This window comes from Rathayibacter sp. AY1C7, from assembly GCF_002931865.1.
Classification (GTDB): domain Bacteria; phylum Actinomycetota; class Actinomycetes; order Actinomycetales; family Microbacteriaceae; genus Rathayibacter.
In genome coordinates this window covers 1-46,259 of the sequence record NZ_PSWB01000029.1, presented here as the reverse complement: position 1 = coordinate 46,259, position 46,259 = coordinate 1, and the positions used below count along the sequence as shown (strand labels likewise).

The following is a 46,259-nucleotide window of genomic DNA, read 5'->3' as shown; positions in this document are numbered from 1 at the left end:
TCCTGGCCCGCGAGAAGCGCGGCACGTGGGCGTACTTCTCCCTCGTCCCCGGCGCGCTCGACTCCCTCGCCGGGATGCTCACCCGCGTCTGATCAGGCGCCCGGTGTGGAGTCCTGGACGCGGATCGACCCGCCCTCCTGGGCGATGCGGACCACGAACGGCTCGGCCTCGGGATCGCCGAAGGTCTGCGTCCACAGCTGACGGCCGTCGGCGGTGCGGACCTCGCGGGGCGCGTCGATCGCGCCTCCGTCGGCGTCCAGAACGAGGAGCTCGGTGTCCTCCGTGGTCGCCTCGAGGCGGACCGCCGTTCCCGCCATCGTGGCGACGGACACGTGCCCGTAGCCGATCCAGAGGTCCAGCGGCTCGCCGGAGGTCTCGTAGCCGGGTGCGACCGTGACGCGCAGGTCGCTCGCCGCGAGCGTCGCGTAGCGGCCGGGAGCGGCGCTCGAGAAGCCGTAGGTGCCCAGCACGGGGAGCAGCTCGCGGTCGGTCGGCAGCACGGCGGCGCAGGCGGCCGTGACCAGCGCGACCGTCGCGAGGGCGACCAGCGCGATCGCGCGCCTCCGGAACAGGCCGGCGAGCACGATCACCACGGCGAGCACGAGCGCGGCCGAGGCGGCTCCGACGACGAGGGCCGTCGGCCCGGAGGCGGTGAGCGAGACCAGTGCGCCGGTCAGTGCGGCGGCGCCCAGGGCGAGCAACGTGAGGCTCGCCCGCAGCCGGGGGTTCGCGGCGCGTCGGAGGCGCTGGCGCTCCAGGCGCGCGGCGGTGACGGCGGCGGCGGCGACTCGCGCCTCCTCCGCCCGGGCGCGGGCCGTCTCGCGGGCCGACGCGCTCTGCTGGGCGCGGAACGCCTCCCGCTCGGCCCGCCAGGCCTCCTGGCGCTCGCGCCACTCGGCGACGGCCTCGGGGGACGAGGGGCGCTCGTCCTGCAGGCCGGGGTCGGGTGCGGGGTAGGCCGGAGCGGAGGGCGCGGGGTAGGGGAGCGTCGCGGAGGGGTGTGCGGACGGGGAGCCCTGGGCCGGGTGAGCGGCCGCGTCGTCCGATCGCCGGCTCCGCCGCACGATCCAGACCACGAAGGCCACGATCAGCCCGAGCACCACGAGCGACCACAGCGTCCGCCCGGTCGCGGGCGCCCAGGGCATCGCCCCGGTGTACGCGCCGCCGAGCGACCAGAAGCCCTGCGCCACCGGCAGCATCGAGGCGAGCACGAGGACGCCGATCCCGGCGTGCACCCGGTCGAGCGAGCCGCGGAGCAGCCGCTCCACCGGCAGGGCGCCGTCCTGGTCGGGCAGCAGCAGCCAGGCCGCGGCGTAGAGGAGGAGCGCGGGCCCGCCCAGCACCGCGACGACGAGCACGATCCCGCGCACGATCAGCGGGTCGATGCCGAGCCGGTCGGCGATCCCCGCGCAGACGCCGCCGATCCAGCCGGGACGGCGGGGCAGGTCGAGGCCGCGCAGCCAGAGCACGAAGCGGTTCTCGGGCGCGGGGGGCGGATCGGCGGGGCCGGGGGCTCCCGGGCCGGGGCTCTCGGGGCCGGTGCTGTCCGGGCCGGCGCTGTCGGGTCCGGCCGCTCCGGGATCCGTCCCGATGGGCGTCGTCGCTGTGCTCGCCGCCTCCGTGCCGTCCGGCTCCGAGCAGCCCGGCGGGGTCGTGCTCTGTCCTGTCATGCTGCGAGTCTCCCGTGCGCTCCGCGGCCCGGACCATCGGGGGAACCCCTGATCCGACCCCGAGAGCACCCCCGATCGTGCGGCCGACCTGTTTGGATGCAGGGGTGAGCACAGTCCCCGGCACCGCCGTCCGCCCCCCGCTGCAGCGGCCGCGGACGATGCTGCTCGGCGGAGTGTGCACCGCGGTCGCCGACCACCTCGGCTGGAGCGTGCGGAGGACCCGCCTCCTGGCCGCCCTCACGACCGCGCTCGGCGGGGGCGGCGCGCTCCTCTACCTCTGGCTCTGGGCCCTGGTGCCCCTCGCGCCGCTCGACTCGCGCGACGCGGATCCGGCCGTCCGCCGCTCCGCTCCCGTGGCCGGCCTGCTGACCCTCGCCGCCGCCGTCGCGGCGCTCGCCGTGCTGATCACCGTCGACAGCGGCGACGACGCCGACATCACGCGCGCGCTCGTCGCCGTCGGCCTGCTCGCGGGAGGAGCCGTCGGCTGGAGCCTCGGGCTCGACCGCGGCGACGCCGTCCGCCCCGCCCGGTACGGCTCCGCGGTGCGCCTCGCCTCCTGCGCGCTGCTGGTGCTCGCCGGAGCGGCCGTGCTCACCGGCCGCCCGAGCGCCCTCAACGCGGTGCTCGCCGTGGGCGTGCTGCTGATCGCCGCCGGCGTGCTGGCCGCGCCCCGGGTGGTGACCCTCTGGTCCGAGCTGATGGGCGAGCGGGCCGCCCGCGTGCGCGAGGAGCAGCGGGCAGAGATCGCCGCGCACCTGCACGACTCCGTGCTGCAGACCCTCGCGCTCATCCAGAACCGCGCCGGAGCCTCGAGCGAGGTCGCCCGCATCGCCCGCGCCCAGGAGCGGGAGCTGCGCGACTGGCTGTTCGAGCGCGACGTCCCGGTCGCCAACGACCTGGCCGCCGAGGTCCGGGCGATCGCCGCCGCCGTCGAGCTCGACTACCCCGTGCACCTCGAGGTGGTGGCCGTCGGAGCGTCCGTCCCCGGCGCCGCCGCGCTCCTCGCCGCGACCCGCGAGGCCGTGCTCAACGCGGCCCGGCACGCGGGCGGCGACGTCTCGGTGTACCTCGAGTCCTCCGTGCAGGGCGTCGACGTGTTCGTGCGCGACCGCGGCCCCGGCGTCGTCCTCGACGAGGTGCCCGGCGACCGCCTCGGCATCCGCGAGTCGATCATCGGCCGGATGGCGCGCGCGGGCGGCAGCGCGACCGTGCGTCCCGGGGTCGGCGGCACCGGCACCGAGGTGCATCTGCGGCTCCCCGCGGAGGTCGAGCGGTGACCCGCGTGCTGCTGGTCGACGACCACTCCATCTTCCGTTCCGGCCTGCGGGCCGACCTCGCCCCCGAGCTCGAGGTCGTCGGGGAGGCGGCCGACGTCGACTCCGCCGTCGGCCTGGTCGCCTCGCTCGCGCCCGAGGTGGTGCTGCTCGACGTGCACCTGCCGGGCGGTGCGGGCGGAGGCGGGGCCGAGGTGCTGCGGCGCAGCGCCGGGTCGTCGTCGCGCTTCCTGGCGCTGAGCGTCTCGGACGCCGCGGAGGACGTGGTCGGCGTGATCCGCGCCGGCGCCCGCGGCTACATCACCAAGGCCAGCTCCGGAGCCGAGGTGAGCCGGGCCGTGCTCGCGGTGGCGGGCGGGGACGCCGTGTTCTCGCCGCGCCTGGCCGGCTTCGTGCTCGACGCCTTCGGGGCGCTGGCGGGCGAGCAGGCGGAGTCGGGGGACGAGCTCGACCGGCTCTCGGCGCGCGAGCGCGAGGTGATGCGCCTGATCGCCCGCGGCTACGCCTACAAGGAGGCGGCCGCCGAGCTCTTCATCTCGGTCAAGACGGTCGAGTCCCACGTCTCCGCCGTCCTCCGCAAGCTGCAGCTCTCCTCCCGCTACGAGCTCACCGCCTGGGCCTCCGCCCGCCGCCTGCTCTGAGGCGCGCGCGAGCAGTCAACCCCGTCCCTCCTCCCGCTCCTGCCGTCCGACACTGTCGGGACACGACAGGAAAGGACGACCCGATGGTGACCACCACCCCCGCTCTCCCGACCCTGGCCGAGCTCCTCCGCGACTCCCGGCCCGTGTCGCAGCTCTACGTCGACCTCGCGATCGACTCCGGGGATCCGCCGGACATCTCGCTCGAGCGCGCCACGTCCCTCGGAGACGAGCTCGCCCGCCAGGGTGCGCCCCAGGCCGACATCCGGGCCCTCGCCGCTCTGCTCGAGGGGGCCGGGCGCCCCCAGGGCGCCTGCTGCCTCTTCGCGGTCGCCGTGGACGGGAGGGTCGTGCTGAACGAAGTGCTGCCGGGTCGGCCGGTCGCGCCCGAGGGCGTCTCCTACAGCCCGCTCCCCGACATCGTGCCGCTGCTGCAGCACCGGCCCGACCTGCGCGTCCTCGTCGTCGAGACCTCGCGGGACGGCGGCGAGATCCGCCTGCACCGCCTGGGCGCGCAGCGACCCGAGGCCGAGCAGGCCGTGCAGGGCCGCACCGACACCCTCCACAAGGCGCAGGCCGGCGGCTGGCGGCACGACCGGTTCCACCACCACGCGGAGGAGATATGGCGGCGCACGCAGGCCGAGCTCGCCGCCGCGGTGGACGAGCTCGTGCGCGTGCACCGGCCGCGCCTGCTGGTCGTCGCGGGGGACATCCACGCCCGGCAGCTGCTCGCGCAGCAGCTCTCGCCGAGCAGCGCCGCGATCCTGGCCGTCGAGCCCGTGAACACGCGAGCCGCCGGCAGCGAGGAGGGGGCGCTGGAGCGGTTCGTCGACGAGCAGCTCGACCGCATCCTGCTGCGCGAGAAGGAGGACGTGCTCGACGCCCTGCGCACAGGGGAGCCGCGCCGCACCGTCGAGTACTCGCTCGGCGCGATCGTCACGGCGCTGGCCTCGGCGCAGGTCGAGACGCTGGTGCTCGACCCCGGCCGGCTGCGCGAGCGCGCTCTGCTGGCGCTCGCCGCGGAGCCGTGGGTCGCGTCGGCCCCGGAGGAGGCGCTGGGCGCCGAGGTGATCGACTCCGTCGACGCCGCCCTCGCGCTGGCCCGCGCCGCCGTGCTCACGGACGCGCGCGTGCTCGTCACCGACTCCCGCACCGCTCCGGAAGGGGCCGACGTGGTGACGCTGCCGCACGACGCCGACGCCGCGGCGATCCTCCGCTGGCGCACCGGCCCGCCGGTCCCGGGGGCCTGAGCGGCGGGTCCCCGAGCGTGACAGGGCCCGGGCCCCGATCCTGTAATCGGTCCCGGGCCCTGTCCGGCCTCACGCCTGCGGGTCGTCCTCGCCCTCGGCGGCCGCGCGGCGGCGCGCTCCGAGGCCGAGCGCGGTGGCGCCAGCGGCCAGGAGCGCGGTGGCGCCCGCGATCAGGCCGACGCTCTCGACTCCGGTCGAGGCCAGCCCGCCGCCCGAGCCGCCGACGGGCAGCGGGGTGGGAGTGCCGGTCGGCGCGGTCGTGGGCACCGGGGACGGAGCAACGGTGGGCGCCGCAGTCGGCCCGGCGGTCGGTGCCGTGGTGGGAGTCGCCGTGGGCGCGGTGGTCGGCGGGGTCGTCGGTGCCGTGGTCGGCCTGGCGGTCGGCGTCGGAGTCGGCGCCACCACCTGCGACGCCGGCAGGATCTGCACGATGGTCGGACGCGGTGCCGCCACCGCTCCCGCCGCCGTCGATCCGTAGTCCGGGAAGAACGAGGTCGGCGCCTCGAAGGTGCCCTCCTCGCCCGGGTGCTGCACCGCCACGAACACGTGCTGGTCGAGGTCGTGGACGATCGGTCCGCAGGTCTCGGCGTCGCGGGGCACCGAGAGGAACTGCTCCACCCTGCCGCGCGTCGCGCCCTCGAGCGCGACCTTGAAGAGCCCGTCGTTGTAGCCGATGCCGCTCGGGGCGCCATCGGTCGAGATCCAGAGGTTCCCGACCGAGTCGAAGGCCAGGTTGTCCGGGCACGAGATCGGCGAGACCTGGTCCGCCGGGAAGCCGGAGAAGTAGACGACGTCGCCCTGCGCCTGGTCGCCGCAGAGCATCAGCAGGTTCCAGGTGAAGGTGCGGCCGGTCTGGTCGCCGCCGTCCTCGATGATCTCGACGATGTGGCCGTCGCGGTTCTCGGTGCGCGGGTTGACCTCGGTCGCACCCTCCTTGGCGCCCTCGGTGCCGCGGGCGGAGTTGTTGGTGCAGGCCACGTAGATCCGGCCGCTGACCAGGCTGGGCTGCACGTCCTCGCAGCGGTCCATCTTGGTCGCGCCCGCGGCGTCCGCCGCCTGGCGCGTGTGCACGAGGACCTCGGCGACGCTCATCCCGGCGATCGTCGAGGCGCCGTTCAGCACCAGGGGCAGCCACTCGCCGATGCCGTCGAAGCCGCCGTCCGAGGGGATCGCCCCGGTGCCGGTGATCTCGGCCACGGGGGAGTCGCCGGTGAAGCGGGCGACGTAGAGGTCGCCCTCCTCCAGCAGGGTCTTGTTGTGGGCGCGGTCGCCCTCGATGTAGCGCTTCGTCGAGACGAACTTGTAGAGGTAGTCGAAGCGCTCGTCGTCCCCCTGGTACGCGACCACGCGGCCGTCCGGGGCGATGATGACGTTCGCGCCCTCGTGCTTGAGCCGGCCGAGCGCCGTGTGCTTCTTCGGCGTGGAGTCGGGGTCGAAGGGGTCGAACTCCACGATCCAGCCGAAGCGGTTCGGCTCGTTCTCGTAGCCCGGGGTGCGGGCGTCGAAGCGGGGGTCGTCGAGCTCCCAGAGGCGCGAGGTCTCGGAGTCGGCGAGGCCGTAGCGCTTCTCGGCGTCGCTCGTGCCGACGGCGCGGAAGTAGCCGTTGAAGTTCTCCTCGCCCGAGAGGATCGTGCCCCACGGCGTCGTGCCCCCGGAGCAGTTGCCGAGCGTGCCGAGCACGGTGCGGCCCTCGGGGTCGGCGACCGTCTTCAGCAGGTCGGTGCCGGCGGCGGCGCCGGTCACCTCGTAGGGGGTGTCGATCAGGTAGCGGCGGTTGCGCTCGCCCCCGCGGACGTAGGCCCACGGGCGGTCGACCGCGGTGCGGACCAGCTCGACGACGCTGAGGCCGTGGGCGGCGCGGCCGACGGCGCGCACGCGCTCCGGCTCCGCCTCGAGCTGCGCGGCCGGGAACATGATGCTCTCGTTCGTGTACTCGTGGTTCACGACGAGCAGGGCGCGGAGGCGCTTCGAGCCCGGGATCTCGACGATGTCGGTGTAGTCGTTGTTGTAGCCGAACTGCGCGGCCTGGGCGGCCTCCGTCTGGTCGGCGATGTCGAAGGCGGGGCTGTCGGCGAAGAGCGGGTCGCCCCAGCGGATGATCGGCTGCCAGGCGAAGCCCTCGGGGACGGTGAACCGGTCGACCGTGTACGGCACCGGAGCGATGGGAGTGAAGGCGAGCGGCGAGCCGTCGGCCGCGGTCGCCACGGCCGCCTCGGCGGTGGGCGCTCCTCCGGCGGAGGCGACGGCGACGGTGACCGCGCCGGCCAGGCCGAGGCCGAGGGCGCTGCGGCGGGAGAGCTGCGACGAGACGATGTCGCGGAAGTAGCTGTTGTGCGACGTGTTGCAGGTCGCGGTGGAGCAGGCGTTGGCGCACTTCAGCGCGCAGGTGACGGGGCTGCGCTTGCCGCGCACGTGGCCGGCCATCGGGAGGAGGAGCGGGCGGCGGGCGGTGTCTGACATGGAGGTCCTTCGATCACGAGCAGGAGACGCGATCGAGGCAAGCAGGGGGAGGGGGCGCCGATGCCGCCGGGTGGAGGCTCCTCCCTGAACGGGACGTGAACGTTCTCACAAGAAGGTGAGGCTCACCTTCCCTCCCTGCGGCCCTCCGAGCGCGCCTCCAGGACCGCCCCGACGTTCCCCGCGATCCACTCGACGACCGGCAGCAGCCGATCCGCCAGCTCCGCTCCCAGCGGCGTCAGCCGGTACTCGACGTGCGGCGGGACGACCGGCCGCGCCTCGCGGTGCACGAAGCCGTCCTCCTCCAGGATCCGCAACGTCTGAGCGAGCATCTTCTCGCTGATCCCGCCGATCCGGCGCCGCAGAGCGCCCCAGCGCAGCGTGCCCGGAGCGAGCGCCGCGAGCACCAGGACGCCCCACTTGCTTGTGACGTGGCCGAAGACCTCGCGGCTCGGGCAGTCGGCGGAGTAGACGTCCCCGGCGAGCAGGGGGGAGTCGGCGATCGTCATGGGTGCTCCTCGGGACAGGGGTGATGACAGTACTAACGAAATAGTGGGTACTGCATTCCGGGAAGCAGGAGGAGGATGCGCCGGTTGCACCCTCCTGGCGGCGGACCCCGCCCGCCCCACCCGTCAGGAAGGACCCCTCATGACCCTCGTCGTCACCGGAGCCACCGGCCACCTCGGCCGTCTCGCCGTCGAGCACCTGCTCGCCCGCGGCACCGCCGCCTCCGACATCGTCGCCACCGGCCGCGACGCCGCGAAGCTCGAGGCGCTCGCCGCCGACCTCGGCGTCCGCACCGCCGTCGCGGACTTCGACGACCCCGCCTCGCTCGACGCCGCCTTCTCCGGCGCCGAGGCCGTCCTCCTCGTCTCGGGCTCCGAGGTCGGCAGGCGCGTCGCACAGCACACCGCCGCGATCGACGCCGCCGTCCGCGCCGGCGCGCGCCTGGTCTACACGAGCGCCCCGAAGGCGACCACGAGCGCGCTCATCCTCGCCCCCGAGCACAAGGCCACGGAGGAGGCGATCGCCGCCAGCGGCGTCCCCGCTGTCATCCTCCGCAACGGCTGGTACAACGAGAACTACGAGCAGACCGTCGCCGAGCTCGCCTCCACCGGCAGCACCCTCTCGAGCGCCGGCGAGGGCCGCGTCGCCAGCGCCGCGCGCACCGACTACGCCGAGGCCGCAGCGGTCGCCCTGACCGACCCGTCCCTGGTCGGCACCGTGCACGAGCTCTCCGGCGACACCGCCTGGAGCTTCGACGAGCTGGCCGCGATCGTCGCCGAGGTCGCCGGACGCGACGCCGCGATCAGTCACGTCTCCTCCGACGAGCACGCCCGCGTCCTCACCGGCGCCGGCGTCCCCGAGGGCGGAGTCGGCTTCGTCGTCGGCCTCGACGCGAACATCGCCGACGGCCTCCTCGGCGGGACCGACGGCTCGCTCGCCCGCCTGATCGGGCGGCCGACCACGCCGATCCGCGCGTACGTCGAGGAGCAGCTCGGGCGCTGACGCTCCGGCGTCCCCGTCGGCCACCGTCCGGCTCGCAGGAGCAGTCCGCCCCCGCGAGCCGGACGGTGGCGCGCCCGGCCCTCCCGCGGCTCCGCGCCCGCCCTCCGCGGCTCCGCGCTCGACCCGCCGCACCTCGCGCCACCGTGTCGGCGCCCCGACGTAGGCTGTCCGCCATGACCTCGACGACGCCTCGCTCCGGTATCGACCGCTCCGAACTCGACCCCGCGACGCGCCCGCAGGACGACCTCTACCGGCACGTCAACGGGCTCTGGATCGACCGCACCGAGATCCCCGCCGACAAGGCGCGCTACGGCTCCTTCCACGTCCTCCAGGAGGAGGCGGAGAAGGCCGTGCGCGACATCATCGTCGAGGCGCAGACCGCGCAGCACGGCACCGAGGAGCGCCTGTTCGGCGACCTCTACGCCTCCTTCATGGACGAGGAGCGGGCCGAGGAGCTCGGCGCCGCCCCGATCGCCGACGACCTCGCCGCCGTGCAGCGGGTCGACTCGATCCCCGGCCTGCTCCGCGCGGTCGGCGCCTTCGAGCGCACCGGCGTCCCCGGGCTCTTCGGCCTCTTCGTCGACAACGACCCGGGCAGCCCCGAGCGCTACCTCGTCTTCGTCAACCAGGGCGGCCTCGGCCTGCCGGACGAGAGCTACTACCGCGAGGAGGAGTTCGCCTCCGTCCGCGAGGCCTACACGCCGTTCGTCGCGCGGATGCTGGCGCTGGCCGGCATCGACGCCGCCGAGGCCCGCGCCGAGCGCATCGTCGCCCTCGAGACCGATCTGGCTGCCGCCCACTGGGACAAGGTCCGCAGCCGCGACAGCCAGGCGACCTACAACCTCCGCTCCTGGTCCGAGGTCGAGGAGCTCGCCGCGGGCGTCGACCTCGGCGTGTGGCTCACTGCGATGGGCGCTCCGGAGGGGGCGCTCGCCGAGGTGGTCGTCCGCCAGCCGAGCTTCCTCCAGGGTCTCGCGGGCCTGCTCACCGAGGACCGGCTCCCGGCCTGGCGCGACTGGCTGTCCTGGCAGGTGATCCGCGGAGCCGCGGCCTACCTGTCCAGCGGCTTCGTCGACGCCAACTTCGACTTCTACGGCCGCACCCTCACCGGCACCCCGCAGAAGCGGGAGCGCTGGAAGCGCGCCGTCTCGCTCGTCGAGGGGTCGCTCGGCGAGGCGGTCGGCCGCACCTACGTCGCTCGCCACTTCCCCGAGACGGCGAAGGCCGCGATGGACGTGCTGGTCGCGAACCTCATCGAGGCGTACCGCCGCTCCATCGTCGACCTGGAGTGGATGAGCCCCGCCACCCGCGAGCGCGCGCTCGAGAAGCTCGCGAAGTTCACGCCCAAGATCGGCTACCCGGTGCGCTGGCGCGACTACTCCGCCCTCTCGATCGACCCGGCCGACCTGCTCGGCAACGCCCGCCGCGTGGCCGAGTTCGAGTTCGCCCGCGAGCTCGGCAAGATCGGCCGCCCGCTCGACCGCGACGAGTGGTTCATGACCCCGCAGACGATCAACGCGTACTACAACCCGGGCTTCAACGAGATCGTCTTCCCGGCCGCGATCCTGCAGTTCCCCTTCTTCGACGAGGCCCGCGACCCCGCCGCGAACTACGGAGCGATCGGCGCCGTCATCGGTCACGAGATCGGCCACGGCTTCGACGACCAGGGCTCGCGCTTCGACGGCGACGGCCGCCTCACCGACTGGTGGACCGAGGAGGACCGGGCCGCGTTCGAGGAGCGGACGAAGGCGCTCATCGCGCAGTACGACGCGCTCGCTCCCGCGACCACGCCCGGGCACCACGTGAACGGCGCCCTGACCATCGGCGAGAACATCGGCGACCTCGGCGGACTCGGCATCGCCTGGAAGGCTTACCTGCTCTCGCTGGACGGCGAGGAGCCGCCCGTCGTGGACGGCCTGACCGGCGCCGAGCGCTTCTTCCTCTCCTGGGCGCAGGCCTGGCAGCAGAAGTCGCGCGACGAGGAGACGATCCGCCTCCTCGCCATCGATCCGCACGCTCCGGCCGAGTTCCGCTGCAACCAGATCGTCCGGAACATCGACGAGTTCTACGCTACTTTTGACGTCTCCGAAGGCGACGCCCTCTGGCTCTCCCCGAGCGAGCGCGTCACCATCTGGTAGTCGCCGCCGACCACCTCCGCACCACGGACGAGGAGCCCCGGGCATCGAGAGCCGACCGATGCAGCGGGGTCGTCCGCCGATCGCGCGTCCTGCCGGCGCGTGAGGACCCAGGTCCCCCCTCCGCACGACCGCACTCCCGACCCGTAGAGGGGCCGTACCCGTGGTGATCCCCACCAGCGAGACCCGCCGTGAGAGCCGACGCAACCGCCGGGGGCGCCACAAGGGCGGCGGCGACCGCGAGAACTTCCAGCGCGGCTTCGACGCCCTCGGCCGTCTCGCGATCGACGGGGTCGTCGTCTCGGCGCGCGCCGTCGACCTGGCGACCGGCCGCACCCTGTTCGCGGTCGACGACTCCGTCTCGATGCCCACCGCCTCCCTCGGCACCGTCGTGCTGCTGATCGAGGTCGCCGCCCGGCTGGCGAACGAGCCGCAGGAGAACCTGCGCCTGGTCGACCGGACCGCGGCGGACGCGGTCTCGGGCTCCGGGCTCTGGCAGCACCTCCAGGTGCCGTCGATGCCGATCGCCGACCTCGCCGCCCTCGTCGGGGCCTCGAGCGACAACCTCGCGACCAACGTCCTGCTGCGCCGCGTCGGCCTCGATGCCGTGCGCGAGCGGGCGGAGGCGCTCGGCCTCTCCCGCACCGCCCTGCTCGACGTCGTTCGCGACGAGCGCGGTCCCGACGACGCGCCGCAGCTCTCGATCGGCTCCGCCCGCGAGCTGACCTGGCTGCTCGCCACCCTCGCGAACGGCGAGATCGTCGACGCCGCCGTGAGCTCGCGGGTGATCGGCTGGCTCTCGCTCGGCACCGACCTCTCGATGGTCGCCGCCTCGTTCGGGCTCGACCCGCTCGCGCACCGCCACCCCGACCACGGGGTCCTGCTCGTCAACGCGACCGGCACCGACGTCGGCGTCCGCGCCGAGGCGGGCGTCCTCCGCGGCCCACGTGCCGGAGTCGCCTACGCGGTCGCCACGCAGTTCGACGACACGACCCTGCACTACCGCCTCGCGGTGCTGGAGGGCATGCGCACCCTCGGAGCCGACCTGCTCGAGTACGTGCACTGACGGCCGCCGGGATGGAGGCTCCTCCGGAGCAGGCCGATCCCGCGGGGCCCCTCGGGTGCCCCGTCAAGTCCGTGACCGCCTCCGGGGGCGCGACCTAGGCTGCCCGCAGCGGCGCCGCCTCCCGGGCGCACCGCGGAGAGGGAACCATGAGCAGCTTCGGCTTCGACGCCCCCGAGGACGTCACCGACACCACCCGCCCCGACGGCGACTCCCTGCCGGTCCCGCCGGAGGACCCGGCCGAGATCGACGACCCCGAGTCGATCGACGAGGCGCTCGACCAGGGCGCCGACGCCCGCCTCGGCGACGACCAGGACCCGCCGGAGCACCCCTTCATCCCGTCGCCCAGCTGATCGGCCGGCCGGGCGCCCCAGCGGCGCCCGGCCTCCTCCGACCTGGCTGCTCCTCCGAGCCGGCTACTCCTTCGACCCCGGCTTCAGGCGGTTCGCGAGGCGCTTGATCGGGTGGGCGGGCTCGCGCTCCGCCGGATCCTCGACCTCGAGGCCGTAGAACGTGCCGATGTCGCCGACGAACGCCTTGCGGCGGGCCTTGTCGTAGGCGCGGATCTCGCGGCGGAAGGCGATCACCGTCGCGACGCACATCAGGATCATCACGACGCTGAACGGCAGGGCCGAGAGGATCGCCGCGGTCTGCAGGGCGTCGAGGCCGCCGGCGACCAGGAGCGACAGGGCGAGCAGCGCGGTCGCGACGGCGAAGAACACGCGGATGCGGTTGCGCGGCTCCGGCTCGCCGCCGGTCGCGATCATCGACATCACCAGCGCTCCGGAGTCGGCGGAGGTGACGAAGAAGACGCCGATCAGGAGGATCGCGCCGATCGTCAGCACCGAGCCCGCGGGCAGTCCCTGCAGCATCGAGAAGAGCGCCAGGTTGGTGTCGACCGAGCCGTCGGCGCCGACGAGGCCGCCGTCGCCGTAGAGCTCCCGGTAGATGGCCGTGCCGCCGAGGACGCTGAACCAGAGGAAGGTCATGATCGTCGGCACGAGCAGCACGCCGCCGACGAACTCGCGGACCGTCCGGCCCTTCGAGACGCGGGCGATGAAGATGCCGACGAACGGCGCCCACGACATCCACCAGCCCCAGTAGAACGTGGTCCACGAGGCCTGCCACTGCTCGCCCTCGCGGCCGGCGTAGGCGCTGACCGTGAAGGTCAGGCCGATGAAGTTCTGCAGGTAGTTGCCGAGCGACTGCACGAACTCGCGGAGGAGGAACTGGGTCGGGCCGGCGACGAGCACGAAGACGAGGAGCGCGGCGGCGAGCAGCAGGTTGCCGGTCGAGAGCCACTTCATGCCCTTGCCCACGCCCGAGATCAGCGAGAAGACGGTCAGGCCCGTGACCACGGCGATGACCACGATCTGCACGGTGAGCGACGACTCCACGATGCCGCTCGCCTCCAGGCCCGCCGAGATCTGGGTGACGCCCAGGCCGAGCGAGGTCGCGACTCCGAACATGGTGCCGACCAGGGCGACCACGTCGATCGCGTTGCCCCAGCCGCCGCGGACCCGGCGGCCCAGCAGCGGCTCCAGCGCCCAGCGGATCGACACCGGCCGCTTGCGGCGGTGGATCGCGTACGCGAGGGCGAGGCCGACCACCACGTAGATGGACCAGGCGTGGACGCCCCAGTGCAGGTAGGTCTGCGAGATCGCGCTCTGCGCGAGCTGCGTCTCGGTGCCGGTGACGCCCGGGCGCGGAGTGGCGAAGTGGGTGAGCGGCTCCGCGACGCCGTAGAAGACGAGGCCGATGCCCATGCCGGCGGCGAAGAGGAGCGAGATCCAGGCGAGCATCGAGAACTCGGGCTCGTCGTCGTCGGCGCCGAGCTTGATGTCGCCGAAGCGGCTGACGCCCATCCAGATCGCGAAGGCCACGAAGACCGCGGCGATCAGCACGTAGTACCAGCTGAACGTGTTGACGACCGTGGTCTGCAGTGTCGAGAACACGGAGGTCGCGGCGTCGGGCGCGAGGATCGCGAAGGCCGCGATCGACAGCGTGAGGACGGCGGCGGGCCAGAAGACCCACCGCGCGAGGCGGTGCGGAGGGGCGGTCGTGCCCGCGGTGGCGGGGGCGGTGTCCGGGGAGGACGGGTGCTCGGACATGGGGTCCTCTCGTCGGCGGCAACCGTCCACGGTACACGGGGGCCCGTCGGCGGCCCCGGCCGGGGGAGCCGGGCTGGCATGATCCGGCCCCGGTGCGGGAGGCTGGACCCGTGCAGTTCAGAGTGTTCACCGAACCCCAGCAGGGCGCGAGCTACGAGGACCTCCTCGCCGTCGCGCAGGCCGCCGAGAGCCTCGGCTACGACGGCTTCTTCCGCTCCGACCACTACCTCCGGATGGGGGACGGCGACCCCGGCGTGGGCCCGTCCGACGCGTGGACGACACTCGCCGGCCTCGCCCGCGAGACCGAGCGGATCGCGCTCGGCGCCCTCGTCTCCTCCGTCACCTACCGGCCGCCGGGGATCCTCGCGATCCAGGTCGCCCAGGTCGACGCGATGTCCGGCGGCCGTGCCGAGCTCGGCCTCGGCACCGGCTGGTTCGAGCAGGAGCACGCCGCGTACGGCATCCCCTTCCCTCCGCGCCGCTTCGACCTCCTCGAGGAGCAGCTCGAGATCGTGACCGGCCTGTGGTCGACGCCGGTCGGCGAGCGCTACTCCTTCGCCGGCGAGCACTACACGCTGACCGACTCCCCGGCCCTGCCCAAGCCCGCCCGCCTGCCGCTGCCGGTGATCGTCGGTGGCGGCGGCCCCAAGCGGACCCCGGCGCTCGCGGCGCGGTTCGCGAGCGAGTTCAACCTGCCCTTCCCCGAGTTCGACGCGATCCCGGGGGCCTTCGAGCGCGTCGACGAGGCGTGCCGGGCGATCGGGCGCGAGCCCTCGTCGCTCGTGCACTCGGTCGCGCTGATCGCGGTCGGCGGAGGCGACGAGGCGGAGTTCACGCGCCGTGCCGCGGCGATCGGCCGCGAGCCCGCCGAGCTGCGCGAGCACGGAGTGGCCGGCGGCGTCGACGAGGCGGTCGACCGCCTCGAGTCCCTCCGCGAGGCCGGCTGCGAGCGCGTCTACCTGCAGTTCATGGACCTGCAGGACCTCGACCACCTCGACTTCTTCGCCCGGGAGGTCCTGCCGCGCCTGTCGGCGTAGGGCGGGCGCCGCTGCTGACTCTGCTCCGACCGTCCAGGAGTCGTCGCACTCGCGCTCGACTGCGACGACTCCTGGCTTCTCGCGGTCTCGTCCTCGCGGCTCCGCGCCGAGTGCGACGACTCCTGGTCACTCGCGGGCTGCGGGCAGCACGCTCCGGCCCGCGCGCCCGGGCGTCCGTCCGCGCTGCGGCCTACGCTGGAGGGATGGCGGACACGATCGAGCGCGCGGACGAGCGCCTGGCGACCCGCTCGGCGGCCGAGGTCCCGTGGATCGTGCTGGTCTGGGACGATCCGGTCAACCTGATGTCGTACGTCTCGTACGTCTTCCGCAGCTACTTCGGCTTCGGCCGGGCCGAGGCGGAGCGGCTGATGCTGCAGGTGCACACCGAGGGGCGCGCGGTCGTCGCGACCGGCAACCGCGAGGAGATGGAGCGGCACGTGGAGGCGATGCACGGCTACGGCCTGTGGGCGACGCTGCAGAAGGCCGACGCGTGAGCGCCCCGCTGCGCCCCGCGGCCGCGGAGACCGGAGAGCACCCCGCTCGCGGCATCCGAGGACTCGGCTGATGCGCGCGTTCCGCCGCGACTCCTCCGGAGCGGCCGTCGCCCGCTTCGACCGCGAGGAGGCCGGGATCCTCCGCCACCTGGCCGGCGAGATGCTCGAGCTGCTCGATCGCGGGGCGTCCTCGGAGGAGGCCCGCTCCGATCCGGCGCTCGCGCGCCTCCTGCCCGACGCCTACCGCGACGACGCCGAGGCGGCCGACGAGTTCCGCCGCTTCACCGCTCCGGACCTCGCCGCCCGCAAGATGGACGACGCCCGCGCCGTCACGGCGGCCCTCGACGCCGGCGACGGCACGAGTCACGGCCGGATCTTCGAGGGGCTGGGCGAGGTCGCGGTCCGTCTCGAGGAGCCGCAGGCGATCGCCTGGCTCCGCGCACTGACCGACATGCGGCTCGCTCTGGCCGTGCGGCTGGGTATCGACGACACCGACGACGTCGTCCCGGAGGAGGGGAGCGCGGCCGCGATCCGCAGCGTCTATGACTGGCTGGGAGGCGTGCAGGACGGACTCGTCCGCGCCGTGGACGTGTGATCCACTCGTCCCTCCAGCGATTCCACAGCTGTGGACAACCCTGTGGAAAGGTGTGGAGAACCGGCTCCGGGAGCACCTCCGAACGGCGGAGCGCCGGGCGCGGGGGTGTGGAAACGCGTAGCGTCCACCCTGTGAACACTCCGAGCACCGCCGACGCCCAGCGCACCGCCGACGACATCCAGGACTCCCGGGCGGTGCGGACCCTCGCCCGCGGCGGCTTCGCGGCGAACGGCCTCGTCCACCTCCTGATCGGAGTGATCGCGCTCGGCGTGGCCCGCGGCGGCGGAGGCGAGGCCGACCAGAGCGGTGCTCTCGGCGCCCTTGCGGCGCAGCCCGGCGGTCTGGTGATCCTCTGGATCTGCACGGTCGGCCTCTTCGGCCTGGCGCTGTGGGGGCTGCTCGAGGCGTTCCTCGTCCGCCCGCGCGAGAGCGCCCTGAAGACCTGGGGCAGCCGGCTCAAGGAGGCGGGCAAGGCCGTCGTCTACGGCGCCCTCGGCGTGACGGCGCTGAAGTTCGCGACGGGCGGCGGGTCGAGCTCGTCCGAGTCGTCCGAGAGCGCGAGCGCGCAGGTGCTCTCGGCGCCGGGCGGAGTCGTGCTGCTCGTGATCGCGGGACTGGCCGTCCTCGCGGTCGGCGGCGTCTTCGTGTACCGCGGAGCGAGCAGGAAGTTCCTCGAGAACGTCGCGGAGCCGGGCGGCACGGCGGGCACCGTCGTCACCGTGCTCGGCGTCGCCGGCTACGTCGCCAAGGGCGTGGTCCTCGGCGCTCTCGGCGTGCTGCTGATCGTCGCCGCCATCACCCACGATCCGGAGCAGGCGGGCGGGCTCGACGAGGCGCTGAAGTCGCTCGTGGAGCTGCCGGCGGGCGTGTTCCTCCTCGGCTTCGTCGCGGTCGGGCTCATCGCCTACGGGCTCTTCTGCTTCGCCCGCGCGCGCTGGCCGCGCCTCTGATGTCGGACAGCGGATCCGCTCCATACCTGTCACCCCCCTTCCGCGCAACCGGTCCCGCCGTCACGGAGTCGGTGACACGCTGGGGCCTGTGAGTGCTGGAGGCGAGGACGCGACCGGTGGACGGGTGCGTCCGCCGCTGACGCAGGACGCCGCCCGTCTGCTGACCCGCTCCGCCACGGGGGACGCCTCCGCTCTGGGAGAGCTCGTCGACCGCTTCGGCGGCCTCGTCTCGGCGTGCGTCGGCACGGTCCAGGCCGACCCGGCCGGCCGCGACCGGCTCTGCACCGACGTCTTCACCGCCGTGTGGCGCCGCGCCCGCGAGGGCGCCCGCTCGCCGGAGCCCGTGCTCTGGGTGCTCGAGGTCCTCTGCGAGACCCTCGGGTCCGCGCACGAGCTCGCCCGGCGTCCGCTCGGCAGCGGCCTGCTCGCCCTCGACTGCCCGGACCGCGAGCTCCTGCTGCTGGCAGCGGCCGGCGGCTTCTCGCAGGCCGAGATCTCGGCGCTGACCGGGATCGACGAGTTCCGGCTGCGCTCGATCCTCCGGAACGCGCTCGAGGCGCTCCAGGGTCGCGACAGCGATCTTCTGACGGCCTGACCGCCGGAGCCGTCGCGGGAGTAAAGTTGAGTCCGTCGAACTCAACTTTCGAGCCACGGAGGAGACCACCATCATGCAGGCCGGTCGGATGCCCCAGCAGGACGAGAAGTCCGCACTCGAGCAGTACGGCGTCAACCTGACCGCCATCGCCGCGAGCGGCAAGCTCGACCCGGTGATCGGGAGGGACGCCGAGATCCGGCGCGTCAGCCAGGTGCTCACGCGCCGCACCAAGAACAACCCCGTCCTCATCGGCGAGCCCGGCGTCGGCAAGACCGCCGTCGTCGAGGGGCTCGCGCAGCGGATCGTCGCGGGCGACGTCGCCGAGAGCCTCAAGGGCAAGCAGCTCGTCAGCCTCGACCTCTCGGCCCTGATCGCCGGAGCGAAGTACCGCGGCGAGTTCGAGGAGCGGCTGAAGGCCGTGCTCCAGGAGATCGAGGAGTCCGACGGCCGGATCATCACCTTCATCGACGAGCTGCACACGCTGATGGGCGCGGGCGGCGGCGAGGGGTCGGTGGCGGCCGCGAACATGCTCAAGCCCATGCTGGCGCGCGGCGAGCTGCGGATGATCGGCGCGACGACGCTCGACGAGTACCGCCAGTACATCGAGAAGGACGCCGCTCTCGAGCGCCGCTTCCAGCAGGTCCTCGTCGGCGAGCCGACCGTCGAGGACACCGTGGCGATCCTCCGCGGGCTGAAGGAGCGCTACGAGGCGCACCACAAGGTGGCGATCGCCGACTCCGCCCTGGTCGCCGCCGCGTCGCTCTCGAACCGCTACATCACCTCCCGCCAGCTGCCGGACAAGGCGATCGACCTGATCGACGAGGCCGCGTCGCGGCTGCGCATGGAGATCGACTCCGCTCCCGTCGAGATCGACGAGCTGCGCCGTTCCGTGGACCGGCTGAGGCTCGAGGAGCTGGCGCTGAAGAAGGAGAAGGACGAGGCCTCGAAGGCGCGGCTGGAGAAGCTGCGCGAGGACCTGGCCCGCCGCGGCGCCCAGCTCGAGGAGCTGCAGGAGCGCTGGGAGCGCGAGCGCGCCTCCCTCAACCGCGTCGGCGAGCTCAAGAACCGGCTCGACGCCCTGCGGATCGCCGCCGAGCGCGCGCAGCGCGAGGGGAAGCTCGAGCGCGCGTCGAAGCTGCTCTACGGCGACATCCCGGTGATCGAGCGCGAGCTCGCGGCCGCCGAGGCGGAGGAGGAGCCGGCCGAGGGCCGCATGGTCAACGAGCAGGTGACGGCCGACGACATCGCCGCGGTGATCGCCGCCTGGACGGGGATCCCCGTCGGGCGTCTCCTGCAGGGCGAGACCGAGAAGCTGCTGCACCTCGAGACCGAGCTGCACCGCCGACTGATCGGCCAGGACGAGGCGGTGTCGGCCGTCGCGGACGCGGTGCGCCGCACCCGCGCGGGCATCTCCGACCCCGACCGGCCGACCGGCTCCTTCCTCTTCCTCGGGCCGACCGGCGTCGGCAAGACCGAGCTGGCGAAGGCGCTCGCCGACCACCTCTTCGACGACGAGAAGGCGATGGTCCGCATCGACATGTCGGAGTACGGCGAGAAGTTCGCCGTCTCGCGGCTGGTCGGCGCCCCTCCCGGCTACATCGGCTACGAGCAGGGCGGCCAGCTCACGGAGGCGGTCCGCCGCCGCCCGTACTCGGTGGTGCTCCTCGACGAGATCGAGAAGGCGCACCCCGAGGTGTTCGACGTCCTGCTCCAGGTGCTCGACGACGGCCGGCTCACCGACGGCCAGGGGCGGACGGTCGACTTCCGCAACACGATCCTCATCCTCACCTCCAACCTGGGGTCGCAGTTCCTCGTGGACCCGGCGCTGTCACGGCCGCAGAAGGAGGAGGCGGTCCAGCAGATGGTGCGCCAGGCCTTCAAGCCCGAGTTCGTGAACCGGCTCGACGACATCGTGATCTTCGACGCGCTCGACCGCACCGAGCTCGGCGAGATCGTGTCGCTGTACGTCGACCGGCTGTCGAGGAGGCTCTCGGAGCGACGGCTCGACCTGGCGGTGACGCCCGCGGCCCGCGGGTGGCTGGCCGAGCGCGGCTACGACCCGCAGTACGGCGCGCGGCCGCTGCGCCGGCTGATGCAGCGGGCGATCGACGACCAGCTGGCGACGGCGCTGCTCGGCGGCACGGTGCGCGACGGGGACGTGGTGCTGGTGGACGTGGCGCCGGACGGCGAGAGCCTGTCGGTGACGGCGGGGATGCCCGCGTCGGACTGACCGGGGTGCTCGACCCCTGTCGCGAGTCCGACTTCTGCGTACTCGCAGGGGAGAGGAGCGCGCGGGTGGCGACGGAAGTTCCCTCCACAGGGCGCGCGAGGGCGGGAGTCGTCCACAGTCGCGGGATCCGCGGCGCGCCCGTCCGGCGGGCTCCGTAGCGTCGGCGGCATGTCCTTCGAAACGCCCGGCCCCCGGATGGCCGACCTCCCTCCCGAGGAGAGGCCGAGGGAGCGCCTCCGCGCCTACGGACCGGAAGCGCTCACCGACGCCGAGACCCTCGCCGTGCTCATCGGGGCCGGCGTCCGCGGCGCCAACGCGACCGTCGTCGCGCAGCGCCTCCTCGCGCGCTTCGGCGGCATCGACGCCGTCGCCCGGGCCGGGGTGGGCGATCTGATGCGGCACCGCGGAGTCGGCGAGGTCGCCGCCTGCCGCCTGGTCGCCTCCTTCGAGCTGCGGCGGAGGATGAACCGCGCCTCGCGCGCCGCCCGGGTGACCGACGCCGCCGGCCTGGCCGGGCTCGTCGCTCCGCTGCTGGCCGCCCGGCCGGTCGAGACCGTGCTGGCGGTGGCGCTCGCCGAGTCCGGAGCCGTCCGCGACGTCCTGACGCTGGCCGACGGAGCCCCGGCGCACGCCGAGATCCCCGTCGCCGCCGTGCTCGCCGAGGTGCTGGCGCGCGGCGCGGCGGGCATCGGCCTGGCGCACAGCCACGCGGGCGAGGCCGTGGTGCTCCCCTCCGACCGTGCGGCGACGCGGGCGATCGCCGACGGGGCAGAGGCGTGCGGCCTGCGGTTCCTCGCGCACGTCGTGATCGGGCGCGACGGCTGGGCGGAGGCGCAGCCGTGACGCGGCGCAGGGCTGCTGCGGGGCCCCTCCGTTCCGGCAGGACGCCTCCCGCCCGGCGCCGGACCGCCCCCGGCCGCGCCCCGGCTCTCCACCTGGGCCGCGTCGGCGCGCGTTCGTGCAAGCCCCCGCCTCTCCGGCGCCCGCGGCCGGTCGCGGGCGTACCGTGGACGCCGACCCCATCCCCCTCCCGACCAGGAGCACCCATGCGAGCAACACTCATCCACGGCGAGCGCGACATCCGACTCGAGGAGGTCCCCGACCCGCAGCTCTCGACGGGGCGCGACGCGATCGTCCGCGTCACCGCGGCCTGCGTCTGCGGCTCGGACCTCTGGCCCTACCGCGGCGTCACGCCCACCAAGGAGGCGCACCGCATCGGCCACGAGTTCGTCGGCGTCGTCGAGGAGATCGGCGACGACGTGCACGACGTCGCGGTCGGCGACTTCGTGATCGCCCCGTTCTACGTCTGCGACGGCACCTGCGCGAACTGCGCCAACGGCGTCTCCACCTCGTGCCTCACCGGCGGCTGGTGGGGCGCCGAGGTCCGCGAGGAGGGCTTCGCGGACGGCGCCCAGGGCGAGAAGGTGCGCGTGCCCCTCGCCGACGGCACGCTCTTCCGCGTGGGCATCGATCCGGACCCGGCGCTCATCCCCAGCCTGCTCACCCTCGCCGACGTGATGGGGACCGGCCACCACGCCGCGGTCTCGGCCGGCGTCACCGCTGGCTCGACCGTCGCGGTCGTCGGCGACGGCGCGGTCGGCCTCTGCGCCGTCCTGGCGGCCAAGCGCCTCGGCGCGACCACGATCATCGCGATGTCGCGGCACGAGTCGCGGCAGAACCTCGCCCGCCGCTTCGGGGCGACCCACATCGTCGAGACCCGCGGCGACGAGGGCGTCGCGCGCGTCCGCGAGCTGACCGGCGGGATCGGCGCCGACTGCGTGCTCGAGTGCGTCGGCACCAAGGAGTCGATGCAGCAGGCCCTCGACTCCACCCGCCCCGGCGGCATGGTCGGCTACGTCGGCGTCCCCAACGGAGGCCCCGAGCTGCCCGTCCGCCAGATGTTCGGCTCGAACGTGGGCGTCAACGGCGGAGTCGCGCCGGTCCGCGGCTACATGGCCGAGCTGCTGCCCGACGTGCTCAGCGGCGCGATCGAGCCCGGTCTGGTCTTCGACCTCGAGCTGCCCCTCGAGGAGATCGCCGAGGCGTACGCCGCCATGGACGAGCGCCGCGCGATCAAGACCCTCGTGCGTCCGTAGTCCCGCGGAGGGGCGCCGGCACGGTCGCGAGGAGTAGCCTCCCGCGCATGACCGCGTCAGCCCGCACCGCCGCGACGGCGCCCCTCTTCCACCCCGACCTCGCGCTCGGCCGCTTCCTCCCGCCGATCGTCCTCGGCCCGCGACTGCTGCGCCTCGCCACGCGACGCGCCGCCGAGGGAGGCGAGGCTCCGCCCGACATCGTGGTCGACGACGTCGAGATCCCCGTCGCCGGAGCCGCTCCCGTCCGGGCCCGCAGCTACCGGCCGCGCATCCTCCGCGGTACCGCTCCCGCGCTCCTCTGGGTACACGGCGGCGGCATGGTGCTCGGCAGCCACCTCCAGGACGAGGCGCCCTGCATCGACTTCGCCCGCACCCTGGGCATCACGGTCGTCTCCGTCGACTACCGCCTCGCGCCCGCGCATCCGGCCCCGGCTGCCGTCGAGGACGTGCTGGCCGCGTTCGACTGGCTCGTCGAGCACGCGCAGGAGCGCGGCGTCGACCCGGCGCGCATCGCCGTCGGAGGCGCGAGCGCGGGCGGCGGCATCGCCGCGGGTGCGACCCTCCTCGCACACGACCGCGGAGGAGCGCAGCCCGCGTTCCAGCTGCTCGTCTACCCGATGCTCGACGACCGCACCGTCACCCGGCCCGGTCCTCCTCCGCGCGGAGTCCGCGTCTGGACCCCGGGCAGCAACCGCTTCGGCTGGACCGCCTACCTCGCAGGCGAGCCCGGCGGCCCCGGCGTCGCGGCCTACGCCGCCCCCGCCCGCCGCGACGACCTCACGGGCCTGCCGCCGGCCTGGATCGGCGTCGGCGGCCTCGACCTCTTCCACGACGAGGACGTCCGCTACGCCGAGCGCCTGCGCGCGGCCGGAGTGCCGTGCGGGCTCGAGATCGTGGAGGGCGCCTTCCACGGCTTCGACGCCCTGTTCCGCCGGACCGGCGTGGCGAAGCGCTTCTGGGCGGCGCAGGCCGCGGCGCTCGGCGAGGCCCTCCTCGCCTGACCTCCGCGTCGACGCGCCGGGCCGATTCCGTCTCCGGCGCTCGGCACTGCGAGGCTGAGGGGCGACGGCCGCCGCCCGCGCGTCATTTGTGCCGTGCCTGCCGCGCATCCCTCTCCGCCCGCCGCCCCGCCCCGCCCCGTCTCCCGGAGGACCCATGGACATCGACCGCATCGCCACCCGCTACGAGATCGCCCTGCCCGCCTGGATCGGTGACGCCCTCCGCGACGTCCCCGAGGTCCTCCCGAGCCTCGAGGACCGGATGGCCCTCGTGCACGCGCTCGCCGACCGCAACTTCCGCGAGGGGAACGGCGGCCCGTTCGCGGCGATCGTCGTCGAGCGCGACTCCGGTCGTCTCGTCTCGGTCGGAGTGAACGTCGTCCTCGGCAGCGGGGTCTCGTCCGGCCACGCCGAGGTGACGGCGCTCGGTCTCGCGCAGACCGCGCTCGGCACCTGGGACCTCGGCGGCGAGGGCCTCCCCGCGCACGACCTGGTCGTCAACTGGCGCCCGTGCGTGCAGTGCTACGGAGCGACGATGTGGTCGGGGGTGCGCCGCCTGGTCGTCGCGGGCTCCGGCCCCGAGCTCGAGGAGATCAGCACCTTCGACGAGGGCCCGATGCGCGAGGACTGGGCCGCGCAGTTCGAGGCCCGCGGCATCGAGGTCGTCGACGGCGTGCTCCGCGACGAGGCCCTCGACGTGTTCCGCGCCTACCGCGCCTCCGTCGACTCCGGCGAGGTGCTCGTCTACAACGCCCGCGCCGACTCCTGATACCGCGGCGGGTCCGGTCCTCGCATCGGTTCCGCGCCGGACGCACGGGAGCCCCGCCTCAGCGGGGCCCCGTGCGGTCCTGAGCTGCCGGCCGCTGGAAGCGGTCAGCGGCGGCTCAGCGCCACCAGTCGTCGAACATCGACAGCGGCACCTGGCGCTTGTGCTCGGTCGCGGCGTACCGCGCCTCGATCGCCTCGGCGACGGCCCGGTCGACCTCGCCGCCCTCGAGGTACGTGTCGAGGTCGGCGTAGGTGAGCCCGAGGTTCGTCTCGTCGGTCTGGCCGGGGTTGTCGTCGAGCAGGTCCGCCGTCGGCGCCTTCTCGTAGAGCCGGGCCGGTGCGTCCAGGTGCTCGAGGAGCGAGCGCCCCTGCCGCTTGGTGAGGCCGGTGAGCGGGAGGACGTCGGCGCCGCCGTCGCCGTACTTCGTGAAGAAGCCGGTGACCGCCTCGGCCGCGTGGTCGGTCCCGACGACGAGCATCCCGGCCTGGCCGGCGATCGCGTACTGCGCGATCATCCGCATCCGCGCCTTCACGTTGCCCTTCACGAAGTCGCTGATCGGCTCGTCGACCGCGTCGCCGAATGCTGCGGCCACGCCGTCGACGCCCTGGTGGATGTCGAAGACGACCTGGCGGTCCGGGCGGATGAACGTGAGGGCGAGCTGGGCGTCCTCCTCGTCGGCCTGCACCTTGTACGGCAGGCGGACCGCGATGAAGGAGGCGTCGCCGCCGCTCGCGCGGACCTGCTCGACCGCGAGCTGGCAGAGGCGCCCGGCGAGGCTCGAGTCCTGGCCGCCGCTGATGCCGAGGACGAGGCCCTTCGCGCCGGTGCTGCGGAGGTAGTCGGCGAGGAATCCGCTGCGCCGTTCGACCTCGACGGCCGGATCGACGGCGGGGGAGACGTGGAGCTCGGAGATGATCTGCTGTTGGACGTCGCGCACGGCTTCACGCTACTCCGGATGCTCCCCGGCGGCCCCTCCTCGCCGCGGACGCGCAGGCTCCCGACGCCTCCCCGAAACAGGGTCCGCCCGCCGCGTCCGACTGGCGCGGCGCCTACCCGCGCTCGGCGACGATGCGGGCGATGCGCGCCGGGACGGTGTCGTCCTGGAGGCTCGTCACGTCTCCGAGCGGGCGGCCGTCGCGGATGTCGCCGAGCAGCCGCCGCATGATCTTGCCGGAGCGGGTCTTGGGCAGATCCGGCACCACCACCACGTCGCGCGGCTTGGCGATCGGACCGATCGCGACCGCCACGTGGTCGCGCAGGAGCGCCGAGAGCGTCGTGCCGAGCGCGGCCCAGTAGGCCGGGTCCTCCTCGCTGCGGTCGACGGCCTCGTCGGAGGGGATGACGAACGCCGCGATGGCCTGGCCGGTCGTCGCGTCGGCGACTCCAACGACTCCGGCCTCGCCGACGGCCGGATGGGCGACGAGTGCCGATTCGATCTCGATCGTGGACAGGCGGTGCCCGGAGACGTTGATGACGTCGTCGACGCGGCCGAGCACCCAGACGTCGCCGTCGGCGTCGTACTTCGCGCCGTCCCCGGAGAAGAACCACCCCTGGGACGCGTAGCGGGCCCAGTAGGAGTCGCGGTACCGCTCCGGGTCGCCCCACACGGTGCGGGCGAGCGCCGGCCCGGTCCGGTCGACCACGAGGTAGCCGCCGGAGCCGTTCGGCACCCGCTCGCCGTGCTCGTCCACCACGAGGACGCCGAGCCCGGGCAGGGCTCCGAGAGACGAGCCCGGCTTGAGGGTCGAGACGCCCGGCAGCGGGCACATCACCGCGGCGCCGGTCTCGGACTGCCACCAGGTGTCGACGATCGGGCAGCGTCCGCCGCCGATCGCCTCGTGGAACCAGACCCAGGCCTCGGGGTTGATGGACTCGCCGACGGTGCCGAGCAGGCGCAGGCTCGACAGGTCGTACCGGGCGGGCACGCCCTCGGGGAACCAGGTCATCAGCGTCCGGATCAGCGTCGGCGCCGTGTAGTAGACGGTCACCCCGTACCGCTCGATGATCTCGAAGTGCCGGGCGGTGTGCGGGGTGCTCGGGGTGCCCTCGTAGATGACCTGGGTGAGCCCGTTCGAGAGCGGTCCGTAGATCTCGTAGGTGTGCGCGGTGACCCAGGCGAGGTCGGCGGTGCACCAGTGCACGTCGTCCGGCTTCGCGTCGAACACCGCCCAGTGCGTCCAGGAGGCCTGCGTGAGGTAGCCGCCGCTGGTGTGCACCAGCCCCTTGGGCTTCCCGGTCGTGCCGGAGGTGTAGATGATGAACAGCGGCGTCTCGGAGTCGAAGGCCTCGGCCTCGTGGACGTCGCTCTGCGCGTCGACCAGCTCGTGCCACCAGACGTCGCGGCCCGGGGTCCACGGGACGTCGGTCTCATCGGTGCGGCGGACGACGAGGACGTGCTCGATCGACGCGACCCCCTCGACCGCCCTGTCGGCGCCCGCCTTGACCGGCACCGCCGCTCCGCGCCGGAACTGCCCGTCCGTGGTGACCAGGAGCTTCGCGCCGGTGTCCTCCACGCGGAACCGCACCGCCTCGGCGGAGAAGCCGCCGAAGACGAGCGAGTGGATCGCGCCGATCCGCGCGATCGCGAGCGTGATGACGATGGTCTCGGGGATCACCGGGAGATAGACGACGACGCGGTCGCCCTTCCCGATCCCGAGCGCGGTCAGCGCGTTCGCGGCGCGGGAGACCTCGCGCTGGAGCTCGGCGTAGGTGATCGACCGCCGGTCGCCGCGCTCGCCCTCGAAGTGGAGGGCGGTCTTCCCGCCGCGTCCCGCGTCCACGTGGCGGTCGACGCAGTTGACGGCCACGTTCAGCCGTCCACCCTCGAACCAGGTCGTGCGCGGCACCGAGAGCGAGCCGCCGGGCAGCGGAGCGGCAGGCTCCCAGCTGTGGGCGGTGTGCCACGGCTCCGCCCACTCGAGGCGGCGGGCCGCCTCCTCCCAGAACGCGACCGGATCGGCGGCGGCTCGCGAGTACTCCTCCGCGCCCGCGTTCGCCTGCGCGGCGAAGGCCGCGGGCGGGGGGAACCGGCGGTGCTCGTCGAGCAGGTTGGCGATCGTCCCGCTCACGCTCGGAGCTCCCTCCCCGGCGCTCACGCCCACTTCCTCACGGCGTAGCGCTGGAACACGCCGACGATGGCATCGGTGAGCTTGCCCAGCACGGCCAGCAGGACGATCGCCAGGAACACCCGGTCGATCCGGCCGTTGTTCTGGCTGTCGATGAGGCGGAAGCCGAGGCCCATCGAGGAGGCGATGAGCTCGGAGGCGACCAGGAACAGCCACGACTGGGCGAGCGCGAGGCGCAGCCCGGAGATCACGGACGGGATCACCGCGGGCAGCTGCACCGTCGTGAAGAGCCGGACGCCCGAGAGGCCGAAGGCGCGGCCGGCCTCGACGAGGTGCCGGTCGACGTGGCCGAGCGCCGTGGCCACCGTGGTGAAGACGGGGAAGAACGCGCCGATCGTGATCAGGGTGATCTTCGACTCCTCGCCGATGCCCATCCAGAGCAGCAGCAGCGGGACCCAGGCCAGCGACGGGACCGCCCGGATCGCGCCGAGCGTCGGTCCGAGGATGACCTCCCAGACGCGGGAGAGCCCGAAGAGCGCGCCGACCACGAGCCCGAGCGCCGAGCCGAGCGCGAACCCGATGAGCACGCGCTGCGTCGAGATGGCGACGTCCTGGCCGAGGTCGCCGCGCTGGGCGAGGTCGACGCCGGCCGCCCAGACCATCGCGGGCGAGGGGAAGACCGCCACCGAGACCATCCCGGTCGTCGTCGCGATCTGCCAGGCGGCGAGCAGCAGCACGGGCAGGATCGCGCCTCCCGCGACCACGAACCACCGTCGCGTGGTGAGCGGGTGGGAGCGGTCCTCGCGGAGGCGGCGCTGGGAGGCCGCGACCGACGGGCCCGCCGTCACGAGTCCGGGCTCACCCGGCATCGGCGCGGACAGCGCGCTCCGCCGCAGCACATCGGCGTCGGTCGCGGTGTCGTCGTCGCGGATCGTCATCGTCGGTCTCCTCGGATCACGGGGTCGGGGGCGGAGGGCCGGACCCTCAGGCGCCGATGGCGCTCGGGTCGGCCGCCGAGGCGTAGGTGTCGTCGAGCAGCGAGTCGAGCGCGTCGTCGACCTGCTGCTGCGAGGCGACGTCGCCGTTCTCGACGAAGATCGGGCCGATCACGGCGAGCACGTCGGTCTGCGCGGAGCCGGGGACGTTGTCGACGTCGAGGTTGCTGCGCTCGGTGATGACCGTCGTCGCCACCGCCACGTCGAGGCCGGCGACGGAGGCGAGGATGCTCGCCGTCTCGTCCTGGTTCTCGAGCGCCCAGGCGCGGGCGTGCTCGTACGCGTTCACGACGGTCTGCGCGAGGTCCGGCTTCTCGGCGAGGAAGCTCTCGGTCGCGTTGAGCAGGCCGTAGGAGTTGAAGTCGACGTTGCGGTAGAGCAGGGTCGCCCCGGCCGCCTCGGCGCCGGCCATGATCGGGTCCAGGCCCGCCCAGGCGTCGACGGAGCCGTTCTGCAGCGCCGCCCAGCCGTCGGCGTGCTGCAGGTTCTGCACCGTCACGTCGCCGATGCCCAGGCCGGCGGCCTCGAGCGCCTGCACCAGGAAGAAGTACGGGTCGGTGCCCTTGGTGGCCGCGATCTGCTTGCCCTTGAGCTGCTCGACCGACGTGATCGCCGAGCCGGCGGGGACGACGAGGGCCGACCACTCCGGCTGCGAGAAGATGTCGATCGTCCTGATCGGCGAGCCGTTCGAGCGGGCGAGCAGTGCGGCCGAGCCGGCGGTGGAGCCGACGTCGATCGCTCCGGCGCGCAGGGCCTCGTTGGCCTTGTTGGAGCCGGCCGACTGCACCCAGGCGACGGTGACCTGCTGCTCGGCGAGGGCGGCCTCGAGCCAGCCCTTCTCCTTGATGACCAGGCTCAGCGGGTTGTACGTCGCGAAGTCGAGCGTGAGCGTGCCGCCCTGAGTTCCTCCGGAGGCGGCGTCGGCGGTCGCGGCCGCCGCTCCTCCTCCGCCCTCGCCCTGCACGCAGCCCGCGAGGAGCGGGACGGCGGCGGCGGTGAGCAGACCGGCGAGAGCGGTGCGGCGGGTGAGCGGGGAGCTGGTGAACGACATGGGGGCCTCGGCTTCGGGGATGCGGTGACAGCGAGTGTGGACGCTGCAGGGGAGGGGCGGTGCGGGGAGGTGCTCGTGCGGTGGAGAGCGGGAGGAGGAGGCGGCTGGGGAGGGAGGTCGTGCCGCCCGGACCGTGCCGCCCGGGTGGAGGGATGCGGGTCGATCCGCCCGGGGTCAGTGCCGCTCGATGCCCAGCCCCGCGAGGAGCTCGGCCCGGTGCTCGGCGAGCTCCGCCGAGCCGCGGTCGCGCGGCCGCGCTCCGGGGACGGCGACGATCCGCTGGATGCGCGAGACGCCTCCGGGCTCGTCGCGCCCGAGGAGCACGATGCGGTCGGCCAGCTGGAGGGCCTCGTCGACGTCGTGGGTGACGAGCAGGATCGTCGCCGGAGCCGCCGCGTGCACGTCGAGCAGCAGGTCCTGCATCCGCAGGCGGGTCAGCGCGTCGAGCGCCCCGAAGGGCTCGTCCAGGAGGAGCACGCCGGGGTTCCGGGCGAGGGCGCGGGCGAGGGAGGCGCGCTGGGCCATCCCTCCGGACACCTCGCGAGGCCGCGAGCGGGCGTGCGCGGTGAGGCCGACCAGCGAGAGCAGCTCGTCGACGGCGGCGCGGGCCGCCGGGCGCGGGGTGCCGCGCGGCAGGCCGAGCGCGACGTTGTCGGCGATGCTCCGCCAGGGCAGCAGCCGCGGCTCCTGGAACGCCACCGCGCAGCGCGGGTCGATGCCGGAGACGGGGGCGCCGTCGATGAGGACGGACCCCTCGGAGGCGGTGTCCAGGCCCGCCGCGATGCGCAGCAGCGTCGACTTGCCGCAGCCGCTCGGGCCGAGGATCGCGATGACCTCGCCCGCGGCGGCCTCGAGCGTCACGTCGGTCAGCACGGGGGACCCGGGCGCGAAGGTGCGGCCGACCCCCTCGAAGCGCACGGGGAACGCCGACTGGCCGAGCTCGGCGTCGAAGGCCAGGCTCGTGCGGGCGGCGGGGGTGGCGGGCATGTCTCTCCGGGCAGCGGGACGGGCGGGCGGATCGTCCGATCGTACGGAGAGGCTCCCGGCGGCACAGCGGGGACCGACACGGGGAGTAACACAGGGGGTGGGACGCGGAAGGCCTCCCCGGTCCGCGGACGGGGGAGGCCTTCCGCCGGAGGGCTACGCCTGGACGAGCACGAGCTCCTCGAGGGGCAGGCGGGTGCGCGGCGCGGTCTCGCGCTCGCGGAGGGTCTCGTTCGCCAGCGCGTCGGCGTCGGCCGCGACTCCCACCGCGGCGATCGTCACCGGGTCGAAGCGCTCGTCGACGCCGAACGCGGCGCGGACGGCGTCCTTGTCGAAGCCGGCCATCTGGTGCACGTGCAGGCCCTCGTGGTGCGCCTGGACGCTGAGGTGGGCGATCGACTGGCCGAGGTCGTAGACGGCCCAGGGGCGCGGCTTCCCCTCGGAGTCGACGGTCTCGGCGAGCGCGACGACGAGGACGGCGGCGGAGCCGGCCCAGGCGCCGTTGAAGCCGGCGAGCGTCGCGACGATGCGGTCGAACCCGTCGGTTCCGCGGCGGGCGACGATGAAGCGCCACGGCTGCGAGTTGCTGGCGGACGGGGACCAGCGCGCGGCCTCGAGGAGGGACGCGAGGGTCTCGTCGGAGACGGTCGCGGACGCGTCGTAGGAGCGGGGGCTCCAGCGCTCCGCGAGGACGTCGAGGATCGGGGCGCTGGTGCTGGCGGTGCGGGAGGCGGTGGCGGACATCGCGGGGCTTCTTCCGTGCGGGGGACTGGGGGAGGGGCTCCGTCGCCCGTGGAGCCCAACCGTCCCCGCCCCGCGGGCATTCCCGCGCGTGCACGGCAGGCGCCCGCACGCGCGTTCGCCCACGGAGGAGCGGGCCGCCTCCGAGCCCCGGAACGGTACGGTGGGAGACGGCGTGGTCACCCCGCGCACCACCATCCACGACTCTGGAGGATCATCCATGGCCCAGCACTTCGACGTCGTCGTCCTGGGGGCAGGCCCCGGCGGATACGTGGCCGCGATCCGCGCCGCCCAGCTCGGCAAGTCCGTCGCCGTCGTCGAGAAGCAGTACTGGGGCGGTGTCTGCCTTAACGTCGGCTGCATCCCGTCCAAGGCGCTGCTGCGCAACGCGGAGCTCGCCCACCTCTTCCACACCCAGGCGAAGCAGTTCGGCATCTCGGGCGACGTCTCGTTCGACTTCGGTGCGGCGTTCGACCGCAGCCGCTCGGTCGCGGACGGCCGCACCAAGGGCGTCCACTTCCTGATGAAGAAGAACAAGATCGCCGAGTTCGACGGCGTCGGCTCCTTCACCGGCCCGCAGGGCCTCGACGTGCAGCTGAGCAAGGGCGGCACGGAGTCGCTGACCTTCGACGACGCGATCATCGCGACCGGCGCGAGCGTCCGCCTCCTCCCCGGCGTCGAGCTCTCCGAGAACGTCGTCACCTACGAGACCCAGATCATGACCCGCGAGCTCCCCGACACGATGGCCATCGTGGGCGCGGGCGCCATCGGCATGGAGTTCGCCTACGTCCTCAAGAACTACGGCGTCGACGTGACGATCATCGAGTTCATGGACCGCGCCCTCCCCAACGAGGACCCGGACGTCTCCAAGGAGATCCAGAAGCAGTACAAGAAGCTCGGCGTCGAGATCCTGACCTCGACCAAGGTCGAGTCGGTCGTCGACAAGGACGGCTACGTCACGGTCACCTACACCGCGAAGGACGGCACGCAGTCGACCCTCGAGGTCGACAAGGTGCTCATGTCGATCGGCTGGGTCCCCCGCACCGAGGGCTTCGGCCTCGAGAAGACGGGCGTCGAGCTCACCGAGCGCGGCGCGATCGCGATCGACGACCACATGCGCACCAACGTGCCGCACATCTACGCCATCGGCGACGTCACCGCGAAGCTGCAGCTCGCGCACGTCGCGGAGGCGCAGGGCGTCGTCGCCGCCGAGACCCTCGCCGGTGCCGAGACCCAGACCCTGGGCGACTACCGGATGATGCCGCGCGCGACGTTCTGCCAGCCGCAGATCGCCTCCTTCGGCCTCACCGAGAAGCAGGCGACGGACGAGGGACACGAGATCACCGTCTCGACCTTCCCCTTCATGGCGAACGGCAAGGCCCACGGCCTCGGCGAGCCCACCGGCTTCGTGAAGCTCATCGCGAGCAAGAAGTACGGCGAGCTCCTCGGCGCCCACATGATCGGCCCGGACGTCTCGGAGCTGCTCCCCGAGCTCACGCTCGCCCAGAAGTGGGACCTCACCGCGACCGAGCTGGCCCGCAACGTGCACACCCACCCGACGCTGTCGGAGGCGCTGCAGGAGGGCTTCCACGGCCTCAAGGGGCACATGATCAACATGTAGGGCTCGTCCCTCCACGGCCTCCGGCCCGCAGGATCCCGCTCGGCTCGTCCGCGGCGGATCCGGCGGGCCGGAGCCGTCTCCGGGGGTGCCCGCCGGGCTCCGGCGCCGCTCCCGCTACCGTGGCCCGATGGATCCGCGCCTGCTCGACCGCCTCGCCGCCGACGCCTGGCCCGCGCTCGTGCGGCGCCCCCTCGGCGCGTGGGAGCTGCGCGCCTCCGCAGGGGTCACCAAGCGCGCGAACTCGGTGCTCGCGTCCGGCGACGTCGTCGACCAGGGGGCGGCCCTCGACGCGGCGGAGGCGTTCGCCCGCGAGCACGGGATCGCACCCCTCGTGCAGATCGGCCCGCCGAGCCCCGCCGGTCTGACCGGGCTGCTCGCCGAGCGGGGCGCCGCGCCGATCGATCGGACGCTCGTGCTGACCGGATCGGTGCAGGAGGCGCTCGCCGCCCTGCCCGCGACGTCGAGGCCCGCGCCGCCGATATCCGCGCCGCGACCTCGCGTCCGGCTCGCCCCGGCTCCAGACGAGGACTGGCTCGCCCTCTGGTGGTCGGTGGACGGTCGCGGTGGAGCGGAGGAGCGTGCGGTCGCCGAGCGCATCCTCGCGGGCTGCCCCTCCTCCTACGCTCTCGCCGTCGACGGGGACGGCCCGGCCGCGACCGGCCGCCTCGCGCTCGTCACGGCGCCGGACGGCGAGCTCTGGGGCGGCCTCTTCGCCCTGGCGACCCGCCCGGACGCCCGGCGCCGCGGGCTCGCCTCCGCCGTGGTCCGCGCCCTCCTCGAGGACGCGTCCGGCCGGGGCGTCGCGCGCTTCTGGCTCCAGGTGCTCGCCGAGAACGCCGGCGCCCGCCGCCTCTACGCGTCCCTCGGCTGCCGCGAGTCGTCCTGGTACGAGTACTGGCGCTGACCCGCTCGCGGAGGAGGAGCGGGGCGCCGCGGGTCAGGCGTTCGCGAGCACGGCGCGGGCGACGGCCTCGGCCTTCGCCGCGTCGCCGGTGACGGTCACGCGCCACCACACGTCGTCGGCCAGCGCGTCGATCTCGCAGACGCCCGCCGCGCAGCCGGTGAGGGCCTTCTCGCCGAAGCCGTCGAGCGGCTCGAGCGGGATCGCCAGGCCCGAGGTCAGCGAGAGGTTCCGCCAGCCGTCGTCGCCGTTCGGGAGCGCGTCGACCGTCACGCCCGAGTAGGCGGCGCTGGAGGCGTCGCTCCAGCTGCAGGAGGCGTACCCGGCCCGGGCGGCGGCAGCGGCCGACGCGGTGGTCGGCGTCCCGGTCCCCGTCCCCGCGGTCGCCTGCGCGAGACCGGCGGCACCGGACAGCTGCTCGGCCGTCAGGACCTCGGTGCAGACGGGCGCCGTCGCGGTGACCGGCTCGTCGAGACTGCCGAGCGCGGCGGAGGCGGTGCCGGTCGCCAGCGCGGCGAGGTCGACCGCGGCGGGGGCGCCGCGCAGCTGCAGCGTCACCCAGGTGGCGCCGGCGAGCAGGTCCAGGTCGCAGCTGCCGTCGGTGCAGGAGCCGTAGGCCTCGACGCCGGTCTCGAGGCGCGGGCCCGGACGGCCGGCGAAGGCCTCGGCGGCGTCGTCGACCGCCGCCGCGGTGATCGAGGCGTCCTCGTCGTACCAGGCGCAGCGGAGCACTCCGCCGTTCTCCTCCGCGGCCTCGCGGATCAGCTCGCCCGAGGAGCGCGTCGTCACCTCGCGGCTGCCCTCGAGAGCGCTGCGGGAGACCCCCAGCGCCGAGGCCGCCCGCGTGGCGGGGAGGAGGGAGTCGCAGCCCAGGCGGGTCGAGGCCGTGGGCGAGGGCGTCGGAGTCGCGGAGGGAGTCGGAGCGGCGGTCTCGGACGCCGACGGGGTGGCCGCGACGTCCGAGCGCTCGGCCGACGTGCAGCCCGTCAGCGCGACGAGAACGGCGAGCGCGGCGGCGACCGTCGCCAGGCGCGGGAGGCGGGCCCTCACGCGGCCAGCTCGCGCTCGATCGCGGCCGTGAACGCGTCGATGTCGTCCTCCGTCGTGTCGAAGGAGCAGACCCAGCGGACCTCGCCGGTCGCCGGGTTCCAGTCGTAGAAGCGGTAGGCGGTGCGGAGCCGGTCCGCGACTCCGGGCGGCAGCGTCGCGAACACCGCGTTCGCCTGGGTCTGCTGCGTGAACTCGAGCCCGGTGATCCGGCCGGCGGCGATCGCCTCCTCGAGCCCCGAGCGCAGGCGCGCCGCCATGGCGTTCGCGTGCCGGGCCGAGCGGAGCCACAGGGGCTCCTCCTCGCCGCCGTCGCCGAGCAGGGCGAGCAGCTGCGCCGAGATGAAGCGCATCTTGGAGGACAGCTGCATGTTGGTCTTGCGGAGGAAGGTCAGCCCGGTCGAGGCCGCCGGGTCGAGCACGACGATCGCCTCGCCGAGCAGGATGCCGTTCTTGGTGCCGCCGAACGAGAGCACGTCGACGCCTGCGTCGGTCGTGAAGGAGCGCAGGGGCAGGCCGAGGGCGGCCGCGGCGTTCGCGATGCGCGCCCCGTCCATGTGCAGCCGCATGCCGAGGCCGTGCGCGTGGTCGGCGAGCGCGCGCACCTCCTCCGGGGTGTAGACGGTGCCGAGCTCGGAGGACTGGGTGATCGAGACCACGAGCGGCTGGGCGCGGTGCTCGTCGCCGAAGCCCCACGCCTCCTGGTCGACCAGCGCCGGGGTCAGCTTGCCGTCGGGCGTGGGGACCGTGAGGATCTTGATTCCGCCGACCTTCTCCGGCGCTCCGCCCTCGTCGGAGGTGATGTGCGCGGTGCCCGCCGAGACGACGGCGCCCCACCGCGGCAGCATCGACTGCAGGCCGGTGACGTTGGCGCCCGTGCCGTTGAAGACGGGGAAGGCCTGGGCCTGCTCGCCGAACTCGCGGCGGAACGCCTCCTGCAGGCGCTCGGTGTAGACGTCCTCGCCGTAGGCGATCTGGTGCGCTCCGTTGGCCGCGGCGATCGCGGCGAGGACCTCGTCGTGCACTCCGGAGTAGTTGTCGGAGGCGAAGCCGCGGACGTCGGGATCGTGCAGAGCGCTCATCCCTCCATCTTCGCAGCCCGCCGCCCGGAGGAGCCCCGGAGGCGCCCGCCGAGACACCCCTCCTGCCTCCCGCATGTTTCGGGCAGGTGAAAGGACGACGACCCGAAAGCCGATCTCCGTCAAGAAGTTGGTATCGGCTGGGAGGCAGGCCACTCTTGACGTATGCGCATGGACACGACGGAAGCTGTCCGCGACATGCCCGCCCCTCCCGGGGTGGACGAGATCGCGGCTCGCTTCGGCGATCCCGTCCTCGCGTTCGCGCCCCAGCCGAGGCTGGAGGAGTTCGCCGCGGCGCAGACGATGGCGCTCGGCCGCTTCGTCGAGATCTCGCTCTCGTACTCGTTCTACAAGAACCCGCGCAACCGCGCCGACCCCGTCAACCACGTCCCGCTGACCCCCGAGCAGAAGCGCGCGATCGAGCGCGCCGAGAACGACCACCTGCCGCCGTGGATGGTCGACCAGGTGACGCGGATGCGGTACCCGGTGCTCTGGGAGGCGGTCCGCACCTCCGTGCCGATCCCCGCCGAGCGCAGCCGGCCCCTGGAGTCCCGCCTCGCGGCCCACATGGGCGACGTGCTCCGCAACACCTTCCCGGGCCGCGTGCGCAGCCGCCGCGGCGGGATGCCGGTGGTCGCCGCCGCCCTCCGCGACGAGGACGTCGTGCGGGGCGTCCCGGTGATCGTGGACGGGGAGGCGCTGCGCGGCTACCGCGTGGACACCGATCCGGACGTGGTCGCGATCGGCGCCCGCGTCGACGGCCGCTACATGACGGTCGTGCTCGACCGGAAGATCGTGCCGGAGATCCGGATGGAGTTCGTCCGCCGCACCCCGCCGCGCCCGGCCTCGAGCCAGTCCCGGCGCTGACCGCCCCGGCGTCGAGCACCCGCAAGCAGATCCCCCGGCCGACCGCTCAGGGGCGCCCCGGCACCGCGATCCCGTGCTCGTAGGCGAACACGACCGCCTGGATCCGGTCGCGCACGCCGAGCTTCATCAGGATCTTCGAGACGTGCGTCTTCACGGTCGCCTCGCCCACGAACAGCTCGGCCGCGATCTCGGCGTTCGACCAGCCCCGCGCCAGGTGCACGAGCACCTCGCGCTCGCGGTCCGTCAGATCGGCCACTCCGGAGTGCTCGGCGGCGGCCGGCGTGCGCTCGGGCACGGACGCGAACCGCTCGATCACGCGCCGGGTGACGTCGGGGGCGAGCATCGCGTCGCCGCGGGCGACCACCTGCACGGCCTCGACCAGCTCCTCCGGCGACGCGTTCTTGAGCAGGAACCCGCTGGCGCCGGCCGAGAGCGCCTCGAAGAGGTAGTCGTCGCGGTCGAAGGTGGTGAGGATGAGCACCCGCGAGCACAGGCGCGGGTCGGCCACGATCTCGCGGGTCGCGGCCAGGCCGTCGAGGCCGGGCATCTGCACGTCCATGCAGATCACGTCGGGGCGCAGCTCGGAGGCGCGCTGCAGGGCCTCGAGCCCGGTGCGGGCCTCGCCGACCACCTCGATCCCCGGCTCCGACTCGAGGATGATGCGGAAGCCCACGCGGACGAGCTCCTGGTCGTCGACGAGCAGCACGCGCACGTGCTCGGTCATGGGCGGCCCCCGCTCGCTCGCTCCTGACGCCCCCGCGACGTCTCCGACGACGGTACCGGGTCGTCGGCGTCCGGCACGCTCGCCCGGACGGGGGACAGCGGAACCCGGGCGTGCACGAGGTAGCCTCCGCCCCTCGGCCCCATCTCGATCCAGCCGCCGACCGCGGCCGCGCGCTCGCTCATGCCGGTGTGCCCCAGTCCGCAGGAGGCGGGAGCGCTCGGGTGCGGGCCGGACCCGCCGTCGTCGGCGATCTCGAGCTCGACCGCGTCGGGGGCGTAGCGGAGGCGCACCTCGGCGTGCGCGCCGCGCCCCGCGTGCTTGCGGACGTTCGTGAGCGACTCCTGCGCGATGCGGTAGAGGCTGAGCCCCACCGTCGCGGGGATCTCGCGGGGCGTGCCGAGGGTGAGGAAGACGGTGGGCAGGCCCGACCCGCTGGACGCCGCGACCAGCTCCTCGAGCTGGGCCACCCCGCGGGTGGACGCGGCGTCGGTGAGCGGATTCGGCACCGCGTCCTCGGCGCGCAGCGCGACCAGGATGCGGTGCAGCTCCTCGATCGCCGAGCGCGCGTCGCCCTCGATGGCGCTGAGCGATGCCGCCGCCCGCTCCGGATCCCGCGCCAGCACCCGCCGCGCCGCTCCCGCCTGCACGCCCATCACGCTGACGTGGTGCGCGACCACGTCGTGCAGCTCGCGCGCGATCCGCAGCCGCTCGGAGGACACGGCCTGCCGCGAGGAGCGCTCCCGCTCGTCGTCGAGCTCGGCCGTGCGCGTCTCGAGCGCCTCCAGCCGGCGGGCCGACTGCCACGACGCCTCGCCGAAGACGTAGGCGCTGCCGAAGTAGAGCAGGTTCGAGACGACCGCGAGGGCCGACTCCGCCGCGTAGGGCGAGAGCAGGCCGGGGGAGTCGTCGACCGGCACGGAGCTGCCGAAGTACTCGCCCGTGGCGAGGGTGGTGAGCAGCCAGCCCAGCATCCCGACCGCGATCGCCACCCGGACGACGAGCGCCGTGCGCCGGTTCCGGCCCCACGCGCCGACCGTGTAGAGCGCGAGGAACAGGCAGATCTGGCCGAAGAGCGACTCCGGCACCTGGAGCACGATCCCGAGCGCGTAGACGACGGAGAGCCCGGCCGCCACGCTCGCGGGGAACCGGCGGCGCAGCGCGAGGGGAAGGGTCATCAGGACGGCCCAGTGGGCGCTGACGACGGGGTGCGCCGCGTCCGGGAAGCCCGCCGAGGAGTACAGCGCGACGGAGACGACCGTCGCCACCAGCAGGATCCCCGCGGTGACCGCGTCGCGCACGTATCCGGCCCGACTCGGCGCTCGCCGGATCCAGCCCGCGTCGAGCGGGTCCGCGGCTCCGTCACCTGAGGGCATGCGCCCCACGCTAACCGACGCCGGTCGGACGGGGCCCCGGGAGGCGGAGGAGCGCACCCCGCCGCTTCCCGGGCGCGACGTCAGTCCCGGCCGGTGATGCCCCGGGTCGAGGCGATGACGTCGCCCATCTTCTTCCCGAGGGCCTCGTAGAACATCGACAGCGGGAACTCGTCGTCCAGCACCGCGTCGGTGAGGCCGCGCGGGGCGCCGAGCAGCACCTCGTCCGGGAGCCCGCGGGCCCAGGCGGAGGCGGGGTGCGGAGTGAGAGTGGCCGCGATCAGCTCGTGCGCGGCCAGCCAGTGCGCCGTCTTCGGCCGGTCGATCGAGCGCCAGTAGAGCTCGTCGATCGCGTCCGAGAGGGCGACGACCACGTCGGCGACGGCGTCCCACTCGAACGCCAGCCGGGTGTCGGTCCAGTGCAGGACGCCGTGCTGGTGCAGCCAGGCGAAGAGCAGCTGGCCGCCGAGGCCGTCGTAGTTGCGCACCCGCGACCCGGTGAGCGGGAAGCGGAAGAGCCGGTCGAACAGGATCGCGTACTGCACGAAGCGCGAGCGCTCGGCCAGCGCCTCCTCCTCGTCGTCGCGGCGGTCCAGCGCGCCGAGGCGGCGCTCGATGGCGACGGCCTCGCGGAAGGCGGTGAGGTCGCACCGCAGCTCCTCCAGCGAGTAGAGGAAGAAGGGCATCCGCTGCTTGATCATGAACGGGTCGAACGGCAGGTCGCCGCGCATGTGGGTGCGGTCGTGGATGAGGTCCCACATCACGAAGGACTCCTCCGCCAGGCGCTGGTCGGCCAGCAGGCGCTGCGCGTCCTCCGGGAGCTCGAGACGGGTGATCCGGGCCGCCTCCGTGACGACGCGGCGGAACCGGGCCGCCTCGCGGTCGGCGAAGATCGCGCCCCAGGTGAAGGACGGGACGGAGCGCATCGCGACCGTCTCGGGGAACAGCACGGCGCTGTCGGTGTCGTAGCCGGCGGTGAAGTCGACGAAGCGCACGGGCACGAAGAGGGCGTTGGAGTAGTCGCCCGCCTCCAGCTCGGCGACGAACCGCGGCCAGACGACCTCGACGAGGACGGCCTCGACGTGGCGGTCGCGGCTGCCGTTCTGGGTGTACATGGGGAAGACGACGAGGTGGCGGCGGCCGTCGACGCGCTCGAGCTGCGGCTGGAACGCGGTGAGCGAGTCGAGGAAGTCGGGCAGGCCGAGTCCGCCGGCGCTCCAGCGCTCGAGGTCGACGACCAGCGCGTCGAGGTACGCGGCGTCGTGCGGGAACGCGGGGGCGAGGGTGCGGACGCCGGCGACGATCCGCTCGACGAGGGTGCGCGCCTCCTCGAGCCGCTCGGGCTCGGCGAGCGAGCCGTCCTGAGACTGGAGCGGCTGCAGCGCGGCGGCGGCGGCCTTCAGGTCGAGCCAGGCGGCGGAGTCCTCCACGCGGTCCTCGACGACCTCGGGTTCTCCGACGACGGTGCTCTGCACGGCTTGCGACATGGTGATCCTCCTCACGCTGGTGATACGGGGCTGCAGGAGCGGAACGCGCTCCGACTCCGAGCGTATGGGCTCGTGCGCGCGCTTTTCTTGCGTCTCGGCGGAGCGAAGCGGCGATCTCGCAGGGGCGGGCGCACGTCTCCGCCGCCCCTCTCCGGCCCCGCGGTCAGCGGTTGCCCAGGTGTTGTGCAGGTGCCACCCCCCGTCCGGGGCTAGATTCCTCACCGCTTCCGTTTCCCTCCCCTCATCGGGTCGAAGATAGGGCGACACCGTGTCCGCATCCCGAGTGCGGAGACATCCGATCGGACAGGCGCGCCGAACACCCTGGCGGCGCGCTCGATCGGCGAGCCATCCTGAGAGAGAGGATCGGAGCGCGTGACGGGACCCGAACCCGGAAGCGACCAGAGAACAGCCAGCATCGACCACCACCCCGAGAACCTCCGCCTGCTCCCCTGGCCGCAGGCGGACGCCTCCGTCCTGCGCGACACCCTCGCGCACGCGGGCGGCGGACTCGAGAGCGAGAGCGAGATCCTCGTGCGCCACGACCGCTACCTGCGCGGTTGGGCGGACGGCGACGCGTTCTTCTACGTGGTCGAGCTGGACGGACTCTCCGTCGGCTCCATCGGCTATTGGTACGGCTGCTCGCGCGGCGTCGTCGCCTACCAGGCGGCGTGGAGCATCGCTCCGCACGCCCGCGGCATCACCGCGGACTCCGTGCGGATGCTGCTCGAGGAGGCGGCGGCGTTCCCCGTGCCACGCTTCGTGCACGCCTTCGTGGCGGAGAGCGACCTGGACGCCGGCGCGACCTGCGTCGAGGCCGGCTTCGACCGGATCGACCTCGTCGAGCAGGGCGAGCCGCCGGAGCTCTACGTGGACTGGGCGTTCGACCTGGCCGCCGTGGCCTGATCAGATCCCGTGGCGCTCCAGCCACGGCCGCAGCACCGCGAGGAACTCCTCGGGGTGCTCGAGGCCGGGCAGGTGCGCCGCGTCTTCGAGCACGTGCAGCTCGGCACCGCTCACCTCGGCGGCGAGGTGCTCGCAGACCGGCAGCGACTCCGAGAGGTCGTGCGCGCCCGCCACGACGAGGGTCGGCACGGCGATCTCCCCGAGCCGCTCGCCCGCCGGCCCGGAGGGCTCGATCGGGCGGGGGGCCTCCTCCTCGTGGCCGACGCCCGTGAGCGCGAGCTCCCGGACCCGCGCGAGGAACTCCGGAGCGACGTCGTCCGCGGAGCGGTCGGGACCCACGGCCCAGAGCTCCGCCTCGACGATCGCCGCGGCCTCCCGCTCGCCCGCGAGCTCCAGCGCCTCGACCTCCCCGAAGCGGCGCTCCTCCTCCGCCGTCAGCGCGGGGTAGTCGAAGCCCGCCAGGCCCGGCGCGATCACGACCAGGCCGGTCACCCGCTCCGGATGCTCGAGCGCCAGGTCGAGCGCGAGCGTTCCGCCCCGCGAGCAGCCGACGACCACCGCGCGCTCGACGCCGAGGTGGTCGAGCACGTCCAGGGCGTCCCGGCGCGGGTCGTACTCCACGTCCTCCGTGCTCGTTCCGCCCGCGCCGCGGACGTCGTAGCGGACCACCAGCCGGTCGCGGGAGAGGTCGGGGACGAGCGGGTCCCACATCCGCAGGTCGGCGATGCCCGCGTGCACGAGCAGCAGGGCGGGCGCGGAGGCGTGGCCGTCCGCCTCCCAGTGGAGGCTCGCGCCGGGGACCTCGAGATGCGGCATGCCGCACACCGTAGGCGCGTCGCGCCGGCGCTGCAACGCCCCGGCCACTGCCTAGGGTGGAGGCGCGACAGCGGACCGGCCGCGGCGGGGAGGCGGCGGCGTGGAGGGCGTGCTCACCGGCTTCTCGATCATCGGGGTCGTCATCGCGGTCGGCTACCTGATCGCGCGGTTCCGGATCGTCCCGCCCGAGAGCCGGCTGATCCTGTCGCGGATCGCCTTCTTCGTCACGACGCCGGCGCTGCTGTTCACCGTGCTGTCGCGGGCCGACGTCTCCGTCCTCTTCTCCTCGTTCCTGCTCGTCTCGCTCCTGACGGTGCTGACCGTCGCCCTGCTCTACGTGCTGGCCTCGCGGCTGCTCTTCCCCCGCCCGCTGCCGGAGACGGTGATCGGGACCGCGGCCTCCTCCTACGTCAACGCCAACAACATCGGGCTGCCGGTCGCCATCTACGTGCTGGGCGATCCGCAGTGGGTGGCCCCGACGCTCCTCCTGCAGCTGATCGTCCTCGTGCCGACGATCCTGACGCTGCTCGACGTCTCGACGAGCGGGCGGACCTCGGTCGGCGCGATCCTCACGCAGCCGCTGCGGAACCCGATGATCATCGCCTCCGCCCTCGGCCTCGTCGTCGCCCTCACCGGCGTGGAGCTGCCCGCGCCCGTGCTGCAGCCGTTCTCGATCATCGGCAACGCGTCGATCCCGCTGGTGCTGATCGCCTTCGGGATGTCGCTGCGCGGGCAGCGGCCGCTGGAGGCGGGGCCGGCGCGGGTCGAGGTGGTGGTCGCGTCCGTCCTCAAGTCGCTGGTGATGCCGGCGGTCGCGCTGCTGCTGGGGCGCTTCGCGTTCCACCTCGACTCCGAGCACCTCTTCGTGGTGACGGTGACCGCCGCGCTGCCGACCGCGCAGAACATCTTCACCTTCGCCTCGCGCTACGACCGGGGCGTCGCCGTCGCCCGCGACACGGCCCTCGTGACCACGGTCGCCGCGGTGCCCGTGCTCATCGGGGTGTCCCTCCTGCTGGGCTGAGCGGAGCAGCATCCCCGGCTCCCGCTCGGTCCCGGCGGAGGCGCCGGACGGCCCGCGCATCCGCGTCGCGTGTCCCTCGTCCTGGGACGGGGCCGGTGGCGCGGGCCCGGTCGCACTCCGCCGACCGTCGCTTAGGCTCTCTCGAATGAGCACCACCACGTCCGCCGACCGCTCCGCCCGCGGCAGGCCGCGCCGCCGTCGCGGCCTCTGGATCACGCTGATCGTCCTCCTGGTCCTGCTGATCGGCGCCGTCGTCGCGGTGCTCCTCGGCGTGCGCACCTACGACAAGGCGATGACCGTCCGCGACAAGCTGACCGAGGCGATCCCGCTGGTGTCGCAGGTGACGGACAGGCTGACGACGTTCGACACCTCCGGTGCGGAGGAGACCGCGGGCCGGATCGCGACCCTCACCGGCGAGGCGCGCGACGAGACCGAGGACCCGGTGTGGCGGGTGATGGAGGTGGTGCCCGTCCTCGGGCCGAATCTGTCCGCGGTCCGCGCCGCGACCGAGATCGCCGACGACGTCTCCGGCCGGATCGTCACGCCGCTCTCCACGACCTCGCTCGACATCCTCAAGCCCGTCGACGGCAGGGTCGACCTCGCGGCGATCACCGAGCTGTCGCAGAAGATCACCGTCGCCAAGGAGGTCGTCGACGCGGCGCAGACCCGCGTCGAGGGCATCGACCGCGGCCCGCTGGTGCCGCAGGTCGCCTCCGCGCTCGACTCCTTCACTCCGCAGCTGGCCACCGCCACCGCGGCGATGGAGCAGGTCGAGCCGCTCACCGCGATCCTCCCCGACTCCCTCGGAGCGTCCGGTCCGCGCCACTACCTGGTGATGTTCCAGAACCTGGCGGAGTCGCAGGCTCTGGGCGGCGGCGCGTCGTCGGTGATGCAGCTCGACGTCGACGGCGGCGCGATCTCGATCGGCCGTCAGCTGGGCAGCGGCGACTTCCGCGGTCTGGCGCCCGTCACCGTCGACCAGAGTGCGCTCGACACCATCGGCGAGAACATGGCGACGACCTTCAACGTCTCGACCAGCCGCCCCGACTTCCCGACGGCCGCCTCGATCGCCTCGCAGTTCTGGGCGCAGAAGTTCCCCGAGCAGAGGATCGACGGCGTCCTCGCGATCGACCCCGTCGCCCTCTCCTACCTCCTCGGCTCGACCGGGCCCGTGACCCTCACCGACGGCACGGTCCTCACGAGCGAGAACACCGTCTCGACCCTGCTCAACGAGGTCTACTTCCGATACCCGGAGTCGGTCGTGGCCGAGCGCACCGACGAGTTCTTCTCGGAGGCGAGCGCGACGGTCCTGGGCAAGATCCTCGGCGGAGAGATGGAGCCGACGAAGATGCTCCCGGCGATCGTGAAGGCGGTCGACGAGAGCCGCATCCTCGCCTACAGCTCCGACGCCGACGAGCAGGCGCTCCTCGCGCCCACGCCGATCGCGGGGGTCCTGCCGCAGACGACGACCGACGGCACGACCACCGGAGTGTTCTTCCAGGACGCCTCGGGCGGCTCGAAGATGGACTACTACCTGAGCACGGCGGTCACGCAGTCGAGCGCGGGCCGGTGCGCCGCCTCCGGCGCGGTCTTCACCACCTCCGTCACCGTGACCAACACGATCTCGAAGGCGGTCGCTCGGACGCTGCCCGGCTACGTCGCCGCGGCCGGCGGGCGCGGTGCGTACCCTCTGGGCGACTTCGTCACCAACATCTACGTCTACGGCCCTCCCGGGACCACGGTGTCGAGTGCGGCCTGGGCCGACGGCACGGGCTACGGACCCGAGAGCCTCGACGACCTCGGCCGTCCCGTCTCGAAGGTCGCCGTGCAGCTCTCGCCCGGCCAGTCCGAGACGTTCGACGTGCAGTTCAGCGCCGGCGACGCCTCCGGCTTCGGCGACCAGACCGTGCGGGTGACCCCGATGATCAACCCCACCGCGGTGACGCTGAACGACGAGCCCGCCTGCGGCTGACCTCGCCTTCGCGCGCCTCCGGGTCGGTGCTGGACCAGCGCCGAGCACGCCGACCGCTGACGCGCCCCCGGGTCGGTGCTGGACCAGCGCCGCCCGCGCCGACCGCTGACGCGCCCCCGGGTCGGTGCTAGACCAGCGCCGAGCCGGGGATCGAGCTCGTCACGAGCGAGGAGGCGAGGAACGCGGTGGCGATGCAGAGCACGAACCCGATGACCGGCACGAGGAACGCGCGGCGGCCCACGAGGTAGCGCACGACCGTCACGGCCACGGCGATCAGCGTCAGCGCGGGCGGCCCGATCAGCGCGATCGAGACGCCCCAGTCGATCCGGTCGAAGTCGCAGGCGAAGTTCTGGCCCTCGCACTCCGCGGGGAAGACCGAGAGGATCGCGGCGAGGTAGCCGAGCACGATCGTGATCAGGCCGAGGGCGAGGCAGCCGAGGATCGAGAGCACGAGGTCCCAGCGGCGCCGGCGCGGCTTCCCGGCGGCGATGATCTCGCCCACCGAGCGGTAGGCGTCGGACCGGAACTCGTCGTGCGCGGCTCCGGGGCGGGCGGTCGCAGGGCGGTCGGTCGCAGGGCGTGCCGTCGCGGGTCGGGCGGCGGGGCGGGAGGCGCCGGCCGAGGCGGCCTGGGCCCGCGCGCGCTTCTTCTTCGACGAGGCCATGGTCAGAAGATCATCGGGCGGTCGTCGTCGAGGGTCGTCTCGAGGTCGAGGTCGACCACCACCGGGACGTGGTCGCTCGGGGCGTCGCCCTTGCGCTCGTCGCGGTGGATCGAGGCGCCGGTGACGAGGTCGCCGAACGCGGGGGAGCCGAGCACGAAGTCGATCCGCAGCCCCTCGTTGCGCGGGAAGCGGAGCTGCTTGTAGTCCCAGTAGGTGTAGCCCTCGGGCACGAGCGGGCGGACGACGTCGCGCAGGCCCGCGTCCTCGAAGGCGGCGAAGGCGGCGCGCTCGGGGATCGAGACGTGCGTGGATCCGGGGCCGAGGCTCGGGTCGCCCACGTCGCTGTCGAGCGGCGCGACGTTCCAGTCGCCGACCAGGGCGAGCGGCAGGTCGGGCTCGGCGGCCAGCCACTCGCGGGTGCTCGCCTCGAGGGCCGCGAGCCACTCGAGCTTGTAGAGGTAGTGCGGGTCGTCGACCGCGCGGCCGTTCGGGACGTAGAGGCTCCAGACGCGCACGCCGTCGACCGTGGCGCCGATCGCGCGGGCCTCGAGCGGGTAGGAGCCGTCGGCCGCCGCCTCCTTCGCGAAGCCGGGCATGCCCGGGAAGCCGATCTGCACGTCCTCCATCGGCAGGCGCGAGGCGATGCCGACGCCGTTCCACTGGCTGAGCCCGACCATCTCGACGTGGTAGCCGGCGTCGGCGAAGGCCTCGTGCGGGAACTGCTCGGGCTTGCACTTGAGCTCCTGCATGGCGAGGACGTCCACGTCCTCGCGCACGAGCCAGTCGACGACGCGGCCGGTGCGGGCCCGGATGGAGTTCACGTTCCAGGTGGCGATGCGCATCCTGGAAGTGTAGGAGCCGCCGCCGACACGTCTCCTGCGCGTCCTCCGCGCGTCCCGGCGGCCGCGGGCCGGGGGAGTCATCCCCTCGGCGGATTGCGGAACCGGTGTCGGTGGTCGATGGTTGTCTAGCGCCGTCCCGACCGGCCGTTCGTCGTGCCGTCCGGACGCCGCCGCCGCCCGCGCCGTGCGGGCCCGACGGGCTCCCCGGCGCTCCGCGCTCCCCAGCCCGGTCCCCTCC

At 73.7% G+C, this 46,259-nt stretch carries 41 protein-coding genes; 23 read left to right on the top strand and 18 right to left on the bottom strand.

What is annotated here, in order from left to right:
* Nucleotides 1–92: 92 nt before the first annotated feature.
* Nucleotides 93–1,670: a PspC domain-containing protein gene (locus C5C69_RS14300; RefSeq protein WP_104258190.1), complete on the bottom strand. Its 1,578-nt coding sequence runs from the start codon at nt 1,668–1,670 to the stop codon at nt 93–95.
* A 104-nt stretch (nt 1,671–1,774) separates the two neighbouring features.
* On the opposite strand from C5C69_RS14300, the gene C5C69_RS14295 reads away from it, so the two are divergent.
* The 3 genes from C5C69_RS14295 to C5C69_RS14285 all read left to right on the top strand — a co-directional run bounded on the left by C5C69_RS14295 (nt 1,775) and on the right by C5C69_RS14285 (nt 4,832).
* Nucleotides 1,775–2,947: a sensor histidine kinase gene (locus C5C69_RS14295; protein ID WP_104258189.1), complete on the top strand. Its 1,173-nt coding sequence runs from the start codon at nt 1,775–1,777 to the stop codon at nt 2,945–2,947.
* Complete coding sequence (locus C5C69_RS14290) at nt 2,944–3,585, top strand: response regulator transcription factor (RefSeq protein ID WP_104222839.1); 642 nt, start codon at nt 2,944–2,946, stop codon at nt 3,583–3,585. Before C5C69_RS14295 ends, C5C69_RS14290 begins: the two co-directional genes overlap by 4 nt.
* A gap of 83 nt (nt 3,586–3,668) precedes the next feature.
* Entirely contained in the window at nt 3,669–4,832 is a 1,164-nt protein-coding gene (locus C5C69_RS14285; protein ID WP_104258188.1) for a Vms1/Ankzf1 family peptidyl-tRNA hydrolase, read from the top strand.
* Nucleotides 4,833–4,901: 69 nt separating this feature from the next.
* Here the strand turns inward: C5C69_RS14285 and C5C69_RS14280 are convergent, their stop codons facing one another.
* Nucleotides 4,902–7,292, bottom strand: coding sequence for a PhoX family phosphatase (locus tag C5C69_RS14280; RefSeq protein ID WP_104258187.1), 2,391 nt, complete (start codon nt 7,290–7,292; stop codon nt 4,902–4,904).
* Nucleotides 7,293–7,414: 122 nt separating this feature from the next.
* Complete coding sequence (locus tag C5C69_RS14275) at nt 7,415–7,798, bottom strand: helix-turn-helix domain-containing protein (RefSeq protein ID WP_160033071.1); 384 nt, start codon at nt 7,796–7,798, stop codon at nt 7,415–7,417.
* A 139-nt stretch (nt 7,799–7,937) separates the two neighbouring features.
* On the opposite strand from C5C69_RS14275, the gene C5C69_RS14270 reads away from it, so the two are divergent.
* From C5C69_RS14270 to C5C69_RS14255, 4 genes are all read left to right on the top strand, one after another.
* Nucleotides 7,938–8,798 carry an NmrA family NAD(P)-binding protein gene (locus C5C69_RS14270; protein ID WP_104258186.1) on the top strand — a complete coding sequence of 287 codons (861 nt, stop codon included), beginning with the start codon at nt 7,938–7,940 and terminating at the stop codon, nt 8,796–8,798.
* 173 nt (nt 8,799–8,971) lie between these two features.
* The gene (locus C5C69_RS14265; protein ID WP_104222834.1) at nt 8,972–10,936 is read left to right on the top strand and encodes a M13 family metallopeptidase; all 1,965 of its coding nucleotides are present in this window, start codon (nt 8,972–8,974) and stop codon (nt 10,934–10,936) included.
* A gap of 160 nt (nt 10,937–11,096) precedes the next feature.
* The gene (locus tag C5C69_RS14260; RefSeq protein ID WP_104222833.1) at nt 11,097–11,999 is read left to right on the top strand and encodes a serine hydrolase; all 903 of its coding nucleotides are present in this window, start codon (nt 11,097–11,099) and stop codon (nt 11,997–11,999) included.
* Nucleotides 12,000–12,145: 146 nt separating this feature from the next.
* Complete coding sequence (locus C5C69_RS14255) at nt 12,146–12,349, top strand: hypothetical protein (RefSeq protein WP_104222832.1); 204 nt, start codon at nt 12,146–12,148, stop codon at nt 12,347–12,349.
* Between the two features lie 63 nt (nt 12,350–12,412).
* Here the strand turns inward: C5C69_RS14255 and C5C69_RS14250 are convergent, their stop codons facing one another.
* A complete protein-coding gene (locus C5C69_RS14250; protein ID WP_104258185.1) occupies nt 12,413–14,107 on the bottom strand; it encodes a BCCT family transporter in 1,695 nt (564 codons plus the stop codon).
* A gap of 110 nt (nt 14,108–14,217) precedes the next feature.
* On the opposite strand from C5C69_RS14250, the gene C5C69_RS14245 reads away from it, so the two are divergent.
* The 10 genes from C5C69_RS14245 to C5C69_RS14200 all read left to right on the top strand — a co-directional run bounded on the left by C5C69_RS14245 (nt 14,218) and on the right by C5C69_RS14200 (nt 23,871).
* Entirely contained in the window at nt 14,218–15,144 is a 927-nt protein-coding gene (locus C5C69_RS14245; RefSeq protein WP_104258184.1) for an LLM class F420-dependent oxidoreductase, read from the top strand.
* A gap of 203 nt (nt 15,145–15,347) precedes the next feature.
* On the top strand, nt 15,348–15,638 hold the full coding sequence (gene clpS / locus C5C69_RS14240) for an ATP-dependent Clp protease adapter ClpS (protein ID WP_104222829.1): 291 nt from the start codon (nt 15,348–15,350) through the stop codon (nt 15,636–15,638).
* A gap of 70 nt (nt 15,639–15,708) precedes the next feature.
* The gene (locus C5C69_RS14235) at nt 15,709–16,233 is read left to right on the top strand and encodes a DUF2017 domain-containing protein (protein ID WP_104225742.1); all 525 of its coding nucleotides are present in this window, start codon (nt 15,709–15,711) and stop codon (nt 16,231–16,233) included.
* Nucleotides 16,234–16,364: 131 nt separating this feature from the next.
* Nucleotides 16,365–17,183 (top strand): DUF1206 domain-containing protein, encoded by an 819-nt coding sequence (locus C5C69_RS14230; protein WP_104258183.1) that lies wholly within the window; start codon nt 16,365–16,367, stop codon nt 17,181–17,183.
* Nucleotides 17,184–17,271: 88 nt separating this feature from the next.
* The gene (locus tag C5C69_RS14225) at nt 17,272–17,778 is read left to right on the top strand and encodes an RNA polymerase sigma factor (RefSeq protein WP_146079286.1); all 507 of its coding nucleotides are present in this window, start codon (nt 17,272–17,274) and stop codon (nt 17,776–17,778) included.
* A gap of 88 nt (nt 17,779–17,866) precedes the next feature.
* Complete coding sequence (locus tag C5C69_RS14220; RefSeq protein ID WP_374953578.1) at nt 17,867–20,008, top strand: ATP-dependent Clp protease ATP-binding subunit; 2,142 nt, start codon at nt 17,867–17,869, stop codon at nt 20,006–20,008.
* A 168-nt stretch (nt 20,009–20,176) separates the two neighbouring features.
* Nucleotides 20,177–20,851 (top strand): RadC family protein, encoded by a 675-nt coding sequence (locus C5C69_RS14215; protein ID WP_104225738.1) that lies wholly within the window; start codon nt 20,177–20,179, stop codon nt 20,849–20,851.
* A gap of 203 nt (nt 20,852–21,054) precedes the next feature.
* Nucleotides 21,055–22,104, top strand: a complete 1,050-nt coding sequence (locus tag C5C69_RS14210; RefSeq protein WP_104258179.1) for a zinc-dependent alcohol dehydrogenase family protein — start codon at nt 21,055–21,057, stop codon at nt 22,102–22,104.
* A gap of 47 nt (nt 22,105–22,151) precedes the next feature.
* Nucleotides 22,152–23,105 (top strand): alpha/beta hydrolase, encoded by a 954-nt coding sequence (locus C5C69_RS14205; protein ID WP_104258178.1) that lies wholly within the window; start codon nt 22,152–22,154, stop codon nt 23,103–23,105.
* Between the two features lie 154 nt (nt 23,106–23,259).
* Nucleotides 23,260–23,871 carry a nucleoside deaminase gene (locus tag C5C69_RS14200; protein WP_181127068.1) on the top strand — a complete coding sequence of 204 codons (612 nt, stop codon included), beginning with the start codon at nt 23,260–23,262 and terminating at the stop codon, nt 23,869–23,871.
* A gap of 115 nt (nt 23,872–23,986) precedes the next feature.
* Here C5C69_RS14200 and nadE read toward each other — a convergent pair whose 3' ends face one another.
* The 6 genes from nadE to C5C69_RS14170 form a co-directional block, all read right to left on the bottom strand.
* Nucleotides 23,987–24,808 (bottom strand): ammonia-dependent NAD(+) synthetase, encoded by an 822-nt coding sequence (gene nadE, locus C5C69_RS14195; RefSeq protein WP_104222821.1) that lies wholly within the window; start codon nt 24,806–24,808, stop codon nt 23,987–23,989.
* A 112-nt stretch (nt 24,809–24,920) separates the two neighbouring features.
* Nucleotides 24,921–26,939: an acetate--CoA ligase gene (gene acs, locus C5C69_RS14190; RefSeq protein WP_104258193.1), complete on the bottom strand. Its 2,019-nt coding sequence runs from the start codon at nt 26,937–26,939 to the stop codon at nt 24,921–24,923.
* A gap of 23 nt (nt 26,940–26,962) precedes the next feature.
* Complete coding sequence (locus C5C69_RS14185; protein ID WP_258065210.1) at nt 26,963–27,874, bottom strand: ABC transporter permease; 912 nt, start codon at nt 27,872–27,874, stop codon at nt 26,963–26,965.
* Between the two features lie 46 nt (nt 27,875–27,920).
* The gene (locus tag C5C69_RS14180; RefSeq protein ID WP_104250694.1) at nt 27,921–28,982 is read right to left on the bottom strand and encodes an aliphatic sulfonate ABC transporter substrate-binding protein; all 1,062 of its coding nucleotides are present in this window, start codon (nt 28,980–28,982) and stop codon (nt 27,921–27,923) included.
* A gap of 174 nt (nt 28,983–29,156) precedes the next feature.
* Nucleotides 29,157–29,969, bottom strand: a complete 813-nt coding sequence (locus C5C69_RS14175) for an ABC transporter ATP-binding protein (protein WP_104234373.1) — start codon at nt 29,967–29,969, stop codon at nt 29,157–29,159.
* A gap of 153 nt (nt 29,970–30,122) precedes the next feature.
* Nucleotides 30,123–30,710 (bottom strand): nitroreductase family protein, encoded by a 588-nt coding sequence (locus C5C69_RS14170; RefSeq protein ID WP_104258177.1) that lies wholly within the window; start codon nt 30,708–30,710, stop codon nt 30,123–30,125.
* 217 nt (nt 30,711–30,927) lie between these two features.
* Here C5C69_RS14170 and lpdA point away from each other — a divergent pair, with 217 nt between their 5' ends.
* Both lpdA and C5C69_RS14160 read left to right on the top strand, forming a co-directional pair.
* Nucleotides 30,928–32,328 (top strand): dihydrolipoyl dehydrogenase, encoded by a 1,401-nt coding sequence (lpdA, locus tag C5C69_RS14165; protein WP_104222818.1) that lies wholly within the window; start codon nt 30,928–30,930, stop codon nt 32,326–32,328.
* A gap of 127 nt (nt 32,329–32,455) precedes the next feature.
* Nucleotides 32,456–33,232, top strand: a complete 777-nt coding sequence (locus C5C69_RS14160) for a GNAT family N-acetyltransferase (RefSeq protein ID WP_104258191.1) — start codon at nt 32,456–32,458, stop codon at nt 33,230–33,232.
* 33 nt (nt 33,233–33,265) lie between these two features.
* Here C5C69_RS14160 and C5C69_RS14155 read toward each other — a convergent pair whose 3' ends face one another.
* A complete protein-coding gene (locus tag C5C69_RS14155; RefSeq protein ID WP_104258176.1) occupies nt 33,266–34,279 on the bottom strand; it encodes a hypothetical protein in 1,014 nt (337 codons plus the stop codon).
* On the bottom strand, nt 34,276–35,358 hold the full coding sequence (locus tag C5C69_RS14150; protein WP_104256598.1) for a low specificity L-threonine aldolase: 1,083 nt from the start codon (nt 35,356–35,358) through the stop codon (nt 34,276–34,278). Before C5C69_RS14150 ends, C5C69_RS14155 begins: the two co-directional genes overlap by 4 nt.
* 168 nt (nt 35,359–35,526) lie before the next feature.
* On the opposite strand from C5C69_RS14150, the gene C5C69_RS14145 reads away from it, so the two are divergent.
* Entirely contained in the window at nt 35,527–36,222 is a 696-nt protein-coding gene (locus tag C5C69_RS14145) for a hypothetical protein (protein WP_146078511.1), read from the top strand.
* A gap of 46 nt (nt 36,223–36,268) precedes the next feature.
* Here the strand turns inward: C5C69_RS14145 and C5C69_RS14140 are convergent, their stop codons facing one another.
* The 3 genes from C5C69_RS14140 to C5C69_RS14130 all read right to left on the bottom strand — a co-directional run bounded on the left by C5C69_RS14140 (nt 36,269) and on the right by C5C69_RS14130 (nt 39,803).
* Nucleotides 36,269–36,946 carry a response regulator transcription factor gene (locus C5C69_RS14140; RefSeq protein WP_104234377.1) on the bottom strand — a complete coding sequence of 226 codons (678 nt, stop codon included), beginning with the start codon at nt 36,944–36,946 and terminating at the stop codon, nt 36,269–36,271.
* The gene (locus C5C69_RS14135; protein ID WP_104234378.1) at nt 36,943–38,319 is read right to left on the bottom strand and encodes a sensor histidine kinase; all 1,377 of its coding nucleotides are present in this window, start codon (nt 38,317–38,319) and stop codon (nt 36,943–36,945) included. Before C5C69_RS14135 ends, C5C69_RS14140 begins: the two co-directional genes overlap by 4 nt.
* A gap of 80 nt (nt 38,320–38,399) precedes the next feature.
* Nucleotides 38,400–39,803, bottom strand: a complete 1,404-nt coding sequence (locus tag C5C69_RS14130; protein ID WP_104258174.1) for a DUF6421 family protein — start codon at nt 39,801–39,803, stop codon at nt 38,400–38,402.
* Nucleotides 39,804–40,175: 372 nt separating this feature from the next.
* On the opposite strand from C5C69_RS14130, the gene C5C69_RS14125 reads away from it, so the two are divergent.
* Nucleotides 40,176–40,706, top strand: a complete 531-nt coding sequence (locus C5C69_RS14125; protein WP_104258173.1) for a hypothetical protein — start codon at nt 40,176–40,178, stop codon at nt 40,704–40,706.
* Here the strand turns inward: C5C69_RS14125 and C5C69_RS14120 are convergent, their stop codons facing one another.
* The gene (locus C5C69_RS14120; protein WP_104258172.1) at nt 40,707–41,522 is read right to left on the bottom strand and encodes an alpha/beta fold hydrolase; all 816 of its coding nucleotides are present in this window, start codon (nt 41,520–41,522) and stop codon (nt 40,707–40,709) included. It lies immediately after the preceding gene.
* 100 nt (nt 41,523–41,622) lie between these two features.
* Here C5C69_RS14120 and C5C69_RS14115 point away from each other — a divergent pair, with 100 nt between their 5' ends.
* Nucleotides 41,623–42,543, top strand: coding sequence for an AEC family transporter (locus tag C5C69_RS14115; protein ID WP_104258171.1), 921 nt, complete (start codon nt 41,623–41,625; stop codon nt 42,541–42,543).
* Between the two features lie 145 nt (nt 42,544–42,688).
* Nucleotides 42,689–44,515, top strand: coding sequence for a DUF4012 domain-containing protein (locus C5C69_RS14110; RefSeq protein WP_104222808.1), 1,827 nt, complete (start codon nt 42,689–42,691; stop codon nt 44,513–44,515).
* A gap of 127 nt (nt 44,516–44,642) precedes the next feature.
* Here C5C69_RS14110 and C5C69_RS14105 read toward each other — a convergent pair whose 3' ends face one another.
* A complete protein-coding gene (locus tag C5C69_RS14105) occupies nt 44,643–45,179 on the bottom strand; it encodes a hypothetical protein (RefSeq protein WP_104258170.1) in 537 nt (178 codons plus the stop codon).
* A gap of 2 nt (nt 45,180–45,181) precedes the next feature.
* A complete protein-coding gene (locus tag C5C69_RS14100; RefSeq protein ID WP_104258169.1) occupies nt 45,182–46,021 on the bottom strand; it encodes an exodeoxyribonuclease III in 840 nt (279 codons plus the stop codon).
* Between the last annotated feature and the right edge of the window lie 238 nt (nt 46,022–46,259).

Excerpts from the sequence above, each read along its gene's own strand:
- C5C69_RS14300 (WP_104258190.1), bottom strand. The coding sequence starts at position 1,670 with ATGACAGGACAGAGCACGACCCCGCCGGGCTGCTCGGAGCCGGACGGC.
- C5C69_RS14275 (WP_160033071.1), bottom strand. The coding sequence starts at position 7,798 with ATGACGATCGCCGACTCCCCCCTGCTCGCCGGGGACGTCTACTCCGCC.
- C5C69_RS14130 (WP_104258174.1), bottom strand. The coding sequence starts at position 39,803 with ATGTCGCAAGCCGTGCAGAGCACCGTCGTCGGAGAACCCGAGGTCGTC.
- lpdA (WP_104222818.1), top strand. The coding sequence starts at position 30,928 with ATGGCCCAGCACTTCGACGTCGTCGTCCTGGGGGCAGGCCCCGGCGGA.
- C5C69_RS14205 (WP_104258178.1), top strand. The coding sequence starts at position 22,152 with ATGACCGCGTCAGCCCGCACCGCCGCGACGGCGCCCCTCTTCCACCCC.
- C5C69_RS14200 (WP_181127068.1), top strand. The coding sequence starts at position 23,260 with ATGGACATCGACCGCATCGCCACCCGCTACGAGATCGCCCTGCCCGCC.
- C5C69_RS14265 (WP_104222834.1), top strand. The coding sequence starts at position 8,972 with ATGACCTCGACGACGCCTCGCTCCGGTATCGACCGCTCCGAACTCGAC.
- C5C69_RS14175 (WP_104234373.1), bottom strand. The coding sequence starts at position 29,969 with ATGCCCGCCACCCCCGCCGCCCGCACGAGCCTGGCCTTCGACGCCGAG.
- C5C69_RS14160 (WP_104258191.1), top strand. The coding sequence starts at position 32,456 with ATGGATCCGCGCCTGCTCGACCGCCTCGCCGCCGACGCCTGGCCCGCG.
- C5C69_RS14110 (WP_104222808.1), top strand. The coding sequence starts at position 42,689 with ATGAGCACCACCACGTCCGCCGACCGCTCCGCCCGCGGCAGGCCGCGC.
- C5C69_RS14135 (WP_104234378.1), bottom strand. The coding sequence starts at position 38,319 with ATGCCCTCAGGTGACGGAGCCGCGGACCCGCTCGACGCGGGCTGGATC.
- C5C69_RS14185 (WP_258065210.1), bottom strand. The coding sequence starts at position 27,874 with ATGACGATCCGCGACGACGACACCGCGACCGACGCCGATGTGCTGCGG.
- C5C69_RS14235 (WP_104225742.1), top strand. The coding sequence starts at position 15,709 with ATGCGCGCGTTCCGCCGCGACTCCTCCGGAGCGGCCGTCGCCCGCTTC.
- C5C69_RS14270 (WP_104258186.1), top strand. The coding sequence starts at position 7,938 with ATGACCCTCGTCGTCACCGGAGCCACCGGCCACCTCGGCCGTCTCGCC.
- C5C69_RS14145 (WP_146078511.1), top strand. The coding sequence starts at position 35,527 with ATGGACACGACGGAAGCTGTCCGCGACATGCCCGCCCCTCCCGGGGTG.
- C5C69_RS14215 (WP_104225738.1), top strand. The coding sequence starts at position 20,177 with ATGTCCTTCGAAACGCCCGGCCCCCGGATGGCCGACCTCCCTCCCGAG.
- C5C69_RS14220 (WP_374953578.1), top strand. The coding sequence starts at position 17,867 with ATGCCCCAGCAGGACGAGAAGTCCGCACTCGAGCAGTACGGCGTCAAC.
- C5C69_RS14255 (WP_104222832.1), top strand. The coding sequence starts at position 12,146 with ATGAGCAGCTTCGGCTTCGACGCCCCCGAGGACGTCACCGACACCACC.
- C5C69_RS14150 (WP_104256598.1), bottom strand. The coding sequence starts at position 35,358 with ATGAGCGCTCTGCACGATCCCGACGTCCGCGGCTTCGCCTCCGACAAC.
- C5C69_RS14210 (WP_104258179.1), top strand. The coding sequence starts at position 21,055 with ATGCGAGCAACACTCATCCACGGCGAGCGCGACATCCGACTCGAGGAG.
- C5C69_RS14120 (WP_104258172.1), bottom strand. The coding sequence starts at position 41,522 with ATGCCGCATCTCGAGGTCCCCGGCGCGAGCCTCCACTGGGAGGCGGAC.
- C5C69_RS14170 (WP_104258177.1), bottom strand. The coding sequence starts at position 30,710 with ATGTCCGCCACCGCCTCCCGCACCGCCAGCACCAGCGCCCCGATCCTC.
- C5C69_RS14100 (WP_104258169.1), bottom strand. The coding sequence starts at position 46,021 with ATGCGCATCGCCACCTGGAACGTGAACTCCATCCGGGCCCGCACCGGC.
- C5C69_RS14285 (WP_104258188.1), top strand. The coding sequence starts at position 3,669 with ATGGTGACCACCACCCCCGCTCTCCCGACCCTGGCCGAGCTCCTCCGC.
- C5C69_RS14250 (WP_104258185.1), bottom strand. The coding sequence starts at position 14,107 with ATGTCCGAGCACCCGTCCTCCCCGGACACCGCCCCCGCCACCGCGGGC.
- clpS (WP_104222829.1), top strand. The coding sequence starts at position 15,348 with ATGGCGGACACGATCGAGCGCGCGGACGAGCGCCTGGCGACCCGCTCG.
- C5C69_RS14105 (WP_104258170.1), bottom strand. The coding sequence starts at position 45,179 with ATGGCCTCGTCGAAGAAGAAGCGCGCGCGGGCCCAGGCCGCCTCGGCC.
- C5C69_RS14180 (WP_104250694.1), bottom strand. The coding sequence starts at position 28,982 with ATGTCGTTCACCAGCTCCCCGCTCACCCGCCGCACCGCTCTCGCCGGT.
- C5C69_RS14280 (WP_104258187.1), bottom strand. The coding sequence starts at position 7,292 with ATGTCAGACACCGCCCGCCGCCCGCTCCTCCTCCCGATGGCCGGCCAC.
- C5C69_RS14140 (WP_104234377.1), bottom strand. The coding sequence starts at position 36,946 with ATGACCGAGCACGTGCGCGTGCTGCTCGTCGACGACCAGGAGCTCGTC.